This window comes from Streptomyces ipomoeae 91-03 (assembly GCF_000317595.1).
Classification (GTDB): domain Bacteria; phylum Actinomycetota; class Actinomycetes; order Streptomycetales; family Streptomycetaceae; genus Streptomyces; species Streptomyces ipomoeae.
In genome coordinates this window covers 1-57671 of the sequence record NZ_AEJC01000530.1, presented here as the reverse complement: position 1 = coordinate 57671, position 57671 = coordinate 1, and the positions used below count along the sequence as shown (strand labels likewise).

Genomic DNA, 57671 nt, shown 5'->3' with positions numbered 1-57671 from the left:
ACTTCCAGCAGTGTCAGGCGGATGATTCCTGGCTACTCGACCAACATGGCGGGGTAAGCGATGCGCGAGTCGGTACAGGCAGAGGTCATGATGAGCTTCCTCGTGTCGGAGGAGCTCTCCTTCCGCATCCCGGTGGAGCTGCGTTACGAGACCTGTGATCCCTATGCCGTGCGGCTGACGTTCCACCTGCCCGGGGACGCTCCCGTGACCTGGGCCTTCGGGCGGGAGCTGCTCATCGACGGCGTGGGCCGGCCGTGCGGGGACGGGGACGTGCACATCACGCCCGCCGATCCGGAGACGTTCGGCGAGGTCCTGATCCGCCTTCAGGTGGGCACCGACCAGGCGCTGTTCCGGGTCGGCACGGCGCCGCTCGTGGCCTTTCTGGACCGTACGGACAAGCTCGTGCCTCTCGGGCAGGAGCGTTCCCTCGCCGACTTCGACACCCTGCTCGACGAGGCGCTGGACCGCATCCTGGCTGAGGAGCAGAGCGCGGGCTGAGCTGTCGCCTTCCGTACGCCGTCGGGGTGACGTAACGCTTCAGCGCTTGCGGCGGCGGCCCCTGCCCGCGCGCGCCGGAGCGGGTGCGGACGTGGCCGCCGTCTCGCCCGGGCGATCGGCCGAGACGACCAGGGCGGCCAGCGCGGTGGTCACCGGCACCGAGGCGACCAGGCCGATCGAACCGACGAGCGTACGCACGATCTCCTCGGCCACCAGTTCGCTGTTGGCGACCGTACCGATGCTGCTCTGCGCGATCGAGAAGAGCAGCAGCAGTGGCAGCGCGGCACCCGCGTAGGCGAGGACGAGGGTGTTGACCACCGACGCGATGTGGTCCCGGCCGATCCGGATGCCTGCCCGGTACAGACCGCGCCAGCCCATCGACGGATTGGCCTCGTGCAGCTCCCAGACGGCCGACGTCTGGGTGACCGTCACGTCGTCGAGCACACCGAGGGAGCCGATGATGACGCCCGCGAGCAGCAGACCGCTCATGTCGATGTCCGGGTACAGACCGTGGATCAGACCCGTGTTGTCGTCCGTGTTGCCGGTCAGTGCGGCCCAACCGATGAACATCGAGCCCAGCACGCCGATCAACAGCAGCGAGATCAGGGTGCCGAGTACGGCGACCGATGTGCGAGCCGAGAGGCCGTGGCACATGTAGAGCGCGATCAGCATGATGGCGCTCGCCCCGACCACCGCCACCACCAGCGGGTTCGAGCCCTGCAGGATGGCCGGCAGGATGAAGAAGGTCAGCACCAGGAAGCTGACCGCCAGTGCGATCAGTGCCATGACACCGCGCAGTCGGCCCACCACCACGACGGCGAGCGCGAAGATCCCGGCGAGCAGCGCCATCGGGAACTTTCGGTTCACATCGGTGACCGAGTACTGCAGATCCTTGGGCGCGGCGGGTTCGTACGCGACCACGACCTCCTGGCCCTGCTTCAACTGCCGTGACTGGTCCGGTTGAACGATCTCCGTGAACGTACGGCCCTTGTCCTTGCCGGTGTCGACCCGGATCGTCGCCTTCTTGCAGGTGCCGTTCGCCTGTTGCTGGGCGGACGAGCCCTCGGCGGTGGATGTGTCGCCGGTCGGGGGGACGCCCGAGGCATTCACCGAGGAGCAGTCGACCTCCTCGACCTTGGTGACCGTGGCCGACTGCGTCTGCCGGTCGAAGCCCACACCGGTGCGCTCGTGCGGCGGGGCACCGCCGGGCCAGAGCACGACGAGGCCCACGAGGACCGCGGTCGCGAAGGGGATCAGTACCGCTGCGATGACCTTGCGCAGGTGCTGTGACACGGGAGCGGCGGGGCCGTGACTGTGGGAGTGGCCGTGGCCGCCGCCGGAGTTCGAGCCGTGGCCATGCCCGTCACCGGATCCGTGGCCGCCGCGGGAGCCATGGACATGGCCGCCGTCCGGGCCATGGCCATGGCCACCGTCGGTGCTGTGCCCATGGCCGGGCCCCGGGCCAGGGCCTCGGGGCGGCTCGGGGGGTGGAGGAGGGGGCTGCTGCATCGTGGTCACCGACCGATCATCGCAAGAACAAGCGGTGCCCACTGTTCACCGCGCCACATCTGACGCTAGCGTGGAGCCACCTTTGCACACGCGGGAGCTCGGAGCACCGGGCTGAGAGGGCGCTGACCTCCGCAAACGCGATGTTTCACGTGGAACATCCGCGGGCGGAAATCGCTGCGTCGACCGCTGAACCTGTTACCGGGTAATGCCGGCGTAGGGAGTAGGTCTCATGACCATCGAGGACACACGCACGCCTGCCTCCCACCAGACGGACGGGGCATTTGCCTCGTCCGGTGGTGAAAACAACCAGGGCGACAAGCTCCAGGAGGTCGGTAAGTCCATCGGCTGGCACAAGGCGTACATCGAGGGCTCGCGCCCCGATCTGCGCGTGCCGGTCCGCCAGGTGCACCTCACCAACGGGCAGTCGGTCACCCTGTACGACACCTCCGGCCCGTACACCGATCCGAACGTCGAGACCGATGTCAGGAGGGGGCTCCTCCCTCTCCGGGAGAACTGGATCATCGCTCGCGGCGACACCGAGGAGTACGCGGGCCGTCCCGTCCGGCCCGAGGACGACGGGATCAAGCACACCTCGCCGCGCGGGGGACTGCGCAACCTCGACGCGGTGTTCCCCGGTCGGCCGCGCCAGCCTCGAAGGGGCCGTGACGGCCGGGCGGTGACCCAGCTCGCGTATGCGCGACGCGGGGAGATCACCCCCGAGATGGAGTTCGTGGCCGTCCGGGAGAACGTCTCGCCGGAGGTCGTCCGGGAGGAGATCGCGGCGGGCAGGGCCGTACTGCCCGCGAACGTGAACCACCCGGAGATCGAGCCGATGATCATCGGCAAGCGGTTCCTGGTGAAGGTCAACGCCAACATCGGCAACTCCGCGGTCACCTCCTCCATCGAGGAGGAGGTCGAGAAGATGACCTGGGCGACCCGCTGGGGTGCCGACACGGTCATGGACCTGTCCACCGGGCGCAACATCCACACGACCCGCGAGTGGGTGCTGCGCAACTCCCCCGTCCCCATCGGCACGGTGCCGCTGTACCAGGCGCTGGAGAAGGTCGACGGCAGGGCCGAGGAGCTGACCTGGGAGATCTACAAGGACACGGTCATCGAGCAGGCAGAGCAGGGCGTGGACTACATGACGGTCCACGCAGGCGTGCGCCTGGCGTACGTGCCGTTGACCGCGAACCGCAAGACCGGCATCGTCTCCCGCGGCGGTTCGATCATGGCGGCCTGGTGCCTGGCGCACCACAAGGAGTCGTTCCTCTACGAGAACTTCGAGGAACTCTGCGAGATCCTCGCCGCATACGACGTCACGTACTCGCTGGGCGACGGCCTGCGGCCCGGCTCCATCGCGGACGCCAACGACGAGGCGCAGTTCGCGGAATTGCGCACGCTCGGGGAACTCAACCGGATCGCGAAGCGTTTCAACGTACAGACCATGATCGAGGGCCCGGGACATGTCCCGATGCACAAGATCAAGGAGAACATCGACCTTCAGCAGGAGATCTGCGATGAAGCTCCGTTCTATACGCTCGGCCCGCTGACCACCGACGTCGCGCCGGCGTACGACCACATCACCTCAGGCATAGGTGCCGCGATGATCGCGTGGTGGGGCACGGCCATGCTCTGCTACGTCACGCCCAAGGAGCACTTGGGACTGCCCAATCGTGACGACGTCAAGACGGGCGTCATCACATACAAGATCGCGGCCCATGCGGCGGACATCGCCAAGGGACACCCGGGCGCACAGGAGTGGGACGACGCGTTGTCGGACGCCCGCTTCGAGTTCCGCTGGGAGGATCAGTTCAACCTGGCCCTCGACCCCGACACGGCCCGCGACTTCCACGACGAGACCCTTCCGGCGGAGCCGGCCAAGACGGCTCACTTCTGCTCCATGTGCGGTCCCAAGTTCTGCTCGATGAAGATCTCTCAGGACATCCGCCGCGAACACGGCGGCTCCCGGGAGGAGATCGAGGCGGGTATGGCCCAGAAGTCCAAGGAGTTCGCGGAGGCGGGGAACCGGGTCTATCTGCCGCTCGCGGACTGAGGTCCATGGGCGGACAGGCGGTACACGGGTCGTCGCGGATCCGTCGCGGCCGTTGACTGCTCACGCGCGGCGGTGCTCTCCCGGGTGTGTGCTCGGGGAGCCCGCCGCTGCTCGGCAGCGTCATGGTCTGTCGGCGTCCCATGTGTGCGCGGAGCGGACAGGACGGAGTGTGAGCGCGCCGGTCGGCAGACCGAGCGTCGTGCCGGGCGGACCACGTCGCGTCGGGCGGCTGCCGGGCCCGGCAGGTTCCGGGTGGCTGCTCGGTCCCGAGGCGTCATTCCGGCCGGTGTTCCGGGCCGCCGAAGTCGGGGCTCGTGAAGTCCGGGCTGGTGAAGCTGGGACGGGCGCCGGCGCCGCCGCTGTCCGGGCTGCTGAAGCTCGGTCGGTTGTAGCCGAGATGCGGCATACGGCTGGGTGGAGTCGGGCGGGTCGGCTCGCTCAGCACCGCCGGGCCCGGGTTGGCCAGGGCGTCCCGCAGGAAGGGCAGGATGCCGCGCTCCAGGAGGGCATCGCGCCAGGCCTCCTTGGCCCGGGCCACCTCCTCGGTCAACTCGCCACGTGCTCCGTCGTCCACGGCGGTGGCGCCGTTGCGCAGGGCGGTGAGCAACAGGCCGACCGCGGCGACCAGGATCGCAGCCGCCGTGACCGCGCCGAACACCCATCCTGTGGTGAGGAGGGTCTGGGCTATCGCACGATCGGGGTCGATCACCCTCATCACATAGCCGACGAGGAGGAAGAGACCTGCGGCGGTGCCCGCCAGGACGGGGGCGAGTACCGCGGCGACGGCGCCGACACCGGCTCCGGCCGCCTCGCCGACCTCGCCCATGGCGGCGGCGAGTCCCGCCGCGGTCCCGTCGGGCTCGGCGGAGCCGGACGCAGTGCCCTCGCGGGTGGGGAGAGCGGACGCCGGCGGGTTGCGCAGTTCGTCGCGGACCTTGACGTAGTACTCGTATTCGGCCGCGGCGGACGCCGTGATGATCGCCGTGGCGTTGAGGGCCATGGTGCGCAGCTGTTCGGGGTTGAGCCGCTGCAGGCCAGCGGCGAATTCCGGGCGGTGTGGTGCGGAGCGCAGCGCCTCGCCGAGGATCCGCTCGTACTCTTGGCGGTCCTCACTGAGCAGGTGCTGCGGAACGCTGTTCATGTGCATCCCCCGATGCTCCGTAGGGCTTGTGGCTCGGCATGCTGACGAGCCGTCGGGCAGAAACGGAGGGGAGCCTGCTACGGATAAGCCGATGGTAGAGCGGTGACGGCGGGCGGTGACAGGGGGTTTGAAGAAATTGGCCCCTGGCCAGCGAAGTCTTCCGCCGGTGGACGCCTGCGTGTTGACGGCTCAGCTGTTGAGCGGAAGTTGCTGGACCAGCAGTTTCCCGGCCATGGTCACTCCGCCGTCCATGGCGACGGCCAGACCGTCCGCATAGATGTACGGTCCGTCGACGGAGGGGCCCGCGCCGTCCTCGCTGTCCTCCGAGCCGACCTCGCCCAGGAGGTAGGGGATGGGGCTGTGGCCGTGGACGATGCAGGTGCCGCCATAGGTGTCCAGCAGGGAGCGCACGGCGTCGGCGCCGCCCTCGTCGCGGAAGGAGAAGCGGCGGGTGAACTTGCGGAAGAGGTCCCAGACCTCGTCCGGGTCGTTACGGGTGATCGTTTCGCGGACGGTGTCGTTGACCGCCTCGATGGAGTCGCCGTAGTCGCGGTAGGCGGTGGTGTCGGAGTGCACCAGGAGGTGGCCGTCGACCTCCTCCATGGCGTCGAGGCGGGCCATCCACTGCAGATGGTGATCCTGGAGGCGGTCCATGTCGGTCTTCTGGCCGCCGTTGAGCAGCCAGGCGGCCTGGAAGGTGGCGGTGCCCGCGCCCGAGTTGACGGGGGTGTCGCCGAACCGCTTGGCACCGAGCAGCAGCAGTTCGTGGTTGCCCATGAGGGCCTTGCAGTAGCCGCCGGCCGCTGCGGCCTCGGCGGACAGCCGCATCACGAGGTCGATGACGCCGATGCCGTCCGGTCCGCGGTCGGTGAAGTCACCGAGGAACCACAGCCGGGCGGTGCCCGCGGACCAGTTGCCCGCCGCGTCGATGAGGCCCTTCTCCTGGAGCGCGGCGACGAGCTCGTCCAGGTAGCCGTGGACGTCGCCGACGACGAACAGCGGGCCGGGCCCGGGGGCGGACCGGTCGGCCGCCGCGGCCTCGGGGTCGATCGTGACCTGAAGTGTGTCACCCCGGTTGATCACGGGCAGGTCCCTCTGGGTGGGGGTGTACCCCTCGGGGTAACCCTCCGGCTCGTCGGCGGGCCGGGCGTCGCCGGGGTGGCTGGCGTGTCCGTACGGACCGGCTTCGTGGACGTACGCGGGCACGCGGAAATCACGCACCGTCGGCGTCCGCACCTCGGGTCCCTGACCGGCCCCCTGAGTCATCGACCCCTCCACCACCATCGCGCCGCATCTGCACCGCATCGGACTGCCTGGTCGCAGCGGCCCGCGGTGTCGTCCGCCCATCATAGGAATGCGGATCGCGCCATGTGATGACCCAGGGGTGGTGAAATGGCGCAGGCTCCCAGTTCACCGCGGTTTTCTCCCGAATTGGGCGGGGCTTTCCCGCCCTCTTCCGGTCGGATCCTCGTTGCGGCGTCAACCCTCTTCGGGTGATCGTGGCGGGCTGACCGTCGTGCGCGGCGGACGTCGCTCGGACGAGGTGCGCACGATCAGCTCCGTCGGTATCACCTGCTCGACCGGTTGGTCCGATTCGACCCCCTCGATGGCGTCGATGAGGAGCTGGACCACCGCCGTGCCGATCCGGCGCGGCTTCAGCGAGAGCGTGGTGATGGGCGGCTCGGTCGTCGCGTACACGGTGGACTCGCTGCAGCAGACCAGCAGCAGGTCGTCCGGGACGCGCAGGCCGTACCGGCGAGCCGCGGCCAGCAGGTCGGTGCCGTTCGGGTCGAAGAGTCCGTAGACCGCGTCGGGGCGGTCGGGCCGGGCCAGCAGCCGGTCGGCGGCGACGGCTCCCGCGCACGGATCATGCGCCGGATAGGCCTCGTACACCGGATCCTGGCCCACGCGCTCGCACCAGCGCAGGTATGCGGTGGTGGAGAGATGGGTGTACGTGTCCGTCGTCGTGCCCGTGAGGAGTCCGATCCGGCGGGCGCCCGCGTCGGCCAGGTGGTCGAGGATGTCGAGGACGGCGGCCTCGTGGTCGTTGTCGACCCATGCCGTGACTGGGAGCGAGCCGGCCGGGCGGCCGTCGGAGACCACCGGTAATCCCTGGCGGACCAGCTCGCTGACCACCGGGTCCTGGTCGGAGGGGTCGATGACCACGGTGCCGTCCAGGGCGACGTTCGACCACACGTCGTGGCGCGAGGTCGCGGGAAGGATCACCAGGGCGTAGCCCCGGGCGAGCGCTGCCGAGGTGGCGGCCCGCGCCATTTCCGCGAAGTACGCGAACTCGGTGAAGGTGAAAGGTTCATCCCCGTACGTGGTCACGGTCAGGCCGATGAGGCCGGACTTGCCCGTTCTGAGGGTTCGGGCCGCCGCCGAGGGGCGGTAGCCAAGTCGGTCGGCGACCTCGCGTACATGGCGTCGGGTGGCGTCCGGGAGCCGGCCCTTGCCGTTGAGGGCGTCGGAAACGGTCGTGATGGAGACCCCGGCGGCGGCGGCCACGTCTCGAATGCCCGCCCGGCCCGACCGGCTGCCTCGGCGGGGAGTTTCCGCCCGGCTCACCTGGTGCTTCCCTGCTGCTGTCATGGCGAGCCGATAGTAGGGCTCATGCGGTGGGGTAGTGCGGACGCATATGCACTCGTTGACAGGTACGTTTCTGCAAGGTCAGCGAGGGTCAAATTCCTTTAAATGCAAGGGAGTTGCCCGATCCAATGTCAGTACGTGACTCGTCGACGCGTATGGGCCTGCCAAGTAGTTCATGTTTCGAAGAGGTCTCAACTCACCTGCATGGGTGATGCGCGCCACGGCGTGAGCCACCGGCGCGTGTGCTCATGAGCGGCGCGCCCCCTGATTCGTACACCTTCGTGTGCTGATGCCCATGAGGCTCCTGGGACGGAAGAGGTACGAACACGAGGTGACGGACGCGGTGCGGGCACCACATGGATGTGGTTGTCCACAGGCCATTCGCAGGCGCGCGGAATCCTCATAAAGTGAGGAGCATTACGTCGACGAGGAGGACTGCGGTGAGCGAGACGAGCCCCAAGCTGCGAGCCGAGCTGGAGGGTATCCCCACCTACAAGCCCGGCAAGCCGGCCGTGGCGGGCGGTCCGGTGGCGTACAAGCTGTCCTCCAACGAGAACCCGTATCCGCCGCTGCCCGGCGTGCTGGAAGGTGTGACCGCGGCGGCCACGTCGTTCAACCGGTACCCGGACATGGCCTGCACGGGCCTGATGAACGAGTTGGCGGATCGCTTCGGGGTGCCCGTCACGCACCTGGCCACGGGTACCGGCTCGGTCGGTGTCGCCCAGCAGCTGCTGCAGGCCACCGCGGGGCCCGGCGACGAGGTGATCTACGCCTGGCGGTCGTTCGAGGCGTACCCGATCATCACGCAGATCAGCGGGGCCACGTCCGTGCAGGTGCCGCTGACGCCGGGCGATGTGCACGACCTGGACGCGATGGCGGACGCGATCACCGATCGGACTCGGCTGATTTTCGTCTGCAACCCCAACAACCCGACGGGTACGGCGGTCCGCCGCTCGGAGCTGGAGCGATTCCTCGACCGCGTGCCTGGTGATGTGCTGGTGGTGCTGGACGAGGCGTACCGCGAGTTCGTGCGCGATGCCGAGGTTCCGGACGGCGTGGAGTTCTATCGCGAGCGGTCGAACGTCTGCGTGTTGCGCACCTTCTCCAAGGCATACGGCCTTGCGGGCCTTCGAGTGGGCTTTGCGATCGCTCACGAGCCGGTGGCTGCGGCGCTGCGCAAGACGGCCGTGCCGTTCGGGGTGAGCCAGATCGCCCAGGACGCGGCGGTCGCCTCCCTGCGTGCCGAGGACGAACTCCTCGGGCGTGTGGGCGCGCTGGTCTGCGAGCGGAACCGGGTCGTCGAGGCGCTGCGCGCCCAGGGCTGGACGGTGCCGGACACGCAGGCGAACTTCGTGTGGCTGCGGCTGGGGGAGCGGACGGTCGACTTCGCGGGTGTCTGTGAGCAGGCCGGCGTTGTCGTACGTCCGTTTCCGGGTGAGGGTGTGCGAGTGACGATCGGCGAGACCGAGGCCAACGACATCTTCCTCAAGGTGACGGAGAGCTTCCGCAAGGACCTCTAGACCGCCTCTGACCAGGGGGTTCGGGGATTTCCCCGGGCCCCCTGATTTGTTTGGTCCGAGCTCTTGCGTTTCGGGGCACCCCCACTCTCACGCCTCGAACGGCCATGCGTCATAATTGCTTGTGAATGTGAACGCGTTCACAAGCGCGTCCCGATTGCCCTGTGATGTGCGTGACAAGCGGGGCAAACTGCCGCAGTGCCACGGCATGTAAGGAGAAGACGTGGACCTCGCTCTGGCGCCGGAGACTCTGGCGCGATGGCAGTTCGGCATCACCACCGTCTACCACTTCCTCTTCGTCCCGCTCACCATCTCGCTGGCCGCGCTCACAGCCGGCCTGCAGACCGCGTGGGTGCGCTCGGGGAAGGAGAAGTACCTCAAGGCCACCAAGTTCTGGGGCAAGCTCTTCCTGATCAACATCGCGATGGGTGTCGTCACGGGCATCGTGCAGGAGTTCCAGTTCGGCATGAACTGGTCCGACTACTCCCGCTTCGTCGGTGATGTCTTCGGGGCCCCGCTCGCCTTCGAGGCACTGATCGCCTTCTTCTTCGAGTCCACCTTCATCGGGCTGTGGATCTTCGGCTGGGACAAACTGCCCCAGAGGATCCACCTGGCCTGCATCTGGATGGTCTCCATAGGCACGATCCTGTCGGCGTACTTCATCCTCGCGGCCAACTCCTGGATGCAGCACCCCGTCGGCTACCGGATCAACGAGGCGAGGGGCCGCGCCGAACTCACCGACTTCTGGCTCGTCCTGACCCAGAACACCGCTCTCACCCAGGCCTTCCACACCCTCTCGGCAGCCTTCCTCACCGGCGGCGCCTTCATGGTCGGCATCGCCGCCTTCCACCTGGTCCGCAAGAAGCACATACCGGTGATGAAGACCTCGCTGCGGCTCGGCCTGGTCACCGTGGTCATCGCCGGCCTGCTCACCGCGATCAGCGGTGACCTGCTCGGCAAGGTCATGTTCAAGCAGCAGCCCATGAAGATGGCCGCCGCTGAAGCACTGTGGGACGGCGAGGCACCCGCACCCTTCTCGGTCTTCGCCTACGGCGATGTCGACAAGGGCCACAACAAGGTCGCCATCGAGATCCCCGGCCTGCTGTCCTTCCTCGCCAACGACGACTTCGACTCGTACGTCCCCGGCATCAACGACGTCAACAAGGCCGAACAGCAGAAGTACGGGCCCGGCGACTACCGGCCCAACATCCCCGTCGCCTACTGGGGCTTCCGCTGGATGATCGGCTTCGGCATGGCGTCCTTCACCATCGGCCTGATCGGACTCTGGCTCACCCGTAAGAAGTTCATGCTGCCGCAGCATCTGCGGGTCGGCGAGGACGAGGTGCCGCATCTCGCGCTGCTGCCGGGCAAGGCCCTCGGCCCGACCCTCACCAAGTGGTACTGGCGCATCGCGATCCTGACGCTGGGCTTCCCGCTGATCGCCAACTCCTGGGGTTGGATCTTCACCGAGATGGGCCGTCAGCCTTGGGTGGTCTACGGCGTGCTGCGCACCGAGGACGCGGTCTCCCCCGGTGTCTCCCAGGGCGAGATCCTCACCTCGATGATCGTCTTCACCACGCTGTACGCCATCCTCGCCGTCGTCGAGGTCAAGCTGCTCGCGAAGTACGTCAAGGCCGGTCCGCCCGAGCTGACGGAAGCCGATCTCAACCCGCCCACGAAGATCGGCGGCGACCCCCGTGACGCCGACAAGCCGATGGCCTTCTCGTACTAGGCAGCACCGGGCCAAGGGAGCACAGTCATGGAACTTCACGACGTCTGGTTCGTCCTCATCGCCGTCCTCTGGATCGGCTACTTCTTCCTGGAGGGCTTCGACTTCGGGGTCGGCGTCCTCACCAAGCTGCTGGCGCGCAACCGTCCGGAGAAGCGGGTCCTCATCAACACCATCGGGCCCGTCTGGGACGGCAACGAGGTGTGGCTGCTCTCGGCGGGTGGCGCGACCTTCGCTGCCTTCCCCGAGTGGTACGCCACGCTGTTCTCCGGCTTCTATCTGCCGCTGCTGCTCATCCTGGTCTGCCTGATCGTCCGCGGAGTCGCCTTCGAGTACCGGGCGAAGCGGCCCGAGGAGAACTGGCAGCGCAACTGGGAGACGGCGATCTTCTGGACCTCGCTGCTCCCCGCCTTCCTGTGGGGCGTGGCCTTCGCCAACATCGTGCGCGGGGTGAAGATCGACCGTGACTTCGAGTACGTGGGCAGTGTCGGAGACCTGCTCAACCCGTACGCCCTCCTGGGCGGACTTGTCACCCTGACGCTGTTCACCTTCCATGGAGCGGTGTTCGTCGGGCTCAAGACCGTCGGGGACATCCGGGAGCGGGCTCGGAAGCTGGCGCTGCAGGTCGGGCTGGTGACGGCCGGGCTGGCGCTTCTCTTCCTGCTCTGGACGCAGGTCGAGAAGGGCGGCGGCGCCTCGCTGGTCGCGGCGGTCGTGGCCGTCGCTGCGCTCGTGGTGGCACTGATGGCGGTGCGCGCGGGGCGCGAGGGCTGGGCGTTCGCGTTGTCGGGGATCACCATCGTGGCCGCGGTCGCGATGCTCTTCCTGACGCTCTTCCCGAATGTCATGCCGTCCTCGCTGAACGAGGAGTGGAGCCTCACGGTGACCAACGCCTCATCGAGCCCGTACACCCTGAAGATCATGACGTGGTGCGCGGCGATCGCCACACCGGTTGTGATGCTCTACCAGGGGTGGACGTACTGGGTGTTCCGCAAGCGGATCGGCACGCAGCACATCGCCGAGCCGGTGCACTGAGTCCGGTTCCGTGCACTGGGTCCCGTCCTGTGCATCGAGTCCGGCAAGAGGTGTGTTTGACGATGTTTCACGTGAAACACGCCTCCTCGTGCCGAAGAGTCATGTTTCACGTGAAACATGGCTGCTGAGAAGAGGATGTTTCACGTGAAACCGATCGACCCGCGACTGCTGCGATATGCCCGTGCCACCCGTCTTTTCCTGGTGGCGGTCGTCGGCCTGGGTGTCGTCGGGGCCGCACTCGTCATCGCGCAGGCGATGCTCATCGCTGACGTGGTGGTCGGTGCCTTCCAACACGGGATGTCGATCGCCGAACTCGGGACTCCCCTGTCTCTGTTGGCGGCCGTCGCGGTGGGTCGGGCGCTGGTCTCCTGGCTCACCGAGCTCTCCGCTCACCGGGCGAGGGCGGCGGTGAAATCGGAGCTGCGGGGCCGCTTGCTGGAGCGGGCCGCCGCGCTGGGGCCCGGGTGGCTGAGCGGGCAGCGCACGGGCTCGCTGGTCGCCCTCGCCACCCGTGGCGTCGACGCGCTCGACGACTACTTCTCGCGCTATCTGCCGCAGTTGGGCCTCGCCATCGTCGTGCCCGTGGCGGTGCTCGCGCGGATCGTCACCGAGGACTGGGTGTCGGCGGCGATCATCGTCGGCACACTGCCGCTGATCCCGATCTTCATGGTGCTCATCGGCTGGGCCACGCGCTCGCAGATGGACCGACAGTGGCGAATGCTGTCACGGCTGTCGGGTCACTTCTTGGATGTCGTCGCCGGGCTGCCGACGCTCAAGGTCTTCGGCCGGGCCAAGGCGCAGGCAGAGTCGATCAAGCGGATCACCGGGGAGTACCGGCAGGCGACGATGCGCACGCTGCGGATCGCGTTCCTGTCGTCCTTCGCGCTGGAGTTGCTCGCGACGATCTCGGTCGCGCTGGTCGCGGTCACCATCGGAATGCGCCTCGTGCACGGCGAGATGGACCTGTACATCGGGCTGGTCATCCTCGTTCTGGCGCCGGAGGCGTATGCGCCGGTGCGGCAGGTGGGGGCGCAGTTCCACGCCGCCGCCGAGGGCGTCGCGGCAGCCGAGGAGATCTTCGAGGTGCTGGAGACGCCCTTGCCGACCTCCGGGACCGGGGTCGTGCCGGCTTCCCATGCCCTCCGCTTCGAGGGGGTGACCGTCCGGTATTCGGGGCGGTCGTACGACGCTGTCGCTGACGTGTCCTTCACGGTGGCGCCCGGCGAGACCGTGGCTCTCGTCGGGCCGAGCGGGGTGGGCAAGTCGACGCTGCTGAACGTCCTGTTGGGGTTCACGGAGCCCACTGGGGGCCGGGTGCGGGTCGGGGGAGCCGATCTCGCCTCACTCGACACTGAGGAGTGGCGTTCGCGGGTCGCCTGGGTGCCGCAGCGGCCCCACCTGTACGCCGGGTCGATCGCGGAGAACCTGCGGCTGGCCCGTCCGGACGCGGATGACGCGGCGGTACGGCGGGCGCTGGCCGACGCGGGGGCGCTGGAGTTCGTGGACGCGCTGCCCGCCGGGGCCGACACAGTTCTCGGTGAGGACGGCGCAGGTCTCTCCGCTGGGCAGCGGCAACGGCTGGCCCTCGCCCGGGCGTTCCTCGCGGACCGGCCCGTGCTGCTCCTCGACGAGCCGACGGCCTCGCTGGACGGGGAGACCGAGGCGGAGGTCGTGGAGGCGGTACGGCGGCTGGCGGTGGGCCGGACCGTGCTGCTGGTGGTGCATCGGCCGGCGTTGCTGGGGGTCGCGGATCGGGTGGTGCGGCTGGAAGCGCGGGCCGTTGAGGCCCCTCCCACCTGCCTGCCTTTTTCAAGTACCGGTTCCCTAGGGCCCTTCGAGGACGAAGCAGAGCAGATACCCGGGCCGGTCGACGCTCGGGGAGCGGCAGCCGAGCTGATCTCCGACGCGAGCGTGGCCTCGACGGTCGGCCCTGGTGTGAACGCTCGTCCCAACGGGCTCAAGACGACTGACCGTCATGCAGATGCTCGCCGCGATGTGGCTGGTACGGCCGATCGTGGTGCTGAGGACCTGTTCGACGCGGCTGAGACGGATGCCCGCAGCGTGGGTGCCCGTCCCGGCGCGTCGGCCATCGTGCCTCAAGGCGGGGTGCTCGCCCGTGTCCGCCGCATGGCGGATCCCCGGCGGAGTCGTCTCGCCCTCGCCCTGTTGCTCGGGAGCCTTGCCCTGGGCAGTGCCGTCGGGCTGATGGCGACGTCCGGGTGGTTGATCTCGCGGGCCTCTCAGCAGCCTCCGGTGCTGTATCTGATGGTCGCCGTGACGGCCACGCGGGCGTTCGGGATCGGGCGGGCGGTGTTCCGGTACGCGGAGCGGCTGGTGTCGCACGACACGGTGCTGCGGATGCTGGCCGACACGAGGGTGGCCGTCTACCGGCGGTTGGAGCGGCTGGCGCCCGCCGGGCTGCGGACGACGCGGCGGGGCGATCTGCTCTCGCGTCTGGTCGCCGATGTGGACGCCCTGCAGGACTACTGGGTGCGGTGGCTGCTGCCCGCCGGTGCCGCGGTGGTCGTGTCCGCCGTCTCTGTCGGGTTCACGGCCTGGCTGCTGCCCGAGGCCGGAGCCGCCCTCGCGGTGGGGCTGCTCGCCGCCGGAGTCGGGGTGCCCCTGGTGACCGGGGCCGTGGCCCGTAGGGCGGAGCACCGGTTGGCGCCCGCTCGTGGCGTGCTGGCCACGCGTGTCACCGATCTGCTCACCGGCACCGCCGAGTTGACGGTCGCGGGTGCTCTTCCCACGCGTACCGCCGAGGTGCGTCGGGCCGACCGGGCGCTCACCCGGATCGCCTCCCGCGCCGCCACCGCCACCGCGCTCGGCGACGGGCTCACCGCGCTCGTCTCCGGGCTCACCGTCGCCGCCACCGCGCTCCTGGGCGCACAGGCTGTCGTCGACGGACGGCTGAGCGGCGTGGCCATGGCCGTCGTCGTCCTCACCCCGCTGGCCGCCTTCGAGGCGGTGCTGGGGCTGCCGCTCGCCGTCCAGTTCCGCCAGCGGGTACGCAGGAGCGCGGAGCGCGTGTACGAGGTGCTGGACGCCCCCGACCCCGTACGCGAACCGGAGGAGCCCGTCGAGGCGCCGGTGTCGCCGTTCCCGCTCAGGCTCGAAGGGCTCGGCGCCCGGTATGCCGGGCAGGACCGGGACGCGCTCACCGGGGTGGACCTCACCCTCGAAGAGGGCCGCAGGATCGCCGTGGTCGGCGTCTCGGGGGCCGGGAAGACGACCCTCGCGCAGGTGCTGTTGCGGTTCCTGGACGCGCGCGAGGGGACGTACACGCTGAGCGGTGCGGACGCATACGCGCTCGACGGGGACGACGTACGGCGGGTCATCGGGCTGTGTGCCCAGGACGCGCACCTCTTCGACAGCTCCGTGCGCGAGAACCTGCTGCTGGCCCGGAAGGACGCCACCGAGGCGGAGCTGCGGGACGCGCTCGCGCGGGCGCGTTTGCTGGACTGGGCCGACGAATTGCCGGACGGGCTGGACACGTTGATCGGCGAGCACGGGGCGCGGCTGTCGGGCGGCCAGCGTCAGCGGCTCGCCCTCGCTCGTGCGCTGCTGGCCGACTTCCCGGTCCTCGTCCTCGACGAGCCCGCGGAACACCTCGACCTGCCGACGGCCGACGCCCTCACCGCCGACCTGCTGGCCGCGACCGAGGGCCGTACGACCCTGCTGATCACCCACCGGCTGGCCGGGCTGGAGGAGGTGGACGAGGTCGTCGTGCTGGAGAAGGGGCGCGTCGCGCAGCGTGGGACGTATGCCGAACTGGCCGCCGTGGACGGACCTTTGCGGGCGATGGTCGAGCGGGAGGCGGCGGGGGAGCTGCTGGCGGGGATTTGAACGCCTTGAGCCGGGCCGGACGGGACTCGGGTGAGCGCTCGGTCGGGAATCCTGCCTCGGTGCCTCGGTGCCTCGGTGCCTCGGTGCCTCGGTGCCTCGGTGCCTCGGTGCCTCGGTGCCTCGGTGCCTCGGTGCCTCGGTGCCTCGGTGCCTCGGTGGGGTGATGGCGTGGTGGGGCGAGTGGGCCGGTAGACGGCCGGGTGCGCGGCTGACCTGGGCTCGTCTTCGTGGCCGGCCTTGGTGTCTGGCCCGGCTGCCGGGTCTGGCGCCCTGTCAGCCGTCCGGTGACACGGTCCCCTTCGCAAGGCTCCTCGCCGAACGCGGTGGTGGAGGCTCCCTGTTCGGCCGACCTTCCTGGTCCGTACGGGGCACTCTGTCCCCCGGCTGTACGACCTGAACAGGACCTGGGGCATAGGTGCGGGCCACGATCGCTGGCATGCGTTCATCTCGCCGACATCGGCTGCTCGTCGCCGTACTGCTGTGTGCCGCCGTGGTTCTCGCCGCCCGGCCGACAGCGGCCGGGAGCGATGGTGGCGGACCCCCAGGTGCCTCCCGTGACGCCGGGGTCAGCGCCCAGGTGGCGCGGCTGTTCGAGGACGCGGCGGTGGCGACGCAGCAGTACGAGGCCGGGCGGAAGGCGGCGGACGCAGAGCGGGCGCAGGCGCGGCGGCTGGAATCGCTGCTCACCCGGGAGCGGCGGAACATCGCGGCGCTGAACGCGGACCTCGGCCGGATCGCGCGCGCCCAGTACCGCGCGGGTGGCGGCGTGCCGTATACCGCGCAGATGCTGCTCGCGGAGGACCCGAAGGAGCTGATGCGGGGGCAGCGTGCCGTCTGGCAGGCGGATCTGGTGTTTGACCACGCGGTGTCCAGGAGCCGTCGTGCCGAGGCGAGGCTGGCCGCGGACGAGGCGAAGGCCGCGGTGGCATGGCGGGCGCTGCAGCGGCGGAACATCGAACTCGCCGGGATCAAGCGGGAGATCCGGCAGAAGCTGGAAGAGGCGCGGTGGACGCTGCAGGGGCAGGCCGACGCGGCGGTCGCGGCCGGTGCCTGCCGGGGCGCCGCCCGCTTGAACCAGCCGAAAACGGGCCGCACCAGAGCGTGGGTCGCGCCCGTGGAGACGTACGAGCTCTCCGCGAGTTTCGGCGGCGGCGGTGAGCACTGGGCCAGTCGGCACACCGGACAGGACTTCGCGGTGCCGATCGGTACACCGGTGCGGGCGGTCGGCGAGGGACGGGTGGTGAAGGTGTCGTGCGGGGGAGCCTTCGGCATCGAGATCGTCGTCCAGCACAGGGACGGCTACTACACGCAGTACGCGCACCTGGCCGCCGTCACCGTCGACCAGGGCGAACGGGTGGCGCCCGGGCAGTGGATCGGCCAGTCGGGCACCACCGGCAACTCCACCGGGCCACACCTGCACTTCGAGGTACGGGTCACACCGGAACTGGGGTCGGGCGTGGATCCCGTGCCGTGGCTGCGCAAGCGCGGGGTGCAGCTCTAGGGTGCGTTTCATATGTGGATCTTGATGTGTCAAGATCCCACTTCGTGGGGCGGCATGATCTGACGAATACACAGTGGGCGAAGCTGGAGCCCCTGCTCCCGGTCGGCAAGAAGCCTGGACGGCCACCGGTGCACACCAAGCGGCAACTGATAGACGGCATACGGTGGCGCACCCGCGCCGGTGCTTCCTGGCGGGACGTGCCCGAGCGCTATGGCCCGTGGGAGACGGTCTACGGCCTGTTCCGCCGCTGGCAGCGGGACGGCACCTGGCACCGCATCTTCGAACAGCTGCAGGCCCAGGCCGACGCCGAGGGACTGATCACCTGGGACGTCTCGGTGGACTCGACCATCGCCCGCGCCCACCAGCATGCGGCCGGCGCCCGCAAAAAGGGGATCTGCAGATCGAGCCGCCAGGCGGTGTGTTCATCGAGCCCGACGACCACGGGCTCGGACGCTCCCGGGGCGGGCTGACAACCAAGCTCCACCTGGCGGTCGAGCAGGCCCAGAAACCGATGTCGCTGGTCATCACGGCAGGACAGCGCGGTGATTCCCCGCAGTTCCAGGTGGTCTTGGGCCGCATCCGGGTGCCCCGGCTCGGGTCGGGCCGCCCGCGCACCCGGCCGGACAAGGTGCGTGCCGACAAGGCGTACGGCTCCCGCGCGAACCGTGCCTACCTGCGCAAGCGCGGTATCCGCTGCACGATCCCGGAGAAGCGCGACCAGATCGCCAACCGCAAGAACCGCGGCTCCCACGGCGGCCGGCCACCTAAGTTCGACAAGGCCGACTACAAGGAGCGCCACGCGGTCGAGTGCGGAATCAATCGCCTCAAGCGGCACCGCGCTGTCGCCACGAGATACGACAAGTTGGCAGTTCGCTACGAGGCGACCGTGCTGGTCGCAGCCATCAACGAGTGGCTGTGACCAGCACTTTCAAAACGCACCCTAGGGCGTGTTACGGCCGCTTCGCCAGCAGGCGTTCGATGACGACCGCGACGCCGTCCTCGTTGTTGGCGGTGGTGCGGCCGGAGGCGGCGGCGATGACCTCCGGGTGTGCGTTGCCCATGGCGTACGACTGGCCCGCCCAGGTGAGCATCTCGATGTCGTTCGGCATGTCACCGAAGGCGACGACCTCCTCGTGGGAGATGCCGCGCTCGGCGCAGCACAGGGCGAGGGTGCTGGCCTTGGAGACGCCCGGGCCACTGATCTCCAGCAGGGCGCTGGGGCTGGAGCGGGTGATGGTGGCGCGGTCGCCGACGGCGATACGGGCGGTGGCGAGGAAGTCGTCGGGGTCGAGCGAGGGGTGGAACGCGAGGATCTTCAGCACCGGTTCGTGGTCGGCGACACCGCCTGGGGCCAGCAGTTTCTCGGCCGGCGCCAGGGTGTCGGGGATCTCCATGTGGAGCTTCGGGTAATCGGGCTCCTGGTTGAAGCCGTACGTCTGCTCGACGGCGTACACGGTGCCGGGTGCGGCGTCGCGCAACAGTCGTACGGCGTCGAGTGCGTTCTCACGCGCCAGTTCGCGGATCTTGACGAAGCGATGGGCGCCGGGGCCGCCGTGCAGATCGACCACGGCGGCGCCGTTTCCACAGATCGCGAGGCCGTGGCCGTGGACGTGCTCGCTCACGACGTCCATCCAGCGGGCGGGGCGGCCGGTGACGAAGAAGACCTCGATGCCCGCCTCCTCGGCGGCGGCGAGGGCGGCGACCGTGCGGGGGGAGACGGACTTGTCGTCTCGGAGCAGGGTGCCGTCGAGATCGGTGGCTATCAGCCGGGGCGGGACGGTCGGGGCCGGGGTCTCGGGCTGTCTCGTCGCTGAGGTCACGGACCCCATTGTCGCGCATATGCGCGCACGGCCGTGCGGACGGTCGCACGGGTGAATGATTACGGCCGCTTGCCTGCGCCGCTGCTTGCCTCTGTGACCTGCGGCGATACGACTCGTCACCCTATGCCGCTGTGACCTGTCGTACATGACTCGGTCCTGCGGACCCGGGGCTCGTCGTCCATGTCCCGGCCAGGCCGTCCGGGGCTCAGGACAACTGGGCCGGGGCGTCCATGGCGATCCGCTCGAAGACCTTCTCGCTCGCCGCGAACTCGGAGTCCGGGATGGGCCAGTGGATCACCAGATCGGTGAAGCCCAGCTCCGCGTGTCGGCCCGCGAAGTCCACGAACGCGTCCAGCGACTCGAGCGGTCGGCCGCGGTCCGGCGTGAAACCGGTGAGCAGGATTTTGTCGAGGGCAGCCGCGTCCCGGCCGATCGCGGCGGCCGTGTCGGCCAGCCTCTCGATCTGCCCGCGAATGGCCTCGACCGACTGCTCAGGGGTGCCCGTCTCGTACAGCTTGGGATCCCCGGTGGTCACCCACGCCTGCCCGTACCGCGCCGCGAGTCGCATTCCGCGCGGCCCGGTGGCGGCCACCGCGAAGGGAAGCCGGGGGCGCTGGACGCAGCCGGGGATGTTGCGGGCCTCGTGGGCCGAGTAGTAGTCGCCCTCGTACGACACCGAGTCCTCGGTGAGCAACCGGTCGAGCAGGGGTACGAACTCGGCCAGTCGGTCGGCACGCTCGCGCGGGGCCCATGGCTCCTGGCCGAGCACGGTGGCGTCGAAGCTGGTGCCACCGGCGCCGATGCCGAGGGTGACCCGGCCGCCGGAGACGTCGTCGAGGGAGATCAGCTCCTTGGCGAGGGTCACCGGGTGCCGGAAGTTCGGCGAGGTCACGAGGGTGCCGAGGCGCAGATGGTCGGTGACGGCGGCTGCGGCGGTCAGGGTCGGTACGGCACCGAACCATGGTCCGTCCCGGAAGCTTCGCCACGACAGGTGGTCGTAGGTGAACGCGGCGTGGAAACCGAGCTGCTCGGCCCGCTGCCACATGGCACGGCCGCCTTCGTGCCAGCGGATGTACGGCAGGATCACGGTGCTCAGACGCAGACTCATGCTTCGAGCCTAAGCGGAGTCGGCGGGTCCGCCGACCGGGCGGGTCGGGCCGGGTCGAGTCCGACTGGATGACCAGGTCAAGGCGGGGGCAGATCGGATCCGACGGGCTGATCAGGTCGGCTTCGGGTCGGTCATGCCAGAGTCGGCCTGGTTCAGTGCGACTCCGGGAATCGCAGGTACTTCGGCGGCACGGCCTCGGTCAGCCACACTCCGTTGTCGCTGACGCGGAAGACGTGGCCGTCGCGGTGCATGGCGCCGGCGTCCACGGAGAGCACGACGGGGCGGCCTCGGCGGGCGCCGACCCGGGTGGCGGTCTCGCGGTCGGGCGAGAGGTGCACATCGTGCCGGTTCATCGCGCGCAGTCCCTCGGCCCGGATCGCGCCCAGGTAGGCCGCCACTGTGCCGTGGTAGAGGTACGGCGGCGGGGTTGCCGGGGACAGGCCGAGGTCGACCTCGACGGTGTGGCCCTGGTTGGCACGAATCCGGTTGCCCTCGACGGCGAAGCGGCGCTTGTCGTTGGCCTCGACCACATGGTCGAGTTCCGCTCTGGTGAAGCGGAAGCCGTGGGCGGTGGCTGCCGCGATGAGCGTGTCGATCTCGACCCAGCCGGCCTCGTCGAGCGTGATCCCGATTCGTTCCGGCTGATGTCGCAGGTGCTTCGAGAGGTATTTCGACACCTTTACGGTGCGTCTTTCATCCATCTCGCCAGCGTGCCCGGCGAGACGCGCGTCACGCATCTGATTTTGCTCCGGATGTTTGATCCACAACCAAGTGTAGTTATCCACAAGGGAATTGAAGATTCTGTGGACAACTCGGCGCCCGAATCAGGGTGATTGATGAAGTTCGCTTGTTTCGTGACTGTTTGCTGTGAGCGCGTCCAAGGTGCGTGACTGTACCTCCCGTTCGGCCGCCGCAGTGATGAACGCCGAAACCTGCTCGGGGCCAACGAGCTTCTCCACAGCCCGTCTTGTGGACGAGGGGACCCGCACCGAGCACGACTCGTCCGGGGGCTCGGCAGGGGTTTCCGAACCGAGGTGCCGACGCAGCTGCCGGGTGGCCAACAGGCGCATCGCCCGGGCGAGTTCGGCGTCCACCGTCTGCTGGGCGAGCGGTCGCAGTCGTCGTACGAGTGCCGCCGCCTCGTCCGCGTCGGTCTCGGTCGGCGGCTGGTGCTGCCCGAGGTAGCGCGCGAACACATGCTCGGTGGTGAAGTCCAGGAAACGGGCCGCGATGTGCTCGACCTGCCCTCTCAACTCCCTTAGATGACCCGCGATGGCGGACAGTGGAACACCGGCCGCGTGCAACTCGGCTGCCACGGACAGCTCTTGGGGGCTCGGTACGAGGAAGAGGTCCTCCTCGCCGGGCACAGGCTCCAGTACGCCCAGCTCGACCGCGTCCGCCACCGCCGCCTCGTCCGGAGCGCCGCCGAACCGCTCGACCAACTCGGCCCGCGAGATCCGTACGGCCTCCTCGTCGGTCCAGGGTCCATCGACCTCCGCGACCAGGCCGAGCACCCCACCGAGGCCGCGGCCCGTGTCCCAGGCTTCCAGGAGTTCCTTGATGGAGGCCAGGGTGTAGCCGCGGTCGAGGAGGTCGGCGATCTGGTGCAGCCGGGTCAGATGGGCGTCCGAGTACACGTTTGCCCGGCCGCGCCGCTCGGGGCGGGGGAGCAGCCCGCGGTCCTGATAGGCGCGGATGGTCCGCACTGTCGCGCCGCTGCGGTGCGCCAGGTCCTCGATGCGGTACCCGGCCCCGGCCGGTTCGTCGTTCACGCTCCTCATGCCTCCTTCTGCCTCCGTGCGCTGCCAACAGATGTGCCGTCCTCGCGCGTTGTCCGTCGCCGCGCTGTTTCCCGGTCCCGGTCGCCTTCGGCGACCACGCCGTCCTGCGTTTTTGACCGGGCTGTCCTACGTCGCCGCCCGTGCGACGACGCCCGCCGCTGTACGTGCCGCAGGTGACTGCGCCAGATACTCGACCGCTCTCCGCAGAGAGCCCTCCTGCGACGGGTGGTAGGAGCGGCGCAGATAACGGGGGACTGCCGCGCCGAGCTCTTTCCAGGTGGGCAGCAGGCCCTTGCGTACGGCCCTGTTGTGCGCGGTGAGGGAGTAGCGCACGCGTCCGGCGAGCTGCGGGTCGTGACGTATGAGATACACGGCGCCCCATGCCCAGAGGTAGAGCATCACCGGTGCCGTGACCGCCATGCCCGCGACCCGGCGGGCGTAGCGGGCCCGACCCCGGCCGCCGCAGTGCTGGTACATGTCGAAGGCGACCGTGCGGTGTTCGACCTCCTCGGCGCCGTGCCAGCGCAGCAGGTCGAGCATGACCTCGTCGGCCCCGGCCCGGTCGAGCCCCTCGGCGGCCAGTACCCAGTCGCCGAGCACCGCTGTGAACTGCTCTATCGCCGCGATCACCGACAGCCGGAAGCACAGCCATTCACGCGGCGGTATCGGTGCTCCCAGGGGAGGTTTCTCGCCGAGCAGCTTCTCGAAGAGGAAATCGACGTACTTGGTGAAGTCCGCGGTGTCGAGGCGCTGCGCCGCGAGATGGTCCAGCGCATACGCGTGCTGCACGCTGTGCGTGGCCTCCTGACCCATGAACCCCTTCACGTCCTTGAGGAGTTCGGGGTCCCTGACCAGCGGAAGTCCCTCCTTGAAGACCTTCACGAACCACCGCTCCCCCGCCGGCAGCAGCAGATGCAGCACATTGATGACGTGGGTGGCGGTGGGCTCGTCGGGGATCCAGTGGAGCGGGGTCTTGTCCCAGTCGAAGGAGACCCTGCGCGGGGCGATCTTGTGGTGCTCCGCCTCGTAGTCGGATGGGTCCGCTTCGCACGCGTGGTGCTCGTGTCGGGGAATCACAGCGGCGGCTCCAGCCGGGCAAGGGTGCGCAGTGCTCTCGGGGCGAAACGGGACATGAGACGGCCGCCGCGGGCTTCCGGGGTGACGGGGACGACCGCCTGGTTGCGTACGATCGCGCGCAGGACGGCGTCGGCGACCTTCTCGGGTGGATAGTTCCGCAGCCCGTACAGCCGTGCCGTCTTCCGCTGCCGGCGCTTCTCCTCCTCGGCGTCGACGCCGGCGAAGCGCGCGGTGGAGGTGATGTTGGTGTTGACGATGCCGGGACAGATCGCCGACACCCCGATGCCCTGACCGGCCAACTCCGCACGCAGACATTCGCTGAGCATCAGTACGGCCGCCTTGGAGGTGCTGTACGCGGGCAGTGTTCTGGAGGGCAGATACTCAGCCGCCGATGCGGTGTTGACGATATGGCCGCCCTGCCCGCGTTCGACCATCTGCCTGCCGAAGAGCCGACAACCGTGGATGACACCCCACAGGTTGACGTCGAGGACCTTCCGCCAGTCCTCGGGAGTGGTGTCGAGGAAGGACCCCGAGAGCCCGATCCCCGCGTTGTTGACCAGCACGTCCACCACGCCGTACTCCGCGGCGACTCTCTCGGCGAGTTTCTCCATGGCCTGCTCGTCCGAGACGTCGACCGTCTCAGCCCAGGCTTCCGGGGCGCCGACCAGCCGGGACAGCTCCGCGGTGCGGGCCGCGCCCTCCGCGTCCCGGTCGACGGCGATCACACGGGCGCCGGCCTCGGCGAACGCGAAGGCGGTGGCCCGGCCGATACCGCCCGCCGCGCCGGTGACCAGCACCAACTGCCCGCCGAACCGGTCCGCGTACTTCCCGGTCGCCACCGGCGCGGGCCGCCCGCCCTCGGTGGCCGTGACGAACTCGGTGATCCAGGCCACAAGCTGGTCGGGGCGGGTGCGAGGAATCCAGTGCTTGGCGGGGAGGGTGCGGCGGGTCAGCCGAGGGGTCCACGACTCCAGGTCGTCGTAGAGCTGTTCGGAGAGGAATGGATCTCCCAGGGGTGTGATCAGCTGCACTGGCGCGTGTGCGTACGCGTCGTCGCGAGGTCTGGCCAGGCGCGCTCGGATGTTGTCCCGATACAGCCAAGCGCCGTGTGCCGCGTCCGTGGGCAGCGACGGTGTGGGGTAGCCGCCCGAGGGCAGCTTCTCGGCCCGCCGGAGCATGGCGGGCCACGTCTTGCCCAGGGGGCCGCGCCAGGCGAGTTCGGGCAGCACAGGTGTGTGCAGCAGGTAGATGTACCAGGATTTGGCGCCCTGGCCGAGGAGTTGACCGATCCGGCGCGGGGTCGGTCGCCGCACGCGCCGTTTGATCCAGTGGCCGAGGTGATCCAGAGAGGGGCCGGACATCGAGGTGAAGGACGCCACGCGGCCCTCGGTTCGCTCGACCGTCACGAACTCCCAGCCCTGTACGGAACCCCAGTCGTGCCCCACCAGATGCACGGGCCGGTCGGGGCTGACCACATCCGCGACCGCCAGGAAGTCGTTCGTCAGCTTCTCCAGCGTGAAGCCGCCGCGCAGCGGACGCGGCGCCGTCGAACCGCCGTGGCCGCGCACGTCGTACAGCACCACGTGAAAGCGCTCGGCCAGCCGTACGGCGACCTCGGACCAGACCTCCTTGGAGTCCGGGTAGCCGTGTACGAGCACTACGGTCGGCTGCTGGGGATCGCCCAGCTCGGCGACGGCCAGCTCCACCCCGTCCCCGCGCACCCGTCGCCGCCGCGCGCCTTCGAGCCGCACCCCGCCCGTCACGTGTCCTTCTTCGCTCATCGGCCCTTCTCCTCCGCCCATCGCCGTACGTGCGGCAGGTCGTCGTCCAGCCAGAACGCGCTCTCCTCGGGGTCGCGGGAGTCGGTGACGACCAGGATCTCCTCGAACTTCGCGCCCGTGCCCCGGAAGCCGAGGTGCGGCTCGACCGCCCACAGCCCCGGCTGCGGTGGATGGTCGGAGAACCGGTACGGCGACCACAGCGGCGACCAGCCGTCGCGGTGTCCGTGCAGCGCGTCGGCCGCCAGGCCCTTCAGCGACTGCACGCCGAACCCGAAGACATGCGGGGACCAGCGCCCTTCTCGCACCCGGTCCACTTTGTGCGCGATGACGCCGAAGGGATACGCGCGATGCCTGTTGGCGTATCCCTGGCGGACCATCAGCCGGTCCACATCTTCGTAGATCTCCCGCAGCGATCGTCGTTCTCGCACCTCGCGCAGGATCAGCTCGCGGTGCGCTTCCAGGTCCGCCATCAGCCTGTCGTGCAGAGGACTGGGGCCGAGGCAGCCCGAGTACCCGATGTCCGCCGTGCAGCCCTGGTATATGGGGGCCAGGTCGAGAATGAACGGCATGCCCGGCTCCAGCCGGCGGTCCGTGGGGAAGAACTGCAGCGGTATCCGGAAGTTCGCGAACGCCGTGCGGTCGCCGAACCAGGCGAAGGGCAGATGGAACCAGTCCCGCACGCCACGCTCGCGCAGCCAGCGGCGCTGCATCCGCGCCGCCTCACGCTCGGTCACACCCGGCTTCAGCTGGGCCGCGACCGCTTCCGCGCACTCGTACGCGAGCGCCTGCACCTTCCGGAAACTCCGCAGCTCCGCCGCGCGTTCGCCTGTCACCGCCGAGGTCATGCCACCATCCCCACCCGTCTCGGTTGGCTACCGTCCGTGTTCGCAATGTGACACTGATGAATGTGACAGTCGTTGGAGGCTGAGTCAATAGGGGCGTGCCGCGCCTGTGGAAAACTCGCGGGCGCGGAAGTGGAGGCCGGAAGCGGGGCGGAATCCGTTGAAGAGCCGAGGGCACCAAACGGCGAAGCCGGTCGTTCCACCTCACAGCGACCGGTCGGCGTTCCGCCTCGCGACCGTCGTCGGTGTCCCGGCTCGCCGCGAGCGCCGACGCTCGGTCCGGGCCCGCCGTTGTTCGACCTCAGGGCGACCCCTAGGGGAACCGAGGGTGGATGCCCCCTACGGGCCCGTACGACTCGAGAGTGATACGGAGACAGCTCTGCGGGGTGACGACCGCCACGTCCCCCGGCCCTAGTGTCGAAAACGTGACTGTGATCGCGACTGAAAGCCTGAGCAAGCGGTTCCCGAGGGTGACCGCTCTTGACCGGCTCTCCGTGGACATCGGACCCGGTGTGACGGGACTCGTCGGTGCCAATGGCGCCGGCAAGTCCACACTGATCAAGATCCTTCTGGGTCTGTCCCCCGCCTCGGAGGGGCGTGCCGAGGTGCTCGGACTCGACGTCGCGAGCAACGGCGGCGCCATCCGGGAGCGCGTGGGATACATGCCGGAGCACGACTGCCTGCCCCCCGACGTCTCGGCCACCGAGTTCGTCGTGCACATGGCCCGCATGTCCGGCCTCCCGCCGACCGCCGCGCGCGAGCGCACCGCGGACACCCTGCGCCACGTCGGCCTGTACGAGGAGCGGTACCGCCCCATCGGCGGCTACTCGACAGGCATGAAGCAGCGGGTGAAGCTCGCCCAGGCCCTGGTGCACGACCCGCAGCTGGTCTTCCTGGACGAGCCGACGAACGGCCTGGACCCGGTCGGCCGTGACGAGATGCTCGGCCTGATCCGTCGCATCCACACCGACTTCGGCATCTCGGTCCTGGTCACCTCCCATCTGCTCGGCGAGTTGGAGCGCACCTGCGACCACGTCGTCGTGGTCGACGGCGGCAAGCTCTTGCGATCCAGCTCCACCAGGGACTTCACACAGAGCACGGCAACCCTCGCGATCGAGGTCACGGACACCGACGAGCACCCCGACGGCACTCGCGCGCTGCGTGAGGCGCTCCACGCGCGCGGAGTGACCGTCTCGGACGGCAGCGGCCTCCCGGGTGCCGGGCACATCCTGCTGCTCACCGCCCAGGGCGAGGAGACATACGACCTGATCCGCGACGTCGTCGCCGACCTGGGCCTCGGCCTGGTCCGCATGGAGCAGCGCAGGCACCACATCGCCGAGGTGTTCAAGGACAGCGACGAGCAGGCGATTTCCCAGCGCACGCAGGATGCCTGGAAGGAGGCGGTCGGCCATGGCGGTTGAGCAGACCCGGACACAGGTTCCGGCCCTCGCCGGTGAACAGCCCGCGCACGCGGGCGAACAGAGCCGTATCCACAACATCGGCTACCGCAGCTACGACGGTCCCCGCCTGGGCCGCGCCTACGCCCGCCGCTCGCTGTACTCGCAGTCCCTGCGCGGCGCGTACGGACTCGGCCGCTCTGCCAAGTCCAAGGTGCTGCCGATGCTGCTCTTCGCGGTGATGTGCGTACCGGCGGCCATCATGGTGGCGGTCGCGGTGGCCACCCAGGCCAACGACCTGCCGATCAAGTACACCGACTACGCGATCATCATGCAGGCCGTGATCGGCCTGTATGTCGCCTCCCAGGCACCCCAGTCCGTCTCGCGCGACCTGCGCTTCAAGACGGTGCCGCTGTACTTCTCGCGCCCGATCGAGACCGCCGACTACGTACGTGCGAAGTTCACGGCGCTGGCCTCGGCGCTCTTCATCCTCACCACCGTGCCTCTGATCGTGCTCTATGTGGGCGCGCTGCTGGCCAAGCTCGACTTCACCGATCAGACCAAGGGATTCGCACAGGGACTGGTGTCCGTGGCACTGCTGTCGCTGCTCTTCGCCGGCATCGGTCTGGTGATCTCGGCGGTCACCCCGCGCCGCGGCTTCGGCATCGCGGCCGTCATCGCCGTCCTGACCATCTCCTACGGGGCCGTCTCCGTCGTCCAGGCCATCGCCGACGTGCAGTCCAGCACGGAAGCGGTGCCCTGGCTCGGCCTCTTCTCGCCGATCACACTCATAGACGGCGTACAGACGGCGTTCCTCGGCGCCACCTCCAACTTCCCCGGCGGGCACGGTCCCTCCGGCGGGCAGGGAGTCGTCTACCTCCTCATCGTCCTGGGCCTCATCGCCGGCTGCTACGGCCTGCTGATGCGCCGCTACCGAAAGGCCGGGCTGTGACCACGCTCAACATCGACCACGTCTCGCGCTGGTTCGGCAACGTGGTGGCGGTCAACGACATCACGATGACGATCGGCCCCGGCGTCACCGGCTTGCTCGGCCCGAACGGCGCCGGGAAGTCCACCCTCATCAACATGATGGGCGGCTTCCTCGCCCCCTCCACGGGCACCGTCACCCTCGACGGCCAGCCGGTGTGGCGCAACGAGCAGATCTACAAGCACATCGGCATCGTCCCCGAGCGGGAGGCGATGTACGACTTCCTCACCGGCCGCGAATTCGTCGTCGCCAACGCCGAACTGCACGGGTTGGGGGCGGTGGCCGCCCAACGGGCGCTCGCCACGGTGGAGATGGAGTATGCGCAGGACCGCCAGATCTCGACCTACTCCAAGGGCATGCGGCAGCGCGTGAAGATGGCGTCCGCGCTGGTCCACGAGCCGTCGCTGCTCCTGCTGGACGAGCCCTTCAACGGCATGGACCCGCGCCAGCGCATGCAGCTCATGGATCTGCTGCGGCGGATGGGAGACGAGGGCCGCACGGTGTTGTTCTCGTCCCACATCCTCGAAGAGGTGGAGCAGTTGGCCGCCCATATCGAGGTGATAGTCGCCGGACGGCATGCGGCGAGCGGCGACTTCCGGCGCATCCGCCGCCTGATGACCGACCGCCCGCACCGCTATCTGGTGCGCTCCAGTGACGATCGGGCGCTGGCCGCCGCACTGATCGCCGACCCGTCGACCGCCGGCATCGAAGTGGACCTGACCGAGGGCGCCTTGCGTATCCAGGCCGTCGACTTCGGCAGATTCACGACGCTGTTGCCCAGGGTGGCCCGGGACCACGGCATCCGGCTGCTCACTGTCTCGCCGTCGGACGAGTCCCTCGAGTCCGTCTTCTCGTATCTGGTCGCGGCGTAGGAGGCCGAAGATGTATGACCCCACAGTCGCCCGGCTGACCTACCGAGCCCTGCTCGGCCGACGCCGAGCCCTCATCCTCGGCGCGCTGCCCCTGCTGCTGATCGTGATCTCCGTGGCCGTGCGCGTGCTGAGCGGCGCCGACGACCAGGTGGCCGCGGACCTCCTCGGCGGATTCGCGCTCGCCACGATGGTGCCGATCATCGGCGTCATCGCGGGAACGGGCGCGATCGGGCCGGAGATCGACGACGGCTCCGTGGTGTATCTGCTGGCCAAGCCGGTGAAGCGGCCGACGATCATTTTTACGAAGTTGATCGTGGCGATCGCGGTCACCATGGCGTTCTCCGCGATACCGACGCTGCTCGCGGGCCTGATCCTGAACGGCAACGGGCAGCAGATCGCGGTCGCCTACACGGTGGCGGCGCTGGTCGCCTCGATAGCGTACGCGGCGATGTTCCTGCTCCTCGGCACGGTGACCCGGCACGCGGTGGTCTTCGGGCTCGTCTACGCGCTCGTCTGGGAGGCCCTGTTCGGGTCGCTGGTGGAGGGTGCGCGCACGCTCAGCGTTCAGCAGTGGGCGCTCGCCGTGGCCCACAAGGTCACCGACGGCGATCTGATCACCTCCGAGGTGGGGCTGCCGACCGCGGTGATCCTGCTGACGGTCGTCACGCTGGGCGCGACCTGGTACGCCGGGCAGAAGCTGCGGACGCTGAAGCTGGCCGGGGAGGAGTGACGGCAACCTCCGGGGTGCGCAGCCCCGGAGGGTCGCCTCTCTCGGTTTTGACAGGGGTCTCTCGGTCTTGACGGGGGCTTCACGCACGTCCCGGCACACTGGGCAAGAGGGGGACGAACGGGCATACATGGCCAGGAAGGGCGGCCAGGAGTCAGGAGGAACGGGGATGGCGACGGAGGCAACGCCCAACGACGGTGAAGGGCAAGGCGCGGCGACCGGAGGCGCGGCTGGGGGCGGCTCGGGTGCGGAGTTTGAATCCGCTGTCGGGATGGGGCCGGGCGCCGAGCCTGGAACCAGTGCCGGGGCCGGGACAGACGTCGAGGGTGGAGCCGGCCTCAGGAGTGGGGCGGGTTGCGAGGGTGGGCCGGGTCGCTTGAGCGTGGTCGGGTCCGGCGATGTGGCCGGATCCGGTGCCGGGGCTTCATCTGAGGAGGGGGCCGCGTCCGGGTCCGGTGCCGGGGGCGAGGTCGGCGTCGGTTCAAAGGGTGAGGTCGGTGCCGGCTCCAACGGTGGCGGCGCGGCCGGGGACGGCTGGGATGACGTCGTGTTGGACCAGGACTTCATACGGGCCGCGGAGGCGGCTGAGCCGTCGGCGCGGGCTCGGATGCTTGCGGCGCGTTGGCGGGAACAGGCTCCGGATCCCCAGCCGTGGCGGTCGGATGAGCCGCCTGCCGGGTGGTTCTTCAGCAAGGCGCGGCGGCGCAGGTGGCGGCGTCGGTGACCGTGCCGCGCGGCGGACGGGCGGGCGGTGGTTATTCGGTGGCGGTCGACTCGGCTTCTGGGCAGAGTGGTTGATGTTCGGGTCGCCGGATCGGATCGGCGTCATGAACTGGGAGAGGAACTCGGCGATGTCGCTCATCGGGCGCTGTACGCGGAGTTCCCGACAGGGTAGCCCGCAGCGGGTTCCGGAGTAGTTACTCCTCCGTCGAGTCCGCCACCAGGGTGCTGCCCGGGGCGGCCGCTTCGAGCACGCGAGTCAGCTTCGCGTGGGCCGCCCACCCGGAGGATTGGCCGAGTGGTAAGGCACCGGCTTGCTGAGCCGTGGTCGGGTGTGGACGCCCGCGCACGTTCGAGTCGTGCATCCTCCGCCGGATCGCTGTCGCTGTGACGTGGCCGGGTTTTGTGGCTGGGGTATGTGAGGGAAGGGCCCGGGTTGGGGCTGGGCGGGGCCTTGGTTGACAGGTGCCCGGTGGGTGGTTGGTAGCTCTTGGCGTTGCTAGGGCAGTAGGCGTTCCAGAACCTCAGCGATGCCGTCGGCCTCGTTGGAGGAGGTCACCTCGTCGGCGATGGCTTTGAGGGAGGCGTGGGCGTTGGACATGGCTACGCCGTGGGCCGACCAGGTGAGCATGGGGATGTCGTTGGGCATGTCGCCGAAGGCGATGGCGTGGGTGCGGTGGACGCCGAGGCGGCGGGCGGCCAGGGAGAGCCCGGTGGCCTTGGTGAGGCCGAGGGGGAGGAGTTCGACGATGCCCTCGCCTGCCATGGCGACCGTGACGAAGCCGCCGGCGGCTTGGCGGGAGGCTTCGGCGAGTTCGTCGGAGGTCAGAGTGGGGTGCTGGATGTAGATCTTGTTCAGCGGGGCCGCCCAGAGGTCGGTGACGTCCGTGAGCGGTGTGGTGGGGAGCGAGCCGTGCAGGGCGTAGCCGGGGCCGACCAGTATCTCGCCCTCCAGCCCCGCGCGGCTGGCGGCCAGGAACAGCGGGCCGACCTCCGCCTCGATCTTGGCGAGGGCCACGGCGGCGAGCTGCCGGTCCAGAGTCACCGAGGTCAGCAGACGGTGCTCCCCGGCGTCGTACACCTGTGCGCCCTGGGCGCAGACCGCCAGGCCCTGGTAGCCGAGGTCTTCGAGGATGTGCCGCGTCCAGGGGGCGGCTCGGCCGGTGACGACGATGTGGGCGGCGCCCGCCGCGGTGGCCGCGGCGAGTGCCTCACGGGTGCGATCGGAGATTGATTCGTCGGAGCGCAGGAGCGTTCCGTCGAGGTCGGTCGCGATCAGCTTGTACGGGAAGCCCGAGGGGCCGGAGGAATTCGGGGAGGCCACGGTGCCTGTGGAGTCCGCCGTGTTTGAGGGGGGTTCCGGCCGTATGAAGGTCCTGGGGGTCTTCAGGTCGTTCAGATCCTTCAGATCTTCCAGGTCCTTCGGGTCTTTTGATTTCCTGGGTTCCTTGGCGTCCTCGGGCTTCGCCGTTTCGCTCACTTGGCTACCGGCTCCAGGATCTCGCGGCCGCCCAGGTAGGGACGCAGGATCTCGGGGACGCGGACGGAGCCGTCGGCCTGCTGGTGGTTCTCCAGGATCGCGACGATGGTGCGCGGGACGGCGCACAGGGTGCCGTTGAGGGTGGCCAGCGGCTTGACCTGCTTGCCGTCACGGACGCGGATCTGCAGTCGGCGGGACTGGAACTCGGTGCAGTCCGAGGTCGACGTCAGCTCGCGGTACTTGCCCTGGGTCGGGATCCACGCCTCGCAGTCGAACTTGCGCGAGGCAGAGGAGCCGAGGTCGGCGGAGGCGACGTCGATGACGCGGAACGGCAGTTCCAGCGACGTCAGCCACTGCTTCTCCCACTCCAGCAGGCGCTGGTGCTCGGCCTGGGAGTCCTCGGGAGCGACGTACGAGAACATCTCGACCTTGTCGAACTGGTGGACGCGGAAGATGCCCCGGGTGTCCTTGCCGTGCGAGCCGGCCTCGCGGCGGAAGCAGGGGGAGAAGCCCGCGTAGCGCAGGGGGAGACGGTCGGCGTCGAGGATCTCGTCCATGTGGTACGCGGCCAGCGCGACCTCGGAGGTGCCGACCAGGTACAGGTCGTCCTTGTCGAGGTGGTACACGTCCTGGGCGGCCTGGCCGAGGAAGCCGGTGCCGGCCATCGACTGCGGGCGGACCAGGGCCGGGGTCAGCATCGGTGTGAAGCCGGCCGCGGTGGCCTGGGCCATCGCCGCGTTGACCAGGGCGAGTTCGAGGAGGGCGCCGACGCCCGTCAGGAAGTAGAAACGCGAGCCGGAGACCTTGGCGCCGCGCTCGACGTCGATGGCGCCCAGCAGCGTGCCGAGCTCCAGGTGGTCCTTGGGCTCGAAGCCCTCGGCCGCGAAGTCGCGGATCTCGCCGTGCGTCTCCAGCGTGACGAAGTCCTCCTCGCCGCCGACGGGGACGTCGGGGTGGACGAGGTTGCCGAGTTGGAGGAGGAGCTGCTGGGTCTCGGCGTCGGCCGCGTCGCGCTCGGCGTCGGCGGCCTTGACATCGGCGGCGAGCTGGCTCGCCTTCTTCAGCAGCTCGGCCTTCTCGTCACCGGAGGCCTTGGGGATCAGCTTGCCGAGCGACTTCTGCTCGGCGCGGAGTTCGTCGAAGCGGACGCCGGAGGACCTGCGCCGCTCGTCGGCAGACAGGAGGGCGTCGACGAGGGCGACGTCCTCTCCACGGGCGCGCTGGGACGCGCGCACACGGTCGGGGTCCTCACGGAGCAGGCGAAGGTCAATCACTCCTCAAGGCTACCGGTGAGTGGTTCCGGCCCACGACCTGGAATTGCAGTACGCCTCTCCTTTGGCCATTTTGAGAGAAATGTCGGATGCTGTGGTGAGAGTCGAGGGAGTCGATGAACCGGGGTGGATTGCCTGAAAGGGGGGTGCTGGAGTGGCCCTTGGCCGACTCGTCCTCCGTGTGTCGTATGGAACTTGGCTCGGCTGTCCACAGGAATCCACAGCGCCGGAGAGTTATCCACAGGCTGTGCGAAAGATCTGTGGACTTCGGGGATGATCGTTTCGAAGGGTGGGTGTCAACCCCGGGATTCCTGGCTCAAACCACCTTCACTCCCCCTTTCGAGTGGATTCGCTCGAATTGGGTCACTCCAATGGATTGACCGGAGGGAACGGGCGGGAGAAGGGTGATCTATGAGGGTGTGGACAGAGTGGGGCTCGACGAAATGATTTATCGACTGAATGGTGCAACGTTGTCGACTTGCCCCCAGGTCGAGAAGCCCACCTGTGGATAACTTCTGTGGACAAAGAAAATAAGCAGGTAGGACCGGCCTGGGACTTGCTGGACGACTAGAACCGGCCGTCCTGGCAGCGCGCCACCCATTCCGCCGCCGCCACGAACTCGGCGTCCGAGGTGCCCGGCAGACTGGGCCGGACCTTCGCCTCGGCGGCGTCCGCACGCGGGTACGAACCGAGGAAGCGCACCTGGAGGCAGATCCGCTTGAGGCCCATCAGCGCCTCGGCGACCCTGCGGTCGGAGATGTGGCCCTCGGCGTCTATGGCGAAGCAGTAGTTGCCGATGCCCTCGCCGGTCGGGCGGGACTGCAGGAGCATGAGGTTGACGCCGCGGACGGCGAACTCGCCCAGCAGATCGCGCAGTCCACCGGGGTGGTCGTCGCGCTGCCAGATGACGACGGACGTCTTGTCGGTGCCGGTCGGGGCGGCGGGGCGGGCGGGGCGGCCGACCAGGACGAACCGGGTCTGGGCGTTCTCCGCGTCGTGGATGCCGGTCTCCAGGGCCTCCAGGCCGTACCGGGAGGCCGCGAACTCGCCGGCGAACGCGGCGTCGTAGCGGCCCTCCTGGACGAGGCGGGCGCCGTCGGCGTTCGAGGCGGCGGACTCCCAGACGACGTCCGGGGGGAGGTTGGCCTTCATCCAGTTGCGGACCTGCGGCTGGGCGGCCGGGTGGGCGGTGACCGTTTTGATCTCGGAGATCTTCGTGCCCGGGCGGACCAGCAGGGCGAAGGTGATCGAGAGGAGTACCTCGCGGTAGATCATCAGCGGGGCACCGGCGACCAGTTCGTCGAGGGTGGTGGTGATGCCGCCCTCGACGGAATTCTCGATCGGGACGAAGGCGGCCTCGGCGTCGCCGTTGCGGACGGCATCGAGGGCGGCGGGGACGGAGACCATCGGGATGAGCTCGCGGGTCGCGGACTCCGGCAGCGTGCGCAGGGCGACCTCGGTGAAGGTGCCCTCGGGGCCGAGGTACACGTAGCTGGCTGGCATGGCACTCACCCTAATGGGCCTGGTGACGCACCGGCGCCCACCACCCCTGCGGGGCGACCTGTGGCTCTGGGGCGCCCTTGCGCAACTTCGAGGGCCAGCGCTGTGGGCTGACGTCGGTGCAAGGTGGGCCGGTGCCGGTGCCGGTGCCGGTGCCGGCGCTGGGCGGGGGTGGGTTCCGCTTGCCAGCGCGTGCAGGGTGCCGCCGCGCCCACCCTCCCCACTCTCGACTTCGCAGCCAGGAAGACTGGGCCGTCGGCTAGCCCTCCAGCAAGCGTTGGCCCACGTACTCCCCCTTCGCCGCTCCCCCCGGTACCGCGAAGAGGCCGCTGGATTCGTGGCGGATGAACGTGGAGAGGGCGTCGCCGCGGTCGAGTTTTCGTTGGAGGGGGATGAAGCCGCGGAGGGGGTCGGCCTGCCAGCAGATGAAGAGGAGGCCGGCGTCGGGGACGCCCTTCGCGTCGATGCCGTCGTGGAAGGAGAAGGGGCGGCGGAGAATCGCCGCGCCGCCGTTCTGGTCGGGGCGCGTGATACGGGCGTGCGCGTTGATCGGGACGAGCAGATTGCCTTGGGCGTCGGTCTTCTCCAGGTCCATCTCGGTCGTCTCGGTCGCCTTCGCGCCCCCGCTCAGCGCCGCGCCGTCGGACTTCCGGCGCCCGATGACGTCCTCCTGCTCCTTGAGCGAGAACTCGTCCCAGTCGTCGAGGAGCATCCGGATACGGCGTACGACGGCGTACGAACCGTTCGCCATCCACGCCGGGTCGTCCGACGCGCCCTCGCCCGACCCACCGGCGGACGCGGGCACGAAGATCCGCTCGTCGAAGTCGGGCTCGGTCGGCTTGGGGTTGCGCGTGCCGTCGATCTGGCCCATCAGGTTGCGCGCGGTCATGGGATGGGACGTGGCACCCGGCGAACGATTGAACCCGTTCATCTGCCAGCGCACCCGGGCCGCGCCACCCGCGTCTTTCTGGATCGCGCGCAGGGCGTGGAAGGCGACGAGCGAGTCGTCGGCGCCGATCTGCACCCACAGGTCACCGTTGCTGCGTGCCTTGTCCAGCTGGTCCGAGGAGAAGTCCGGCAGCGGGTCCAGGGAGTCCGGGCGCTGCTTCTCCAGGCCGGTCCGGGCGAAGAAGCTGTGCCCGAAGCCGAACGTCACCGTCAACGAGGACGGCCCCGCGTCGAGGGCGATGCCGGTGTCGTCCTGCGCGGAGGTCTCCCCGGCCATCAGTCGCCGGGCCGTCTCCGACCAGCGGCGCATCAGCGCGGCGGCTTCCCTGCGCCCGGCGCCGGCGGCCAGGTCGAAGGCGATGAGGTGACCACGGGCCTGCAGGGGGGTCGTGATCCCGGGCTGATGTTTCACGTGAAACGGCACCTGTCCCGCGCCCAGGGAGGACAGCGGCGTGGCCTTCTCGGCCGAGGAGGAGGACGCCGCCGCGTACCCGGCGGCGCCGCCGACCGCGCCGAAAGTGAGGCCGGTCGCTCCGGCAGTGCCGAGCAGGCGGCGCCGGGAGATCCCATCGGTGGAAGGGCTCGACGTACGGGACGGGCCGGACGGTTCCGAAGGTGCGGGTGGAGCGTCGCTGCCTCGCCGTGACTGCTTGGGGGCGGATGGCGACCGCGGGGCGTCTGCGGTTGCTCGCGCAGTTCCCCGTGCGGTTCCCCGCGCCTCTACGGAGGCGCCTGGCTCCTTGGCCTCCACGGAGGCGCCCGGTCCCTTGGCCCTCACGGGGGCGTCCCTTCCCTCGGACGGGTCCATCGTGGACTGGTCAGCGTCAGCCATGATCTCGTTCAGCCGATCTTCGCGTTCTTGCCTACGGTCACCTGATCGATGTCGGATGTCCGTACGGTGATTTCGATCTTCCAGTCGCCCGCCATGGGGATCTGTACGCCGTTGGCCGACCAGTGCCCGGTGGCGAGGTGGTCGGGGACGACGGGCAGGGGGCCGATCTTCTTGGCCTCCAGGGTGAAGGCGACCTTCACTTCGGGGACGTCGAAGGCTTTGCCGTCGGGGCGCTGGACGTAGACGTGCATCTCGTTGGCGCCCACGCGCGCGGGGTCGATCTCCAGGCGGGCCACGCCCTTGCCGTCCTTGCCCCCGGTGTCGAACGGGATGTCCAGCGCCAGTGCCCCGGACTGCTCCGCCTCCTGTGTCACGGCCGCGTTGGCCGCCTTGGCCTCCTCCACCGTGCGCCCCGGCTCGGTGGACGTCAGGGCCGTTGTGACGGCGAGCAGTACGACGGCGACGCCCGCCTCCGCCAGCGCCGACTTGCGCAGACCCGTACGGCCCGGATCGGCGTTCCGTATCCGCTTCTCGCGCGCGTTGGCCACCGCGGTCCGCTGCCGGGCCAGCTGGGCGGCCCGCTCGGAATCGCCGACGGTGGCCCCGGCCGACGCCGTCGGCGTCTTCTCCGCGGCGGCTGTTGTCGGTTTCCTCTCCGAGACGGCGACCGCCGGTTCCTTCTCCAGCACGCGCTCCGGAACGGCCTCGACGTCGGGCTCCGGGACGGACGTCACGGCGGATTCCGCAACCGACGCCACGGGGTACTCCGCGACGCCCTTGTCGGCATCCGTGACGCCCTTCTCGGCCTCCGCCTCCCCTGCGGCCGGCGCCTCCGCCAGCTGTTCCGTCCACCGGCGGGAGATCCACGCGATCCCGACGAGCACGGTGACCAGGCCGATCTTCACCAGCAGCAGTTGCCCGTACGACGTGTCGGTCAGTGCCGACCAGGTGCCGACCTGCCGCCACGACTGGTAGATCCCGGTCGCGGCCAGTACGAGCACGCTGCCGAACGCGACTCGCGAGAAGCGTCGTACGGCCGCGGTCTCGATCGGTGCGTCGGCCGGCGCCCGGAACAGCGCCACGAGCAGCGTCGCCAGACCGCCCAGCCAGGCGGCGACCGCCAGCAGGTGCAGGACGTCGAGGGGCATCGCGAGGCCTGTCTGGATACCGGTCGAGGCATGCTCGGACATCGCCCAGCTCGCGGCGAGCCCGATGGCGACCACACCACCGCCGATGGCGAGCCCGAAGGTGAGATCTCTCCGGAGGGAGTCGTCGTACTCCTCCGAATCGTCAGAGTCCTCCGAGCCGTCAGAGTCCTCCGAATCATCAGAGTCCTCAGAGCTGTCAGAGTCCTCCGCCTCCGACTCCTCCGGCTTCTCCGAAACCTCGGGGATCTCCTCGTCCGTGTCCTCGACATCCGCGTCCCGTCGCGCGTACGCGCCGAACAGCACCGCGATGAAGAGGGCCGCCGCGGCGAGGAGCAGCAGGCGGGAGACCAGGGCCGCGCCCGCCTTCGTCTGGAGGACCTGGCCGAGGAGGTCCAGGTCGAAGACGTCGCCGAGCTTGCCGGAGCCGGTGTACGAGCCGCGCATGAGCAGCATGGCGAGGGTGGCGGCGGTCAGCGTGAGCCAGCCGGTGACGACCAGCCGCTGCACGGGACGTACGCCTGCGCCGCGCTGCCAGCAGGCCAGTACGAAGGCGGCGCCGCCGACCAGCAGGATGAAACCGGCGTACGACAGATAGCGGGCGAACCCGTAGAGGCCCCCGACGACCCCGCCCCCGGCGCTCTGCTCGGGTACCACGGCCGTCGTCTTGGAGGGCGCCCCCACGGAGAAGGTGAAGGCACCGGAGACGGGGTGGCTGTCCGCCGAGACCACCTGGTAGGTGACGGTGAACGTGCCGTCGGGCAGGCCGGAGTGCAGGCCCACCCCGTAGCTGTTGCCGCCGAGATCGGTGACGTCGCCGGTGTCGACCTGCTTGCCCTTGGGGTCGTACACGCGCACCGAGCCGTCGGACAGCGCGACCTTCTCGGAGAACGTGAGCGACACCTGGGACGGCGCCTCCTCGACCACCGATCCCTGCTGTGGATCGCTGCCGGTCAGCGCGGCGTGCGCGGAGACCGGCGCGGCTCCGGCGAACAGCGCCCCGAGGACGGCGAGCAGCACCAGCAGCAGCGGCCTGAACCGGCTCGACGGCCGATCCCGCCTCAACCGGCTCGACGGCCGATCATGCGTCGACCCGCTCGACGGTCCCAACCTGCTCAAGGGCCTCAACGGGGTTCCCTCCCTCAGTGCCCGGTGGTCGGCCGGTACGTCGCCGACTTCACGGGCATCTCGACCGTGATGGCCTTGGACTTGGTGAAGTTCAACCGCAGGGACACGGTCTCGCCTTCCTTCGGCCTGCGCTTCAGGTTTTCGAACATCAGGTGGTTTCCGCCGCTTTCGAACACGAGCTCCCCATCGGCGGGGACCTTCAGGGACGAGACCTCCTGCATCGACTGCCCGGTGGTCCTGTGGACGGTGACGTCCTGGGCGAGGTCGCTGGTGACGGAGGTGAGCTCGTCCGCCGTACCGCCGGTGTTCTCGACGATGAGGAAACCGGCCGCCATGGAGTCCGAGACCGGCTGCGGCATGTAGGCGGCCTTCACGGACAGCTTGGCGGCGGAGGAACCGGAAGTAGCCAAGGAATCCGAGGAACCCGAAGAATCCGAAGGATCCGAGGAGCCACAACCGGTCAGAACGAGCGCGGCGGCGGTGATCAGACTCAGACCGGGACCGACGAGTCGCCGCCTCACGGGTTCTGGCCCTTGAGCAGCTTCGGCAGGTCCTTCTCATAGTCCTGCACGGTCGCGTCCTCGCCGTAGAGGACGTAGCCCCCGTCGGTCTTCGGTGAGAACGCGATGACCTGGGTGCCGTGTTCGGAGATGGTCTTGCCGTTCTTGTCCTTGGTCGGCGGGTTGATGGAGATGCCGAGGGTACGGGCGCCGGCCTGGATCTCGTCGAAGTCGCCGGTGAGGCCGACGATCTCGGGGTCGATGCCCTTGAGCCACTTGCCGAGCTCTGTCGGAGTGTCCCGCTCCGGGTCGGTGGTGACGAAGACGAGCCGGAGGTTCGCCATCTCCGACTGCGACAGCTTCTTGGCCGCCTCCTTCTTCGCGACCGCGAGGTTGTTCATGGTCAGCGGGCAGATGTCGGGGCAGTTGGTGTAGCCGAAGTAGATCAGCGTCGGCTTGCCCTTGGTCTCCTTGCGGAGATCGTACGACTTGCCGTGTGTGTCGGTGAGGACCAGATTCGGCTTGGTGAACGGCTGGTCGAGGACCGTGGCCGCCTTCCTCGGGCCGGTGTTGGAGACCTCGGTGACCGACGCCGTGGAGTCTTCGCCGCTGCCGCAGGCGGAGAGGGTGAGGACGGCCGCGATGAGCAGGGCGCCGGCCGCGTACGTCCTCGTCTTCTTCGTGTTGGTGCGCATAGAGAAATGTCCCAGATGTTCGAGTCCCGGCGCGCACGGGGGTGTACGCCGTCGCGGTCGACAGGTTCCGTGGTGCGGCCCGGTAGTGCCTGACCGGGCCGCCGGGCGGTGCCGTACGACTGCCGCGTGCGCGCCGAGGGGGAGGAAAAGAGGAGCCTGAACCTCAGCAAGCCTGAACTTCAGCCAGCCGGAGGCTCAGGCAGCTGGAGCCTCAGGCAGCCGGAGGCTCAGGCGTCCGTACGCCGACGGCCGGCCATGACGCCGTACGCGACGCCCGCCGCGCCGACGACGATGCCGACGATGCCGAGCACGCGGGCGGTGGTGTCGCTGGTGTCGGCGGGCGCGGCGGCGGTCTCGTTCGAGGCGGCCTCGGCGTCCTTGCCGGCATCCTCCGACTCGTCGGCGGCGGTGGACGCGCCGGACGAGCCGTGGTGGTCGTCGGACGCGGCGGACAGCGCGAGCACGGGCGCCGGGTTGTCGGGCTCCTCCTGGCCGTCCTGCGGGACCTCGATCCAGCGGACGACCTCCTTGTTGGAGTAGGTCTGGAGGGCCTTGAAGACCAGTTCGTCGGTGTCTTCGGGGAGCTGGCCGATGGAGACCGGGAACTTCTGGAAGAAGCCCGGCTCGATACCGTCCCCGTCGGCGGTCCAGGTGATCTTGGAGACGGCCTCGTCGATCTGCTCGCCGTGCAGTTCGAGCGGCTTGTCGAGCTTGGACTTGGTGACCTGGATCTTCCAGCCGGGGACGGCCTCGGGCTGGGCCGAGGCGAGCGGGTGGTCGGTCGGGAAGTTCACTTCGAGCTTGGTGGTCGAGGCGTCGTCGCGCTCGTTGGGGACCTTGAAGTTGACGGTCGCGTACCCGCCTTTGGCCGCCGTGCCCTCCGCCGCGACGCTGACGTGCGCGAACGCGGGACCGGACAGAACGAGGACGGCCGAACCGGCGAGGGCGCCGACGGCGGCGATACGAGAAGCCTTCATGACTGGTGACACTCCACGGTGAGTGAGAGAGAAGAGGGAGCGCGCGCCGGTAACAGGTGCGCGCAGGTTGGCGCCGCACGACGGCGTCCTCTTCCAGGCGTGCGTGGAGTGAGTGGCGCGTCGTGTCAGGCGGCGAGGGCGAGCTCGGCGGTCGGCGGGCCGCGCCGGATCACGGTGTGCTGAAGGGCGGTGGTACACAGGGCGGGTGGCGCCGCGTACGGGGTGCGCGGGGCGCGCGAGACGGCGTCCGGCGCGTCCGGGAGTCCCCAGCGCAGGGTCCGCGCCAGCGCGAGCGCCGCGCGCAGGGAGCGTACGAGCGGCTCGTGGGCCTCTTGGCCCGACAGCCGGACGAGGCGCAGCAGCGCGAGGTCGCCGTGACGGAGCACCCACCCGGTGGCGACGGCCGCGAGCACATGGCCGAGCAGCATGGGCAGCGACGGCAGGACGGACCCCGAGGAGTCGACCGCGGTCGTCATGGCGTCCGCCGGGTGCGTGATGTGTGTGCCGAGCCCGGCGTCGACGAGGATGCGCCGAGCCTGTGCGGGGCTCAGCGCCGCGGCGGTCGTGCCGCACACGAACTGGGCGGCGCGTTCGACGAGGGCCGCGTCCATGGTCTCGGCGGCCCTCGACGACGCGGCGGATGCCATGCCGTGCTGGCTCAGCCCGAAGAGGGCGTGCAGCACGGTCTGGCCGACGGCCAGCAGCGCCGAGATGCCCGGCAGCGAGCGCTCCCGGCCCGCCAGGACGGCCGCCACGGCGAAGACGCCGGCGAATCCGGCGCCGAGACTCCACAGCGGGATCGTCGCGCACGACGCGAGCGCGTGACCGGCCCCGGCCAGCACGACGCAGGCCGCGGCGAACACCGCGGCCCGCAGAACCCGGAGGTCGTGATCGCCTCCAGTGCGATCGCCTCCGGCGCGCGGCGGACGCAGTGCGCGCGGCCGGCGGGGGTGGGGGGCAGTCATGGCTGGCTCATCATCGCACCGGGGCGCTCCGCTTGATACGCCGGGTTCATAGGGGGAGGTACGCGAGACGGGTGGCGTGCGTTCAGGTGGGCGTTGCGCGCCCCAAGAGTGGGGGATTTCTCACGTTTGGCGGGCGCGAATCCGGTTATTGGATCGCGCCCACGCGTCGGAGCCGCATCGATACAGCCCGCGCCCCTCGATCGGCCGGAGGTTTCACGTGAAACCTTGCTCGCATACACCGGTCATGATCGTTACGCATCCGCCGTTCGGGCGGTGGGGCCGGTTCCGGGCGATTGCGGGGCGGGTCGCGTGGCAATACGTAACGGTATGTCGAGCCGCGGCCGGGAGGCTGGAGCATGAGCATCTGGTGGTCACTCCATTTGCGGCGTGAGGCTGCGAGCGTACCGCTCGCCCGGCGTCTGCTGCTCGGCACGATGGAGACCGCGGGCGTCGACCCGGACGTCTCCTACGACCTCTCCGTCGCCCTCAGCGAGGCCTGTGCCAACGTGGTCGAACACGGCGGCGCCCACTCCACGGACGGCACCTCGGAGGCGTACCGGGTCACCGCCTATCTCGACGGCGAGAAGTGCCGTATCGAGGTCGCCGACTCCGGCCCCGGCTTCCCGCACCGCCCACCCGTCCGCCCGGCCCACACCGACGCCGAGAACGGCCGCGGCCTCTGCCTCATCCGCGAACTCGCCGACCACGTCCACATCGGCAACAAGCCGGGCCGCGGCGCAGTCGTGAGCTTCGACAAGATCCTCAAATGGAGGGAAGACGCTCCGCTGGTGGCGGTGTAGTGCCAGGGGTGAGGGCTCAAGGGCGGGCGATTGGGCTGTGACCTGCTAATACGGTCCGTGTTGGGGCGATTGCCGGTCAGTGTTGGTTGCGCGCCGGGCGTTGCCGTCAGGCCGCGAGGGCACACGCAGGGCACATGCCGGAAGGTTTCGCCTCAGCCGGTGTGCCCTCGGGGTTCTCTGCAGCGGTGGCAGCGGTCGCCGTTGTGCCCGTTTGGGCGAGCACCGCGTCCATCGCCCGACGCGTACGGGACTCGCTGTTCGGCATCAGGTGCGTGTACGTGCGCAGCGTGAAGCCGGGGTCCGAGTGGCCGAGGTACTCGGACAGCGCCTTGATGCTCTCGCCCGCGTCGAGGAGGACCGACGCGTAGGCGTGGCGGTAGGCGTGCATGCCGTCGTCGGGTGCCGCAGCGAAGCGCGGGGAGCCCTTCTCACGGGGCGGGATGACGCCGGCGGCGGCGAGGGCACCCTTCCATGTGTACTGGTTGAAGACGCTGCGGTGGTACGCACGCCCCTGCTCGTCGGTGAACAGCAGGCGGAACGTGCGCTCCTCGCCGTCGGGTTCGGCCCACGGGAGCGTGACCTCGACCGGCGGGAACTCCTTCACGTGGGCCTTGAACGCCTCGGCGAGCGCGTCCGGCATGGGGACTGTGCGGAGACGGTTGCCCTTGGGTAGCGCGAACACCATCTTCGAGCGGACCAGCTTGATCTGCCGGTTGACGTGGACCACGCCGCGCTCGAAGTCGACCTGGTCCTCGGCGAAGCCGAACACCTCGCCCTGCCGGAGCCCGCACCCGAAGGACAGCTTTCCGCCGCACCGGAAGCGTGGGGGCAGCGCGGCCGTCACCGCGTGCACGCGCTCCAGGCTCCACGGGATGACCTTCTTCTTGGTCACGGTCGGGAGCTTGACCGAGCTGGACTTACAGGGGTTCTTGGGCAGCAGCCCGTCTTCGACGGCGGCGTCCAGGACTGCTGAGAGGACCGAGTTGATCCAGCCGATGGTGGACGCTTCCAGTCCTGCGCTCTGCAGCTTTTTCACCCAACCCTGGATCAGGGAGGGGCGGTTGAGGGTGCGGATCTCCAGGTGGCCCAGATGCGGCTCGATGTGGTTGCGGACGACGCCCTCGTAGGCGTCACCGGTGCCCATGCCGACGCTCCGTGCCTCGACCCACTCGCGGGCGTAGGTCCTGAGCGTCTTCTTGCCGGCGTTCGGGTCTATGTACGTGCCGTCGTGCAGCTTGGTTCCAACGGCTGCGGCTGCCTTCTCGGCGTCGGTCTTGCGGTCGAAGTTCTCCTTCCGCTGTTGGCCGAGGAGGTCGCGGTAACGGACCTGCCACCGCTTGCCCCTGCCGTGATCGGCTGTGGGGACCTTGCCCTTGTGCTCGAGGCACTCCTCCTCGCCCGGCTTCGGGAACGTCTTGTGCCAGCGGTCGTACACATCAGCCAAGAAGGGCCTCCTGGAGGTTGAGGGGCAGGGCGGCGGTATCGGACGCGGCCGTGTAGGCGGGCCACAAGGGCAGCAGGGCTGCGGGGGAAATGCCGAGGGCGGTGGCGATTGCCACGAGGTCGTCGACGTCGCAGCGACGGCGGGCACGTTCGGTGCGGCTGAGGGCGGTGTTGGTCATGGGGCGGCCCAGGGTGGTGCAGCGGGCGGCGAGCTGTTGCTGGGTCAGGCCGCGCGCGAGGCGTAGGCGCTCGATGGCGCGGGCGGTGTGGAGGCCGGAGGGGCCAATTTCGACGGGTCGAGTTGCCATGACAGTTAGCTGTAACTTGCCGCCGGGCGTAATGGCAAGAGTTGGTTCACAAACCCTAAAGAAGTTGCTCGGAGGGCGAGTGGTGCTCGTCTCAGTAATCCACCGTGCGCGGCATTTCATTTCGGGGAGGTGTCGTGCTAACTTCCCTCCGCGCGTGCGATATGGGCGATTTAGGAATGTATGTGCTTGAGTGTCTGTTGGGCGGGCTGTAGCCATTTCGTGTCCGCTCGGTGGTGTATCTAGCTGTGGCGATGCCTGTCGCCGTGTGCCTGAGCGGTCGTTCGGAACGCGACGGCAGGGTTGTGAGGTATACGTCTGGCCCCGCAGCGGCCCGTGGAATTTCTGGTTTGTCGTGAGTGATTTCGGCAACCGGGGATTGGCCCTTACGGTTATGCCCCAACCGGCCGCACCGAAGGAATTACTACAGGATTCTTGAACCAGCTCTGGACTTCTTCGCCCGAGGTGTGGCTGTGTTGTCCAGGTCCGCTGTCCAAGACCGAAAAGGAGCCCTGTGCCGAACCCTTCTCCCCGCCGCACCAATCCCGCTGCCACCGCCGAGGCCGCCAAGCGCGGCCCGCTGGCCACCCCAGTGGAGGTCGCCGAGTACCTCGGGGTGCCGGTGAAGACCCTCTACCAGTGGAAGTACCGGGGCATCGGTCCCAACGTGCACAAGGTCGGCCGTCACCTTCGTTACCGCTGGTCCGAGGTGGACGCCTGGGTGAACGCCCAGTCCGTGTACGGCCTCGCGGCCTGAAGCGGCCCTGCCGGGACAGCGAAACGGCTCTCGGCGAGCCACCGCCGAGAGCCGCACAGTCCCTGCCCCATCGCCCTTGAACGATCGAACCGGTGGGCCGGGCCTTGCCCGTCCGGCCCACCAGGGAGGAACGCCTGTGGACGAACCTACGTCCTCTACCACCCCCATCGCATCTCCTACGCCCACCTGGCCGCCGGTTGCCGTCCCCGGCCAGAGCCCGCACCTGGACCCGGAACCCTTGTCCACCGAGGACGAAGAGCCGCAGCAGGCAGCGGAAGGTGCGCAGTTGCTGGACGAGCTGCGGGAAGCCATCGCGCGGTACGTGATCCTGCCCAGCGGCGAGGCGCTGACCGCCGTCACGCTGTGGGTGGCGGCTACGCACATCCAGCCCGCCCTGCAGCACGCCCCGCGCCTGGCGGTGGTGGGGCCGGCGAAGCGGTGCGGCAAGTCCCGCCTGCTGGATGTGATCACGGAGACGGTCCGGGAACCGCTGATCACAGTCAACACCAGCTCGGCGGTGGTCTTCCGCGCCATCGGCGACGACCCGCCCACCCTGCTGGTCGACGAGGCCGACACCATCTTCGGCAGCATCAAGGCCGCCGAAAAGAACGAGGAGCTGCGCGGCCTGCTCAACGCCGGTCACCAGCGCAACCGGCCCGCCCTGCGGATCTCCGGTCCGGAGCACAAGCCGCAGGCGTTCCCCACCTTCGCCATGGCCGCGCTCGCAGGCATCGGCGATCTCCCGGACACGATCATGGACCGGGCGGTGGTGATCCGCATGCAGCGCCGCAAGGACGGGGAGCGGGTGGAGCAGTTCCGCTCCCGCCGCGACATCCCCGCCCTGCACGAGGTGCGTGACCGGCTGACCGCGTGGCTGCGCCCCTTGATGGACACCGCTGCTGACCTGGTGCCGCCGATGCCGGTCAAGGACCGGGCAGCCGACACCTGGGAGCCGCTGGTGATCGTGGCAGACCTGGCCGGCGGCACATGGCCCGAGCATGCGCGGGCGGCATGCGCGGCGATGTGTACGGCGGAAGAAGGCCAGGACGACGAGGCGAACCTGAAGACCCGTCTGCTGCAGGACATCCGCCGCGCCTTCGCCCGCCGCGAGGATCCCGACATCCTGCGCACCAGCGACCTGCTGCACGACCTCGTCAACGATCACGAGGCGCCCTGGGCCGAGTACGGCACCAACGGTCTGACCCCACGCCACCTGGGGCTGCTGCTGAGGGACTTCGGTATCAGGTCGGCCACGCACCGCTTCGACGGCGGGCGGCAGGCCAAGGGGTTCGCCCGCGCCCGCTTCGCCGACGCCTGGGCTCGCTACTGCTCGCAGGACCGGACGCCCGAGAGCGGCGACGAAAGCGCTCCGCAAGATTCGGGCCTGGTTCGGTAGCGACGCGTCCCACTCGTCGCGTCGCAGGTCAGGCCCGCGACGAGTGCCGTGACCGCGACGAGTCCTCTCGTATCAGCTCGGCCTCTCGTACCTGCCCTGACCAGGCTCGCGACGAGTGGTACGAGTCACCCACATCACGGCGGCCACGCCTCCCGCGCGCGTGGCCGCCGCCCAAACCACCTGGAGCGCCTCCGCTTGACCCCTCGCACCGCCCCCACCGATACCTCCGCCATACCGGGCACCGCCGCGATCCGCCTCGGCATCGGCCTGCTCGCCACAGTGGCGTTCGCCCTCTCATACGATGCCCTGCGGCAGATGGCCGTCGCCATCCACATCCGCGGGCTGCTCACCTACACCTTCCCGCTCGTGATCGACGGCTTCATCGCCATCGGCATAGGCGCCCAGCTCATGCTGCGCACCGCCGCGCTGCGCTCCCGCATGTACGTAGGGACACTCGTCGGTCTGGCCACCGGGGTGAGCATCGGGGCCAACGCCCTGCACGCCATCCGTCTCAACCAGCAGACCCGTCCGGACGGCCTGCACCTGGACAACTTCACCGTCGGTGCTCTGTCCGCCCTCGCCCCGCTAGCCCTGGCCGGCGCGGTTCACCTCTACCTCGTCATCCGCCGCCACCCCTCAGCTCACGCCCTGGAGGCGGACTCCACGGAACGCCACAACCCTGCCGACCACGGCCACAACGGCACCGACGGAGGCCAGTCCGCTGCCCCCACCGAGGTCGATCATGGTGCGCTGGAGACAGCCGATGTCGACGTGGCGCAGGGTTATGCCGATGTGGCGGACCGTGCCCCCAATGTGGCGGAGTCCTCGCATCCTTCCGCCAGGTCAGAAGGCCAGAAGCTCCACACCGTGTCAGCCGAACTCCTCGCCATCGCCCGCACCGCACCACTGGGACGCGGAGGGCGTGCCTCGCGCCGCCACATCGAAGCGACGATTCGAGGGAAGGGCCTGTCCATCAGCAGGGCCGACGCGGAAGCGATAAAGGACATCCTGCAGGACGAACTCGACGAGGCCGCCGTCGGCGCTTGGTGAGCCGCCAGGGCTGCTCCCCTCCGTTTCCTCCTGACCCGTACCACTCGTCCCCGCGCAGGTCAGTGCCGGGACGAGTGGTCGTCCCGTGACGAGTCGTACGGACATCGCCGACTCCTCTCGTACCTGCTCTGAGCAGGGAACTGTCCCCAACTCCCCATGGAGAACCATCTGATGCATCAGCACCACCATGTCCCCACCATCCAGCAGGAGACGACCCCCACTCCAACAACCCACGCGCCAGCAAGTTGTCGGATAAGGAGTCCTTATCCGGCCTCCGCCCTGGAGGGTGCGGAGGCACCCGGCGCAGGGACACCGGGGTCTGCCGGCCCGGGGGAGCCGACCGAGGGAGGGGGCAGTGAGTCGTCGTCGAACGTGCCGCTCCAGTCTGCGTCGCGTCGCCGTCTGCGTGACAAGCAGCTGCGCGAGCGCCGTGTCCATCCCCGTTACAACGACGACGAGTTCGACCTCGTCCAGAAAGCCGCTGCCCTGAGCCGCATGAAGCCCGGCGGCTACGTCGCCGAGTGCGCGCTCGCCGCTGCGCGCGCCGAGGACCCCACCGCGGCCGTCGCCGACTACCGCGCCATGGTGAAGGCGCTTATGGCCGCCAACGGGCAGCTCGGCAAGGTCGGCAGCAACCTCAACCAGCTCACCCGGCACCTCAACCAGGACGGCGCCTGGCCCCACCCTGACACCGTCCAACGGCTCCTGGACCGTGTCGAGGCGTCCATCGCCGGCCTGGACATCGCCGTCGCCCAGATCACAGAGGCGCGGTGAGCCGTTGATCCCGAAGATCATCCTCGGCAAGGGGCCTCACGCCACGCGCCGCACGATCGGCTACCTCTTCGGCAAGGGCCGGGCCAACGAGCACATCGACCCGCACCTGGTGGCCTCCTGGAACGACTTCGCCCCCGATCCCGGCCGCAGCCCCCACCGCGACCCGAAGGAAGTGGAGGACCAGCTCGCCGCACAGCTCGACCAGCCCGTGAAGATGCTGGGCGACAAGGCACCCAAGTACACCGTGTGGCACTGCCCCGTCCGTGCCGCACCCGAAGACCCGATCCTCACCGACGCCCAGTGGGCGGACATCGCCCGCCAAATCGTGTCCGCCGCCGGCATCGCCCCCGAAGGAGACGAGGAAGCCTGCCGCTGGGTGGCCGTCCGCCACGCCGACGACCACATCCACATCGCCGCCACCCTCGTCCGCCAGGACGGCCGCCGACCCCAGCGCGACTACGACATCCGCGCCGTCCAGCGCGAAGCCCGCCAGATCGAAATCGACTACGGGCTCCGCCGGTTGAAGCCGGGCGACGGCACCGCGGCCAAGCGCCCCACCAGCAAGGAGCACTTCAAGGCCAAGCGCCTGGGCCAGGACGCCACGTCCCGCGAGATCCTGCGCTTGCGCGTCCGCCGCGCGATGGCCGCCGCCTCCACCGAGGCCGAGTTCTTCGCCCTGTTGGAGGCCACGGGTGTGACCGTGCGCCTCAAGCTCGGCCCGTCCGGCGACGCCCTCGGCTGCAACTTCGCCCTGCCCGGCGACACCAACGACAAGGGCGAGCCCGTGTTCTACGCCGGTTCCACCCTCGCACCCGACCTCTCCCTGCCCAAGATCCGCCAACGCCTCGCCACCACCAGCCCCGAGCCCGTGGCTGTCCGGCCGGGCAACCCCTGGCACCAGGCCACCGCCGCCACCGAACGCATCCCCCACCATCTGGCCCGCAGCAACGCCGCAGTGGCCCAGGGCCAGCTGGCCGCGCTCGGCGGAGCACTCGACCTGCTCCCACTCACCGTCCCGGCCGCGGTGCGTGCAGAACTCGAACGTGCCGCCGTTGCCTTCGAGCGCGCCACCCGCTCCCGCATCGCCGCCGACCACGCCAGCGCCCGCGTCCTGCGTCGCAGCGTCCAGGCGATCTGGAAGGACCCCGCACGGCATGGGGACGGGGCCGGGCTGGCGATGCTGCTGGACGTCGCGCTCACCGCGGTCGCCTACGCGATGCACTGGCACCGTACCCGTCAGCACGCCCAGCAGCAGGCGGCAGCAGAGCAGACCCTCATCCACCTGCAGGCCGCGTACGCGCAGATCACCGGACCGGTCCTGACTGGTCTCGCCAGCCGGGCACCCAGCCCGCAGACTCAACGCCGCTACGCCCACCACCTCCAACAGACGGTCCCCGAGCACGCCGAACGCATCCTGGCCGACCCCGCCTGGGAGGCCCTCGCCACTGTGCTCGCCGACGCGGAAGCAGCCGGACACAACGCGACCACGGTCCTCGACCAGGCCCTCCGCCAGCGCACGCTCGACGACGCCCACAGCCCCGCACGAGCACTGACCTGGCGCATCCGCCGCCTCGGCGAACGACGTGCACCCGGCCCACGAGCCCAGGCAGCCAACGCCAGCCACGCCGCAGCACATCCCGCCGCTCCGCGCCCGCAGGAACCCCAGAGCCGGCGGCGCTGAACACCCCTACGCCGGCGCCACCATCACCGATACCGATCACACGACACCGCACAAGGAACCGCCCATGCCCCAGCCCTCTGTCCGCCCCCACGTCGTCGTCCTCCTCACCGAAGTGGACAGCATCCGCCCCGATGACCCATCGCTCCTGTATCGCCGCAATGGGACTGCGTTCACCACCGCCGAGCACGATCTGATCTGCACCGCTACCCCGGCAGAGATAACCGCCGCGAAGGCCCAGCGACGGCTTGAGAACGAGTGGGCGCGGGAAACCCATGAGATGCAGAAGGCCCTCGTCGACCTGTTCATGAAGTACGTCGACCAACTCCCCGACGGCTCATGCAGCAACATCTACGCCACCATGACCGACGAGGACTACGCGGAATACGAGCGCCTGGTCAAGATCGTCGCCGCACGAACCGGCCTCGAATACCGCGCCGAGCACGACAACAACTGACTGGACGCACACCAACGGCGGCCCACCCAGTGGGCCGCCGTTGCGGCAGGACTGAAGCGGCTGCCTGTTCACCCCGCAGACCTGACCACCGTGGCCTTGGCGACCGCCTTGCGCACGTGGGCATCGACAAGGCCGGGGCTGCCGGAGGTCACGACGACCACCGTCCCGGTGCGGACGGCCGTGTGCTTGACGATGCTGCTGCGCCCGCCGGCGGCGAAGGTCAGCAGTTGGCTCCACTGCTCGTCGCCCAGCCGGGCGACGAGCACCTTCTGAGTCGTGACCACGTGCGGACCTCGCCACCAATGACGAGCGGCGGCAGCCAGCGCATCATCACCCCGGCCACCTCCTGCCGCGACGGCACCCGCAAGTCCGGCGGCAGGAAGTCTGGCGTCACCGATTCCTCCGCAACCGGAGCCGGTGCGGTCTGCTCGGAGAAGTCGGGCCACGGCTGCGTGGCCTGCAGCTGCAGGAGCAGAGCGAAACCCGCACGCTGGGCCTCACGGAATGCGCGGTCCTCACGAGCACGTCGAAAGAACAAGATCTCTTCCTCTCTGTCATCTGGCGGGGGCGGAAAACGTGCGACTGCTGGGAGAGACTGGCGAACGAGCCGCACACCAGCGGCTCCAATGGGGTAGAGGCCGTCAGCTGCGGCGGATGACGGTGAGCCGACCCTCGGTGCTCTCGGGCACGGTGCGGCGCGGCACCGGGGCAGGAGAGGCGAGCGAGGAGGCGAACACGGCGACCAGATCATGGGGGACGCTGGCGCTGAAGCTGGCGCACCACAGGTACGGTGCGCCGGGAACGGGGTCTGCCCACGCCTGCCAGCCCACCAGGTCAGGACGCGGGTCGGCGTCCTCGATCAGCGGTGGCAGCATCTCCAGGGAGACGCTGCAGGAGAACCCGAGGTCCGTGGCGGTGGTGCGGGGGCGGTCCATGTCGCGGATCCAGCCGCGGGCACAGAGCGCGTTGAGGACGGTCTCGGGCCCCTCGAAGCCGACGTCGGGCGTCTTGCGCCTGCCGATCGCCACGAGGAGATCGGCGAGCGCCTCGTGCGGAACGCCGGCGGTGAAGTACGCGTTCCACTCCGTCATCACGGAGCCGGCATGCGAGCGAGCGCTCAGCTGCCAGGCCACCGGCAGTCCGCCCAGCTCGAACGGGTAGGCGGCGAGGATCCATTCAGCGCCTCGCAGCCCGTCCGGGCTGACGTACAGCAGGGTGTTGCGGGAGGTCGGCCACATGCGCCAGCCGAGGCCGACCAAGGTGTCGCCGATCCGCTCGGCGAGCACGCCGTCGTCCCCGGCCAGGTGACGCGGGGTGACCCAGTACACCGGGTCCGGCAGGTCAGGGCGGAGGGACTCGTTGGGGTGGTGCGGGTGCAGGGGCGCCTCCATGGGCTCGGGGATGGGTCACTGACGTCGTGATTCTGCCGGTGGTGTCGGAGCTTGGCTCTTCGCTGAGGGGTCAGGGCTTGTACTCGGTGTGTGGGGTGGCGGCGGCCCAGAGAAGGTCACGCACGCGGACGCACTCGGCCACGGTGTCCGGGTCCTCGACGATTTCCGACACCAGCACTCGGCCCTCGGAGTCGAAGTGGCCGATGGCGAGGAGACGGTCGTCGTACAGCCACCAGTCGTTGCCGTCGACTGGGAGCGTGATGCCCTCCGGCAGCTGGTGCCGCGGAAGCCATCGGATGTCCTCGCCGGCCTCCTGGTTGAGGTGGGTCAACGAGTGCTCCCAGCCGACGTACTGGGAGTGAGGCTGCGTGATGACTCGCACGCGCCTGACGGTCTTGCCCTCGCCCGTGACGCGCTTCATGAGCCCCATCCAGGGCTTGAGCCACGCGTAGTCGTCGGGCTCGCCCCGCTGCCACCGCGCGTACGGCGTGTCCTCTACGGGAGATCCGTAGTGGTCCCTCAACTCCAGGTGGAAGGCATCGTGTTCGAAGCGGTTGAAGAGTTCGTCGCGCTGGGTTGGGGTGATCAGGTCCACTGTCTTCCCTCCGGTAGGGCCATGGTCGAGGGTGCGGGGAATCTCGATGCCGGTCTCCAAACGGAAACGGTGTCACCGCTCCGCTCAGCGAGCACGCAGAGAGGCCACTCACCGTTGTTGACCCGGGGTTCGGAAGGTCATCCACGTTGACATGTCTTGTTGCAGCGCACCAGTCGTTTCGAGGTCTTCCCTGTCTGCCTCCGGCGAACTGATGAAGCGGCGTTATCGCTCGGCTGCCAGACGGGCCGCCAGGGCTCTCGTCCCGATCTCGCTCACTGCCCAGAGGCTGCTCACCTGTCGGGCCCAGCGCCAAAGGAGGTCGTCCGAGTTCGCGGGCGTCTGGAACGGCACAACAGGGATGCCGTAAGCGGTGAACGGCCGGTGGTCGAGGTAACGCAGGCCGCCCGTGCCACACAGGTAGTGGGTGCTACCAGTGACCACGACGAGATCCGCCAGACGCTCGGACCGGCTTTGACGGGTTGGGATGGCGCTGCTGTGCAGCACTTCACCGCTCCAGCCGAGGGCATCGAGCAGGGCGATCGTCGATGCTCGGGCGAGATCCGCCACGCGGTCCGTGGTCTCGAACCGGTCGAGGACCGCGTCCAACACCCCGCTCACCGCCGGCCAGTGGCGGCTGCGGCCGTAGAACTGGCGGATGAGCATGCTGACTGTACGCCGGGAACGGCGCGGGTCGGCGAGCAGCGCCTGGTTGATCAGTGTCGGGCGGCCATGGGGCAGGTGGGTGGGGAGTGTGAGCCACTGCTGCTGCCCGGGGTCGTCCGTCGAGGCGAGCCGAGCACGGTGCTGGTAGTCACGTCGCGTGAACTGGACGTTGTCCAGGACGATCCACCGGTCGGCGGCATACAGCTTGGCCAGCGTGGACAGGCGCGGGAAGAGGTTCGGCTGGTGGATCGCGCACACGCCTCGCTTCGCCGCACCGCGTGTCGCGTCAGCTGCCGATGAGGCGGCTGTCGAAACCGGCGCCCAGGAGGCGCTCGTAGGCGTCATGCACATCCCCCGGTACGTCCTGCTCGACGGCGAAGCCGAGCTTCGGGTATTCGATCACCCGCTGCAGATCGCCGACGAGCATGTCGACGACGAGCCTCTCGTCGCCGATGGACTTGATGTAGTCGTCCAGCTCCAGCGGCTCGGAGGCGCACACGACCTCCACCTCGGGCCACAGCTTGCGGCACGTCGCGTACGAGCGACGCTCCATGTACGGCTTGGAGATCAGCAGCAGCGACTCCACCTCCACACCGGCCTCGGACAGCAGTTCGCGGGAGAAGGTGATGTTCTGGCCGGTGTTGGCCGCCTTCGACTCAACGAGGATCGCCTCGTCCGGGACGCCCAGGCTCAGCGCGTGCTCGCGGTAGTGGACGGCCTCGCCGCGCGGGAAGCGGGCGCGGGTGGTGGGGCTGTTGCCGCCGCTGAACACGACAAGGGGGAAGAGGCCGGCGCGGTAGAGGTCGGCGGCCGTGGTGGCCACCCCCAGGTCGTGGCTGCCCAGGCCGATCGCCGCCGAGCAGGGGCGCATCTCGTGTCCCATCTGGTGGTAGTCCCAGATGAGCGTCGCGTCGTGGAACTGCTCGTCGGTGATCTGGCGCTGCTGGTGCTCCGGCACTGGCACTCCCTGGCTCATCGCTGCTGGCCCTTTCGGATGCCCTCGATGCTGCGCAGCTGGTGGCTCAGGCTGTACTGCCGAGCCATCTGTGCCGCCTCATCGAGGACCGACAGCCCATCATTCCGGGTCGCCGCATCCGACAGAAGGATGTGCCCGTACGCGGTGTCCAACCGCACCTTCTGCATCGGGGAGTCGATGGTGCCGGTCGTGCGTGCGATGTCGATGTAGTGCAGAGCCTGCTTCAGGTCGCCGGCGCCTCGGTGGGCGAGTGCCAATTTCTGGTGGGCGACCGACCAGTCCTCCGGCTCACCCAGTTCCTCGAAGGCATGGGTGGCGTCCGCCATCACCTTGGTGGCGTATGCGTTGTTGCCTTCCTTGCTCAACGCCGTGCCCACCCAGAGCCGGGCCCTGGCACGGTCCCTGGGGCTCAAGCGCTCGTCCGCGGCGAGGATTTCGTACTGGCGGGCGGAGGCTCCGAGCCGCCCCGACATCTCCTGCACGACGGCGAGGGACAGCTCGATCTGTGCCACCCGGCGCGGGATGTCGAGTTCGGCGAACATGCCGTGGGCGGTCCGGTACGAGTGAACGGCTGAGAGCGGGCCGAGGATCGCGCCCTGGTCCCGTTGGAGGTCCCCGAGGAGGACGAGGGAACGGCTGTACAGGTAGAGGCCCTTGTCGTCCAATTGATGCGGGTCCTGGCTGCCCAGCCAGCGGTTCAACAAGGTCGAGGCGAAAGGGAAGTCCTGGCGGCTGACGCAGACCACGGCGCGTTCGATGTCCTCGGTCCAGGTCTCGTAGTCCGCCGGCCTCACGCTCCGCCGCTCCGGGAAGAGCACGTCCTCGAACCGCGTCTGCGCAGCGGAGTCAGCGCGGGCGAGCGCGGTGTCGAGGATGGCCTGCGTGTCGGGCCGCGGCTGGGTTTCGGTACCGAGGCTCTCCCACTTGGCCACCGTACGCAGGGCCACGCCGAGGTGTTCGGCGAAGGCGCGCATGCTCATGCGCAGCGCGGCGCGCAGAGCGCTCGCCTCTCTGCCTGTCCATTGCTGCACGCTGACCACGAACGACCTCCCTCCGTCACGTATGGAAGCACTCTCGGTGACGGGGCGGGGCTGGAAGTGCAACGCAAGTACAACATGAGGTCATTTCAAGGCCGTTCGTGACGGCCGACGCTGTGGGCATGGACGACGAACTCATCACGGAACGACGCCCGGTCACCGGCCCGCAGGTCTTCGGCTACGTTCGCCACATCACCGGCGGCCTCGCCCGCCACGCGGCGCTCCTCGACTGCCTGGCCGACTACTGTCGTCGGCACGAACTGACGCTGTGCGGCGTCTTCACCGACCGCGAGACAACCCTGGCCGCCCGTTCGCCCGCCTTCGTCGGCCTTCTCGACGCCCTCGAACTCCCCGACTCCTACGGCGCCGTGATCCCCGCGCTCAGTCACCTCGGGCCCAAACGGATCGCCCGAGAACGGAGGCGGCAGATAGATGCAACCAGCACGCGGCTGGTCGTGGTCCGCGCCGCCACGTCGACGATCGGCCACGGGACTGCCCTCAGCGCGCGCCCAGATCTCCAACAACAAGGCGGCACATGATGTCGTCCATCCGCGAAGCGCTGCGCAGCGCCCCAGTGATCAACGTCGTCGCCGGACTGCACCTGCTCGGAGTCGGCGACCGCTGGGCCACATGCGGCACCAGGCGAGTGTGGCAGTCCTGGTGGAAACCGTGATGGGCCGCGCCGTAGCCCGGCTGGCGCGCTTCACGGGCCCGCTGCTGATCGTGCTCATCTCCGCGTCGTGCGGGTTCGTGATCGGCGTCGCGGTATCCATCGCTCCCGCCACCCCGTAAGCCTCGTTACTCCCCCGGCGCTCGGCTCATGCCTCGCCATCGTCCCCTGCCAAACCCACCCTCACCCCCCTTGGCTCACCCCGCCGAGAAGGAGAACGCTCGTGGATAACGTCCCCGACATGACGACTGGAAACAACGACAACGCCCCGGACTCCGAGCAGCAGTTGCGTGATGCCATGGTGGAGCGGCTGATCGAACTGGGAGCCGTGCGAAGCGCTCGCGTCGTGGCCGCGTTCCGTTCGGTCCCCCGGCACCTGGCCACCCCCGAAGTCGAGATGGCCAAGTGCTACGAGGCTGAGTTCGCGGCCGTCACGAAGACGGACCCGACGGGCGTGCACATCAGCTCCGTGTCCGCCCCGCGCATCCAGGCCATGCAGATCGAACAGGCCGACATCCAGCCGGGGATGAGTGTCCTGGAGATCGGGTCCGGCGGGGTGAACGCGGCCTACCTCGCCGAGATGGTGGGCAGCCAGGGCCGCGTCGTCACGATGGACATCGACCACGACGTCACCGGGCGAGCGAAGGACTTCCTCAAAACCACGGGCCACGACCGGATCGTCACCGTGGTCACCGCCGACGGCGAGCACGGTGTACCCGGCCACGCGCCGTACGACCGGATCGTCGTCACCGTGCAGGCTGCCGACATCCCGCCCGCCTGGGTGCACCAGCTCAAGGAGGGCGGCCGGCTGGTGGTGCCGCTGCGGATGCGGGGCATGACCCGCACGGTGGCGTTCGTCCGCGACGGCGAACGGCTGATCAGTGACGGGTTCGAGCTGTGCGGCTTCGTACCGATGCAGGGCGCCGGCGAGAACCGCCTACGCCTCGTCCTCCTCCACGAGGTGGAAGAAGAAGAGATCGCCCTCCGCCTGGACGGTCACCCCGAGCCCGACGCCGATGCCCTGCGCACTGCCCTGGGCATGCCCCGCGTAGAGACCTGGTCGGGCGTCACGGTGGCCGGTGACGAGTCCACCGAGCACCTGGACCTGTGGCTGACGACCGCGCTCGACAACCTGCCCCTGATGGCTGCCAAGATCGGCGCACGGAAGCGTGGCCTGGTTGCCTCCGCGTCGCCGATCGGCGTCCCCACGCTGGTGGACGGTGACAGCTTCGCCTACCGCACCGCGCGCCCCACCGAGGACCCCGACCGGTTCGAGCTGGGGGCGATCGGCCACGGGCCGCAAGGGCAAAAAGTCGCGGACCGCCTCGTGGAGGAAATCCAGGTCTGGCACAGCGACCACCGTGCCCATCGCGCGCACATCGAGGTCCACCCGGCGGGGACCCCGGACGACCGGCTCCCCGCGGGCCGGATCGTCGACCTCCCCCATACGCGGGTCACGATCACCTGGCCGTGACGCCGTCGGCGGCGCCACGGCCAGGCCGGCACCACAGCACATTCCACCCACCTCTACCAGCGAGGAGAACGTGATGGCACCGCACAACCCCACCACGACGACGAAGGCCGCGACGGACTACAGCAGCAGCACCACCGCCGGCTCGGACTTCGACCTCAACATCGAGACCATCGCCTCCGCCCCCGTCATCGGCTCGCTGCTGAACGACACCAGCGACAACTGCACCTCCA

At 69.2% G+C, this 57671-nt stretch carries 52 protein-coding genes and 1 tRNA gene; 25 read left to right on the top strand and 28 right to left on the bottom strand.

Going from position 1 to position 57671, the window contains the following annotated elements; translation table 11 throughout:
- Positions 1–60: 60 nt before the first annotated feature.
- Entirely contained in the window at positions 61–498 is a 438-nt protein-coding gene (locus tag STRIP9103_RS34600) for an SsgA family sporulation/cell division regulator (RefSeq protein ID WP_009329250.1), read from the top strand.
- A gap of 39 nt (positions 499–537) precedes the next feature.
- Here the strand turns inward: STRIP9103_RS34600 and STRIP9103_RS34595 are convergent, their stop codons facing one another.
- Positions 538–1791 carry a YibE/F family protein gene (locus STRIP9103_RS34595; RefSeq protein WP_009329266.1) on the bottom strand — a complete coding sequence of 418 codons (1254 nt, stop codon included), beginning with the start codon at positions 1789–1791 and terminating at the stop codon, positions 538–540.
- Between the two features lie 15 nt (positions 1792–1806).
- On the opposite strand from STRIP9103_RS34595, the gene STRIP9103_RS52230 reads away from it, so the two are divergent.
- Together STRIP9103_RS52230 and thiC are read left to right on the top strand one after the other, a co-directional pair.
- The gene (locus STRIP9103_RS52230) at positions 1807–2070 is read left to right on the top strand and encodes a hypothetical protein (protein WP_234022378.1); all 264 of its coding nucleotides are present in this window, start codon (positions 1807–1809) and stop codon (positions 2068–2070) included.
- A gap of 166 nt (positions 2071–2236) precedes the next feature.
- The gene (gene thiC / locus STRIP9103_RS34590; protein ID WP_009329232.1) at positions 2237–4063 is read left to right on the top strand and encodes a phosphomethylpyrimidine synthase ThiC; all 1827 of its coding nucleotides are present in this window, start codon (positions 2237–2239) and stop codon (positions 4061–4063) included.
- Positions 4064–4337: 274 nt separating this feature from the next.
- Here the strand turns inward: thiC and STRIP9103_RS34585 are convergent, their stop codons facing one another.
- From STRIP9103_RS34585 to STRIP9103_RS34575, 3 genes are all read right to left on the bottom strand, one after another.
- Positions 4338–5210 (bottom strand): hypothetical protein, encoded by an 873-nt coding sequence (locus STRIP9103_RS34585; protein WP_009329220.1) that lies wholly within the window; start codon positions 5208–5210, stop codon positions 4338–4340.
- Between the two features lie 183 nt (positions 5211–5393).
- Positions 5394–6485, bottom strand: a complete 1092-nt coding sequence (locus tag STRIP9103_RS34580) for a metallophosphoesterase (protein WP_258540087.1) — start codon at positions 6483–6485, stop codon at positions 5394–5396.
- Between the two features lie 198 nt (positions 6486–6683).
- Complete coding sequence (locus STRIP9103_RS34575) at positions 6684–7796, bottom strand: LacI family DNA-binding transcriptional regulator (RefSeq protein WP_078614146.1); 1113 nt, start codon at positions 7794–7796, stop codon at positions 6684–6686.
- A gap of 437 nt (positions 7797–8233) precedes the next feature.
- Between STRIP9103_RS34575 and hisC the strand changes: the two genes are divergently transcribed.
- The 6 genes from hisC (at position 8234) to STRIP9103_RS47480 (ending at position 18340) form a co-directional block, all read left to right on the top strand.
- Positions 8234–9313, top strand: coding sequence for a histidinol-phosphate transaminase (gene hisC, locus STRIP9103_RS34570; protein ID WP_009329223.1), 1080 nt, complete (start codon positions 8234–8236; stop codon positions 9311–9313).
- A gap of 220 nt (positions 9314–9533) precedes the next feature.
- Positions 9534–11042 (top strand): cytochrome ubiquinol oxidase subunit I, encoded by a 1509-nt coding sequence (locus tag STRIP9103_RS34565; protein ID WP_009329243.1) that lies wholly within the window; start codon positions 9534–9536, stop codon positions 11040–11042.
- Between the two features lie 27 nt (positions 11043–11069).
- On the top strand, positions 11070–12074 hold the full coding sequence (gene cydB / locus STRIP9103_RS34560) for a cytochrome d ubiquinol oxidase subunit II (RefSeq protein ID WP_009329316.1): 1005 nt from the start codon (positions 11070–11072) through the stop codon (positions 12072–12074).
- A gap of 135 nt (positions 12075–12209) precedes the next feature.
- Positions 12210–15920, top strand: coding sequence for a thiol reductant ABC exporter subunit CydD (gene cydD / locus STRIP9103_RS34555; protein ID WP_009329310.1), 3711 nt, complete (start codon positions 12210–12212; stop codon positions 15918–15920).
- A 436-nt stretch (positions 15921–16356) separates the two neighbouring features.
- The gene (locus STRIP9103_RS34550) at positions 16357–17421 is read left to right on the top strand and encodes a M23 family metallopeptidase (protein ID WP_048821519.1); all 1065 of its coding nucleotides are present in this window, start codon (positions 16357–16359) and stop codon (positions 17419–17421) included.
- Between the two features lie 44 nt (positions 17422–17465).
- A protein-coding gene (locus STRIP9103_RS47480) for an IS5 family transposase (RefSeq protein ID WP_411572367.1) occupies positions 17466–18340 on the top strand; the annotation gives its coding sequence in 2 pieces (ribosomal slippage) (positions 17466–17855 and positions 17858–18340; 873 coding nt in all).
- A 31-nt stretch (positions 18341–18371) separates the two neighbouring features.
- Here STRIP9103_RS47480 and STRIP9103_RS34535 read toward each other — a convergent pair.
- The 7 genes from STRIP9103_RS34535 to STRIP9103_RS34505 form a co-directional block, all read right to left on the bottom strand.
- A complete protein-coding gene (locus STRIP9103_RS34535) occupies positions 18372–19241 on the bottom strand; it encodes an HAD family hydrolase (RefSeq protein ID WP_009329261.1) in 870 nt (289 codons plus the stop codon).
- A gap of 205 nt (positions 19242–19446) precedes the next feature.
- Positions 19447–20349, bottom strand: a complete 903-nt coding sequence (locus STRIP9103_RS34530) for an LLM class flavin-dependent oxidoreductase (protein ID WP_009329272.1) — start codon at positions 20347–20349, stop codon at positions 19447–19449.
- 152 nt (positions 20350–20501) lie between these two features.
- Positions 20502–21050, bottom strand: coding sequence for an RNA 2'-phosphotransferase (locus STRIP9103_RS34525; protein ID WP_086019360.1), 549 nt, complete (start codon positions 21048–21050; stop codon positions 20502–20504).
- A gap of 123 nt (positions 21051–21173) precedes the next feature.
- Positions 21174–22130, bottom strand: a complete 957-nt coding sequence (locus STRIP9103_RS34520; protein ID WP_086019359.1) for a MerR family transcriptional regulator — start codon at positions 22128–22130, stop codon at positions 21174–21176.
- 126 nt (positions 22131–22256) lie between these two features.
- Positions 22257–23204, bottom strand: coding sequence for a metal-dependent hydrolase (locus STRIP9103_RS34515; RefSeq protein WP_048821518.1), 948 nt, complete (start codon positions 23202–23204; stop codon positions 22257–22259).
- Complete coding sequence (locus STRIP9103_RS34510; protein WP_009329260.1) at positions 23204–24988, bottom strand: SDR family oxidoreductase; 1785 nt, start codon at positions 24986–24988, stop codon at positions 23204–23206. Before STRIP9103_RS34510 ends, STRIP9103_RS34515 begins: the two co-directional genes overlap by 1 nt.
- Entirely contained in the window at positions 24985–25833 is an 849-nt protein-coding gene (locus STRIP9103_RS34505; RefSeq protein ID WP_048821503.1) for a M24 family metallopeptidase, read from the bottom strand. The genes STRIP9103_RS34510 and STRIP9103_RS34505 overlap by 4 nt, the downstream gene beginning before the upstream one ends.
- Before the next feature lie 428 nt (positions 25834–26261).
- Between STRIP9103_RS34505 and STRIP9103_RS34500 the strand changes: the two genes are divergently transcribed.
- The 6 genes from STRIP9103_RS34500 (at position 26262) to STRIP9103_RS34480 (ending at position 30905) form a co-directional block, all read left to right on the top strand.
- A complete protein-coding gene (locus STRIP9103_RS34500) occupies positions 26262–27251 on the top strand; it encodes an ABC transporter ATP-binding protein (protein WP_048821502.1) in 990 nt (329 codons plus the stop codon).
- Complete coding sequence (locus STRIP9103_RS34495) at positions 27241–28179, top strand: ABC transporter permease subunit (protein ID WP_009329301.1); 939 nt, start codon at positions 27241–27243, stop codon at positions 28177–28179. The genes STRIP9103_RS34500 and STRIP9103_RS34495 overlap by 11 nt, the downstream gene beginning before the upstream one ends.
- A complete protein-coding gene (locus STRIP9103_RS34490) occupies positions 28176–29087 on the top strand; it encodes an ABC transporter ATP-binding protein (RefSeq protein ID WP_009329268.1) in 912 nt (303 codons plus the stop codon). Before STRIP9103_RS34495 ends, STRIP9103_RS34490 begins: the two co-directional genes overlap by 4 nt.
- Before the next feature lie 10 nt (positions 29088–29097).
- Positions 29098–29817, top strand: coding sequence for an ABC transporter permease subunit (locus tag STRIP9103_RS34485; protein WP_009329221.1), 720 nt, complete (start codon positions 29098–29100; stop codon positions 29815–29817).
- Between the two features lie 397 nt (positions 29818–30214).
- A complete protein-coding gene (locus STRIP9103_RS53605) occupies positions 30215–30538 on the top strand; it encodes an SGM_3592 family protein (RefSeq protein WP_408995608.1) in 324 nt (107 codons plus the stop codon).
- Positions 30539–30818: 280 nt separating this feature from the next.
- Positions 30819–30905: transfer RNA gene (locus tag STRIP9103_RS34480), tRNA-Ser, on the top strand.
- Between the two features lie 128 nt (positions 30906–31033).
- On the opposite strand, the gene STRIP9103_RS34475 is transcribed toward STRIP9103_RS34480, so the two are convergent.
- The 9 genes from STRIP9103_RS34475 to STRIP9103_RS34435 form a co-directional block, all read right to left on the bottom strand.
- On the bottom strand, positions 31034–31858 hold the full coding sequence (locus STRIP9103_RS34475; RefSeq protein ID WP_048821516.1) for an HAD family hydrolase: 825 nt from the start codon (positions 31856–31858) through the stop codon (positions 31034–31036).
- Positions 31859–32010: 152 nt separating this feature from the next.
- Positions 32011–33288 (bottom strand): serine--tRNA ligase, encoded by a 1278-nt coding sequence (gene serS, locus STRIP9103_RS34470; RefSeq protein WP_009329234.1) that lies wholly within the window; start codon positions 33286–33288, stop codon positions 32011–32013.
- 564 nt (positions 33289–33852) lie between these two features.
- The gene (gene pheA, locus STRIP9103_RS34465) at positions 33853–34788 is read right to left on the bottom strand and encodes a prephenate dehydratase (RefSeq protein ID WP_009329285.1); all 936 of its coding nucleotides are present in this window, start codon (positions 34786–34788) and stop codon (positions 33853–33855) included.
- A 256-nt stretch (positions 34789–35044) separates the two neighbouring features.
- Complete coding sequence (gene efeB / locus STRIP9103_RS34460) at positions 35045–36565, bottom strand: iron uptake transporter deferrochelatase/peroxidase subunit (protein WP_009329224.1); 1521 nt, start codon at positions 36563–36565, stop codon at positions 35045–35047.
- A gap of 8 nt (positions 36566–36573) precedes the next feature.
- Positions 36574–38775, bottom strand: coding sequence for a copper resistance CopC/CopD family protein (locus STRIP9103_RS34455; protein WP_048821501.1), 2202 nt, complete (start codon positions 38773–38775; stop codon positions 36574–36576).
- Positions 38776–38852: 77 nt separating this feature from the next.
- Complete coding sequence (locus tag STRIP9103_RS34450) at positions 38853–39359, bottom strand: copper chaperone PCu(A)C (RefSeq protein WP_009329231.1); 507 nt, start codon at positions 39357–39359, stop codon at positions 38853–38855.
- Positions 39356–40033 carry an SCO family protein gene (locus STRIP9103_RS34445; protein WP_009329227.1) on the bottom strand — a complete coding sequence of 226 codons (678 nt, stop codon included), beginning with the start codon at positions 40031–40033 and terminating at the stop codon, positions 39356–39358. Before STRIP9103_RS34445 ends, STRIP9103_RS34450 begins: the two co-directional genes overlap by 4 nt.
- A 227-nt stretch (positions 40034–40260) precedes the next feature.
- Positions 40261–41010, bottom strand: a complete 750-nt coding sequence (locus STRIP9103_RS34440; protein ID WP_009329213.1) for a YcnI family copper-binding membrane protein — start codon at positions 41008–41010, stop codon at positions 40261–40263.
- Positions 41011–41135: 125 nt separating this feature from the next.
- Positions 41136–41975: a hypothetical protein gene (locus STRIP9103_RS34435; RefSeq protein WP_009329303.1), complete on the bottom strand. Its 840-nt coding sequence runs from the start codon at positions 41973–41975 to the stop codon at positions 41136–41138.
- A 356-nt stretch (positions 41976–42331) separates the two neighbouring features.
- Here STRIP9103_RS34435 and STRIP9103_RS34430 point away from each other — a divergent pair, with 356 nt between their 5' ends.
- A complete protein-coding gene (locus STRIP9103_RS34430; protein ID WP_009329215.1) occupies positions 42332–42775 on the top strand; it encodes an ATP-binding protein in 444 nt (147 codons plus the stop codon).
- 106 nt (positions 42776–42881) lie between these two features.
- On the opposite strand, the gene STRIP9103_RS34425 is transcribed toward STRIP9103_RS34430, so the two are convergent.
- On the bottom strand, positions 42882–44219 hold the full coding sequence (locus STRIP9103_RS34425; protein ID WP_009329293.1) for a tyrosine-type recombinase/integrase: 1338 nt from the start codon (positions 44217–44219) through the stop codon (positions 42882–42884).
- Positions 44212–44526, bottom strand: coding sequence for a helix-turn-helix domain-containing protein (locus tag STRIP9103_RS47470; protein ID WP_009329297.1), 315 nt, complete (start codon positions 44524–44526; stop codon positions 44212–44214). Before STRIP9103_RS47470 ends, STRIP9103_RS34425 begins: the two co-directional genes overlap by 8 nt.
- 511 nt (positions 44527–45037) lie before the next feature.
- Here STRIP9103_RS47470 and STRIP9103_RS47465 point away from each other — a divergent pair.
- From STRIP9103_RS47465 to STRIP9103_RS34390, 6 genes are all read left to right on the top strand, one after another.
- Entirely contained in the window at positions 45038–45280 is a 243-nt protein-coding gene (locus tag STRIP9103_RS47465; RefSeq protein ID WP_009329228.1) for a helix-turn-helix transcriptional regulator, read from the top strand.
- 136 nt (positions 45281–45416) lie between these two features.
- Positions 45417–46676, top strand: a complete 1260-nt coding sequence (locus STRIP9103_RS34410) for a DUF3631 domain-containing protein (protein WP_009329246.1) — start codon at positions 45417–45419, stop codon at positions 46674–46676.
- A 195-nt stretch (positions 46677–46871) separates the two neighbouring features.
- Complete coding sequence (locus STRIP9103_RS34405) at positions 46872–47726, top strand: DUF2637 domain-containing protein (protein ID WP_009329284.1); 855 nt, start codon at positions 46872–46874, stop codon at positions 47724–47726.
- Between the two features lie 372 nt (positions 47727–48098).
- On the top strand, positions 48099–48500 hold the full coding sequence (locus tag STRIP9103_RS34400) for a plasmid mobilization protein (RefSeq protein WP_009329280.1): 402 nt from the start codon (positions 48099–48101) through the stop codon (positions 48498–48500).
- A 4-nt stretch (positions 48501–48504) separates the two neighbouring features.
- On the top strand, positions 48505–50181 hold the full coding sequence (locus tag STRIP9103_RS34395; protein WP_009329235.1) for a relaxase family protein: 1677 nt from the start codon (positions 48505–48507) through the stop codon (positions 50179–50181).
- Positions 50182–50245: 64 nt separating this feature from the next.
- Positions 50246–50635 carry a hypothetical protein gene (locus STRIP9103_RS34390; protein WP_048821498.1) on the top strand — a complete coding sequence of 130 codons (390 nt, stop codon included), beginning with the start codon at positions 50246–50248 and terminating at the stop codon, positions 50633–50635.
- Between the two features lie 68 nt (positions 50636–50703).
- On the opposite strand, the gene STRIP9103_RS34385 is transcribed toward STRIP9103_RS34390, so the two are convergent.
- From STRIP9103_RS34385 to STRIP9103_RS34360, 6 genes are all read right to left on the bottom strand, one after another.
- The gene (locus STRIP9103_RS34385; protein ID WP_009329241.1) at positions 50704–50919 is read right to left on the bottom strand and encodes a hypothetical protein; all 216 of its coding nucleotides are present in this window, start codon (positions 50917–50919) and stop codon (positions 50704–50706) included.
- 357 nt (positions 50920–51276) lie between these two features.
- Positions 51277–52026 carry an SPDY domain-containing protein gene (locus STRIP9103_RS34380; RefSeq protein ID WP_009329258.1) on the bottom strand — a complete coding sequence of 250 codons (750 nt, stop codon included), beginning with the start codon at positions 52024–52026 and terminating at the stop codon, positions 51277–51279.
- 70 nt (positions 52027–52096) lie between these two features.
- Positions 52097–52681 (bottom strand): DUF6879 family protein, encoded by a 585-nt coding sequence (locus tag STRIP9103_RS34375; RefSeq protein WP_234022377.1) that lies wholly within the window; start codon positions 52679–52681, stop codon positions 52097–52099.
- A gap of 162 nt (positions 52682–52843) precedes the next feature.
- Complete coding sequence (locus STRIP9103_RS34370; protein ID WP_009329309.1) at positions 52844–53542, bottom strand: WbqC family protein; 699 nt, start codon at positions 53540–53542, stop codon at positions 52844–52846.
- A 28-nt stretch (positions 53543–53570) separates the two neighbouring features.
- A complete protein-coding gene (locus tag STRIP9103_RS34365; protein WP_048821497.1) occupies positions 53571–54260 on the bottom strand; it encodes a YdcF family protein in 690 nt (229 codons plus the stop codon).
- Positions 54257–55300 carry a helix-turn-helix domain-containing protein gene (locus tag STRIP9103_RS34360; protein WP_009329238.1) on the bottom strand — a complete coding sequence of 348 codons (1044 nt, stop codon included), beginning with the start codon at positions 55298–55300 and terminating at the stop codon, positions 54257–54259. The genes STRIP9103_RS34365 and STRIP9103_RS34360 overlap by 4 nt, the downstream gene beginning before the upstream one ends.
- Before the next feature lie 119 nt (positions 55301–55419).
- Between STRIP9103_RS34360 and STRIP9103_RS34355 the strand changes: the two genes are divergently transcribed.
- From STRIP9103_RS34355 to fxlM, 3 genes are all read left to right on the top strand, one after another.
- Entirely contained in the window at positions 55420–55836 is a 417-nt protein-coding gene (locus tag STRIP9103_RS34355; protein ID WP_048821511.1) for a hypothetical protein, read from the top strand.
- Positions 55833–55970, top strand: coding sequence for a hypothetical protein (locus STRIP9103_RS50275; RefSeq protein WP_158696935.1), 138 nt, complete (start codon positions 55833–55835; stop codon positions 55968–55970). Before STRIP9103_RS34355 ends, STRIP9103_RS50275 begins: the two co-directional genes overlap by 4 nt.
- 238 nt (positions 55971–56208) lie before the next feature.
- Complete coding sequence (gene fxlM / locus STRIP9103_RS34345) at positions 56209–57441, top strand: methyltransferase, FxLD system (protein WP_048821496.1); 1233 nt, start codon at positions 56209–56211, stop codon at positions 57439–57441.
- Positions 57442–57671 lie beyond the last annotated feature (230 nt).

Coding starts and splice junctions, on each gene's coding strand:
- STRIP9103_RS34600 (WP_009329250.1), top strand. CDS start 61: ATGCGCGAGTCGGTACAGGCAGAGGTCATGATGAGCTTCCTCGTGTCG.
- thiC (WP_009329232.1), top strand. CDS start 2,237: ATGACCATCGAGGACACACGCACGCCTGCCTCCCACCAGACGGACGGG.
- STRIP9103_RS34585 (WP_009329220.1), bottom strand. CDS start 5,210: ATGCACATGAACAGCGTTCCGCAGCACCTGCTCAGTGAGGACCGCCAA.
- STRIP9103_RS34575 (WP_078614146.1), bottom strand. CDS start 7,796: ATGACAGCAGCAGGGAAGCACCAGGTGAGCCGGGCGGAAACTCCCCGC.
- cydB (WP_009329316.1), top strand. CDS start 11,070: ATGGAACTTCACGACGTCTGGTTCGTCCTCATCGCCGTCCTCTGGATC.
- cydD (WP_009329310.1), top strand. CDS start 12,210: ATGTTTCACGTGAAACCGATCGACCCGCGACTGCTGCGATATGCCCGT.
- STRIP9103_RS34550 (WP_048821519.1), top strand. CDS start 16,357: ATGCGTTCATCTCGCCGACATCGGCTGCTCGTCGCCGTACTGCTGTGT.
- STRIP9103_RS34530 (WP_009329272.1), bottom strand. CDS start 20,349: ATGAGTCTGCGTCTGAGCACCGTGATCCTGCCGTACATCCGCTGGCAC.
- STRIP9103_RS34525 (WP_086019360.1), bottom strand. CDS start 21,050: ATGGATGAAAGACGCACCGTAAAGGTGTCGAAATACCTCTCGAAGCAC.
- STRIP9103_RS34520 (WP_086019359.1), bottom strand. CDS start 22,130: ATGAGGAGCGTGAACGACGAACCGGCCGGGGCCGGGTACCGCATCGAG.
- STRIP9103_RS34510 (WP_009329260.1), bottom strand. CDS start 24,988: ATGAGCGAAGAAGGACACGTGACGGGCGGGGTGCGGCTCGAAGGCGCG.
- STRIP9103_RS34505 (WP_048821503.1), bottom strand. CDS start 25,833: ATGACCTCGGCGGTGACAGGCGAACGCGCGGCGGAGCTGCGGAGTTTC.
- STRIP9103_RS34495 (WP_009329301.1), top strand. CDS start 27,241: ATGGCGGTTGAGCAGACCCGGACACAGGTTCCGGCCCTCGCCGGTGAA.
- STRIP9103_RS34485 (WP_009329221.1), top strand. CDS start 29,098: ATGTATGACCCCACAGTCGCCCGGCTGACCTACCGAGCCCTGCTCGGC.
- pheA (WP_009329285.1), bottom strand. CDS start 34,788: ATGCCAGCCAGCTACGTGTACCTCGGCCCCGAGGGCACCTTCACCGAG.
- efeB (WP_009329224.1), bottom strand. CDS start 36,565: ATGGCTGACGCTGACCAGTCCACGATGGACCCGTCCGAGGGAAGGGAC.
- STRIP9103_RS34445 (WP_009329227.1), bottom strand. CDS start 40,033: ATGCGCACCAACACGAAGAAGACGAGGACGTACGCGGCCGGCGCCCTG.
- STRIP9103_RS34440 (WP_009329213.1), bottom strand. CDS start 41,010: ATGAAGGCTTCTCGTATCGCCGCCGTCGGCGCCCTCGCCGGTTCGGCC.
- STRIP9103_RS34435 (WP_009329303.1), bottom strand. CDS start 41,975: ATGACTGCCCCCCACCCCCGCCGGCCGCGCGCACTGCGTCCGCCGCGC.
- STRIP9103_RS34430 (WP_009329215.1), top strand. CDS start 42,332: ATGAGCATCTGGTGGTCACTCCATTTGCGGCGTGAGGCTGCGAGCGTA.
- STRIP9103_RS47470 (WP_009329297.1), bottom strand. CDS start 44,526: ATGGCAACTCGACCCGTCGAAATTGGCCCCTCCGGCCTCCACACCGCC.
- STRIP9103_RS34390 (WP_048821498.1), top strand. CDS start 50,246: ATGCCCCAGCCCTCTGTCCGCCCCCACGTCGTCGTCCTCCTCACCGAA.
- STRIP9103_RS34380 (WP_009329258.1), bottom strand. CDS start 52,026: ATGGAGGCGCCCCTGCACCCGCACCACCCCAACGAGTCCCTCCGCCCT.
- STRIP9103_RS34365 (WP_048821497.1), bottom strand. CDS start 54,260: ATGAGCCAGGGAGTGCCAGTGCCGGAGCACCAGCAGCGCCAGATCACC.
- STRIP9103_RS34355 (WP_048821511.1), top strand. CDS start 55,420: ATGGACGACGAACTCATCACGGAACGACGCCCGGTCACCGGCCCGCAG.
- STRIP9103_RS50275 (WP_158696935.1), top strand. CDS start 55,833: ATGATGTCGTCCATCCGCGAAGCGCTGCGCAGCGCCCCAGTGATCAAC.
- fxlM (WP_048821496.1), top strand. CDS start 56,209: ATGACGACTGGAAACAACGACAACGCCCCGGACTCCGAGCAGCAGTTG.